This is a genomic window from Rhizobium sp. SL42, from assembly GCF_021729845.1.
Classification (GTDB): Bacteria; Pseudomonadota; Alphaproteobacteria; order Rhizobiales; family Rhizobiaceae; genus Allorhizobium.
This window is the reverse complement of the sequence record NZ_CP063397.1, coordinates 3,785,884-3,843,554: the sequence shown is the minus strand read 5'-3', so window position 1 is coordinate 3,843,554 and position 57,671 is coordinate 3,785,884. Positions and strand designations below refer to the sequence as shown.

The 57,671-nt window shown below is 62.0% G+C and carries 52 protein-coding genes (2 of these 52 only partly in view); 26 read left to right on the top strand and 26 right to left on the bottom strand.

Annotated features, from left to right (window positions below):
- The 7 genes from IM739_RS18140 to IM739_RS18110 form a co-directional block, all read right to left on the bottom strand.
- Positions 1-195, bottom strand: partial view of a bifunctional enoyl-CoA hydratase/phosphate acetyltransferase gene (locus IM739_RS18140; protein WP_237369065.1) — the 5' portion only. The gene continues 1,203 nt to the left of window position 1, outside the view; only the first 195 of its 1,398 coding nucleotides appear in the window; its start codon is at positions 193-195; its stop codon lies beyond the left edge, outside the window.
- A gap of 172 nt (positions 196-367) precedes the next feature.
- Positions 368-1,378: a P1 family peptidase gene (locus IM739_RS18135; RefSeq protein WP_237369064.1), complete on the bottom strand. Its 1,011-nt coding sequence runs from the start codon at positions 1,376-1,378 to the stop codon at positions 368-370.
- Positions 1,379-1,656: 278 nt separating this feature from the next.
- The gene (locus tag IM739_RS18130) at positions 1,657-2,316 is read right to left on the bottom strand and encodes a hypothetical protein (RefSeq protein WP_237369063.1); all 660 of its coding nucleotides are present in this window, start codon (positions 2,314-2,316) and stop codon (positions 1,657-1,659) included.
- A gap of 215 nt (positions 2,317-2,531) precedes the next feature.
- Positions 2,532-2,921, bottom strand: a complete 390-nt coding sequence (locus IM739_RS18125; RefSeq protein ID WP_336886399.1) for a VOC family protein — start codon at positions 2,919-2,921, stop codon at positions 2,532-2,534.
- Positions 2,922-3,219: 298 nt separating this feature from the next.
- Entirely contained in the window at positions 3,220-4,140 is a 921-nt protein-coding gene (locus IM739_RS18120) for an ABC transporter permease (protein ID WP_237369061.1), read from the bottom strand.
- Positions 4,133-5,143 (bottom strand): ABC transporter permease, encoded by a 1,011-nt coding sequence (locus tag IM739_RS18115; RefSeq protein ID WP_237369060.1) that lies wholly within the window; start codon positions 5,141-5,143, stop codon positions 4,133-4,135. Before IM739_RS18115 ends, IM739_RS18120 begins: the two co-directional genes overlap by 8 nt.
- Positions 5,144-5,215: 72 nt before the next feature.
- Positions 5,216-6,922 (bottom strand): peptide ABC transporter substrate-binding protein, encoded by a 1,707-nt coding sequence (locus IM739_RS18110; protein ID WP_237369059.1) that lies wholly within the window; start codon positions 6,920-6,922, stop codon positions 5,216-5,218.
- A gap of 316 nt (positions 6,923-7,238) precedes the next feature.
- Here IM739_RS18110 and IM739_RS18105 point away from each other — a divergent pair, with 316 nt between their 5' ends.
- The 5 genes from IM739_RS18105 to IM739_RS18085 all read left to right on the top strand — a co-directional run bounded on the left by IM739_RS18105 (position 7,239) and on the right by IM739_RS18085 (position 12,693).
- Positions 7,239-8,402: a M20 aminoacylase family protein gene (locus IM739_RS18105; RefSeq protein WP_237369058.1), complete on the top strand. Its 1,164-nt coding sequence runs from the start codon at positions 7,239-7,241 to the stop codon at positions 8,400-8,402.
- 47 nt (positions 8,403-8,449) lie between these two features.
- Entirely contained in the window at positions 8,450-10,285 is a 1,836-nt protein-coding gene (locus tag IM739_RS18100) for an ABC transporter ATP-binding protein (RefSeq protein WP_237369057.1), read from the top strand.
- A 143-nt stretch (positions 10,286-10,428) separates the two neighbouring features.
- Positions 10,429-11,103, top strand: a complete 675-nt coding sequence (locus IM739_RS18095) for an exopolysaccharide biosynthesis protein (RefSeq protein WP_237369056.1) — start codon at positions 10,429-10,431, stop codon at positions 11,101-11,103.
- A gap of 22 nt (positions 11,104-11,125) precedes the next feature.
- Positions 11,126-11,914 carry a carbon-nitrogen hydrolase family protein gene (locus IM739_RS18090; RefSeq protein ID WP_237369055.1) on the top strand — a complete coding sequence of 263 codons (789 nt, stop codon included), beginning with the start codon at positions 11,126-11,128 and terminating at the stop codon, positions 11,912-11,914.
- A 65-nt stretch (positions 11,915-11,979) separates the two neighbouring features.
- Positions 11,980-12,693, top strand: a complete 714-nt coding sequence (locus IM739_RS18085; RefSeq protein ID WP_237369054.1) for a sulfate transporter family protein — start codon at positions 11,980-11,982, stop codon at positions 12,691-12,693.
- A 4-nt stretch (positions 12,694-12,697) separates the two neighbouring features.
- On the opposite strand, the gene nth is transcribed toward IM739_RS18085, so the two are convergent.
- Complete coding sequence (gene nth / locus IM739_RS18080; RefSeq protein ID WP_237369053.1) at positions 12,698-13,477, bottom strand: endonuclease III; 780 nt, start codon at positions 13,475-13,477, stop codon at positions 12,698-12,700.
- A gap of 25 nt (positions 13,478-13,502) precedes the next feature.
- Between nth and IM739_RS18075 the strand changes: the two genes are divergently transcribed.
- The 4 genes from IM739_RS18075 to IM739_RS18060 all read left to right on the top strand — a co-directional run bounded on the left by IM739_RS18075 (position 13,503) and on the right by IM739_RS18060 (position 15,619).
- Positions 13,503-13,997 carry a DUF2244 domain-containing protein gene (locus tag IM739_RS18075; RefSeq protein ID WP_237369052.1) on the top strand — a complete coding sequence of 165 codons (495 nt, stop codon included), beginning with the start codon at positions 13,503-13,505 and terminating at the stop codon, positions 13,995-13,997.
- Between the two features lie 67 nt (positions 13,998-14,064).
- A complete protein-coding gene (locus IM739_RS18070; protein WP_237369051.1) occupies positions 14,065-14,949 on the top strand; it encodes a methylated-DNA--[protein]-cysteine S-methyltransferase in 885 nt (294 codons plus the stop codon).
- A 65-nt stretch (positions 14,950-15,014) separates the two neighbouring features.
- Positions 15,015-15,248, top strand: a complete 234-nt coding sequence (locus IM739_RS18065; protein ID WP_237369050.1) for a CopG family ribbon-helix-helix protein — start codon at positions 15,015-15,017, stop codon at positions 15,246-15,248.
- 5 nt (positions 15,249-15,253) lie between these two features.
- Positions 15,254-15,619, top strand: coding sequence for a type II toxin-antitoxin system RelE/ParE family toxin (locus IM739_RS18060; RefSeq protein ID WP_336886398.1), 366 nt, complete (start codon positions 15,254-15,256; stop codon positions 15,617-15,619).
- On the opposite strand, the gene IM739_RS18055 is transcribed toward IM739_RS18060, so the two are convergent.
- A complete protein-coding gene (locus tag IM739_RS18055) occupies positions 15,567-16,550 on the bottom strand; it encodes a sugar-binding transcriptional regulator (protein WP_237369049.1) in 984 nt (327 codons plus the stop codon). The two genes, IM739_RS18060 and IM739_RS18055, sit on opposite strands and share 53 nt — an antisense overlap.
- A gap of 237 nt (positions 16,551-16,787) precedes the next feature.
- Between IM739_RS18055 and tal the strand changes: the two genes are divergently transcribed.
- On the top strand, positions 16,788-17,744 hold the full coding sequence (gene tal, locus IM739_RS18050; RefSeq protein ID WP_237369048.1) for a transaldolase: 957 nt from the start codon (positions 16,788-16,790) through the stop codon (positions 17,742-17,744).
- A gap of 85 nt (positions 17,745-17,829) precedes the next feature.
- On the opposite strand, the gene IM739_RS18045 is transcribed toward tal, so the two are convergent.
- Positions 17,830-18,288 carry an SH3 domain-containing protein gene (locus IM739_RS18045; RefSeq protein ID WP_237369047.1) on the bottom strand — a complete coding sequence of 153 codons (459 nt, stop codon included), beginning with the start codon at positions 18,286-18,288 and terminating at the stop codon, positions 17,830-17,832.
- A gap of 153 nt (positions 18,289-18,441) precedes the next feature.
- On the opposite strand from IM739_RS18045, the gene IM739_RS18040 reads away from it, so the two are divergent.
- Positions 18,442-18,900 carry a MarR family winged helix-turn-helix transcriptional regulator gene (locus tag IM739_RS18040; protein ID WP_237369046.1) on the top strand — a complete coding sequence of 153 codons (459 nt, stop codon included), beginning with the start codon at positions 18,442-18,444 and terminating at the stop codon, positions 18,898-18,900.
- Positions 18,897-20,813, top strand: coding sequence for an FUSC family protein (locus IM739_RS18035; protein WP_237369045.1), 1,917 nt, complete (start codon positions 18,897-18,899; stop codon positions 20,811-20,813). The genes IM739_RS18040 and IM739_RS18035 overlap by 4 nt, the downstream gene beginning before the upstream one ends.
- A gap of 85 nt (positions 20,814-20,898) precedes the next feature.
- On the opposite strand, the gene IM739_RS18030 is transcribed toward IM739_RS18035, so the two are convergent.
- The 6 genes from IM739_RS18030 to IM739_RS18005 all read right to left on the bottom strand — a co-directional run bounded on the left by IM739_RS18030 (position 20,899) and on the right by IM739_RS18005 (position 27,494).
- Complete coding sequence (locus tag IM739_RS18030) at positions 20,899-22,323, bottom strand: gamma-aminobutyraldehyde dehydrogenase (RefSeq protein ID WP_237369044.1); 1,425 nt, start codon at positions 22,321-22,323, stop codon at positions 20,899-20,901.
- Positions 22,324-22,348: 25 nt separating this feature from the next.
- Positions 22,349-23,164 (bottom strand): ABC transporter permease, encoded by an 816-nt coding sequence (locus IM739_RS18025; protein WP_237369043.1) that lies wholly within the window; start codon positions 23,162-23,164, stop codon positions 22,349-22,351.
- Complete coding sequence (locus IM739_RS18020; RefSeq protein WP_237369042.1) at positions 23,154-24,104, bottom strand: ABC transporter permease; 951 nt, start codon at positions 24,102-24,104, stop codon at positions 23,154-23,156. The genes IM739_RS18025 and IM739_RS18020 overlap by 11 nt, the downstream gene beginning before the upstream one ends.
- Positions 24,101-25,090: an ABC transporter ATP-binding protein gene (locus IM739_RS18015; RefSeq protein ID WP_237369041.1), complete on the bottom strand. Its 990-nt coding sequence runs from the start codon at positions 25,088-25,090 to the stop codon at positions 24,101-24,103. Before IM739_RS18015 ends, IM739_RS18020 begins: the two co-directional genes overlap by 4 nt.
- A 180-nt stretch (positions 25,091-25,270) precedes the next feature.
- Positions 25,271-26,428 (bottom strand): ABC transporter substrate-binding protein, encoded by a 1,158-nt coding sequence (locus IM739_RS18010; protein WP_237369040.1) that lies wholly within the window; start codon positions 26,426-26,428, stop codon positions 25,271-25,273.
- A gap of 157 nt (positions 26,429-26,585) precedes the next feature.
- Positions 26,586-27,494, bottom strand: coding sequence for a LysR family transcriptional regulator (locus IM739_RS18005; protein ID WP_237369039.1), 909 nt, complete (start codon positions 27,492-27,494; stop codon positions 26,586-26,588).
- A 179-nt stretch (positions 27,495-27,673) separates the two neighbouring features.
- On the opposite strand from IM739_RS18005, the gene IM739_RS18000 reads away from it, so the two are divergent.
- Positions 27,674-28,570, top strand: coding sequence for a DMT family transporter (locus tag IM739_RS18000; protein WP_237369038.1), 897 nt, complete (start codon positions 27,674-27,676; stop codon positions 28,568-28,570).
- Positions 28,571-28,655: 85 nt separating this feature from the next.
- On the opposite strand, the gene IM739_RS17995 is transcribed toward IM739_RS18000, so the two are convergent.
- The 4 genes from IM739_RS17995 to IM739_RS17980 are packed head-to-tail and all read right to left on the bottom strand — an operon-like array spanning position 28,656 to position 32,230.
- On the bottom strand, positions 28,656-29,498 hold the full coding sequence (locus IM739_RS17995) for a metal ABC transporter permease (RefSeq protein ID WP_237369037.1): 843 nt from the start codon (positions 29,496-29,498) through the stop codon (positions 28,656-28,658).
- Positions 29,495-30,352, bottom strand: coding sequence for a metal ABC transporter permease (locus tag IM739_RS17990; protein WP_237369036.1), 858 nt, complete (start codon positions 30,350-30,352; stop codon positions 29,495-29,497). The genes IM739_RS17995 and IM739_RS17990 overlap by 4 nt, the downstream gene beginning before the upstream one ends.
- The gene (locus IM739_RS17985) at positions 30,336-31,325 is read right to left on the bottom strand and encodes a manganese/iron ABC transporter ATP-binding protein (RefSeq protein ID WP_237371107.1); all 990 of its coding nucleotides are present in this window, start codon (positions 31,323-31,325) and stop codon (positions 30,336-30,338) included. Before IM739_RS17985 ends, IM739_RS17990 begins: the two co-directional genes overlap by 17 nt.
- Positions 31,326-31,327: 2 nt before the next feature.
- Positions 31,328-32,230, bottom strand: coding sequence for a metal ABC transporter substrate-binding protein (locus IM739_RS17980; protein WP_237369035.1), 903 nt, complete (start codon positions 32,228-32,230; stop codon positions 31,328-31,330).
- Between the two features lie 254 nt (positions 32,231-32,484).
- On the opposite strand from IM739_RS17980, the gene IM739_RS17975 reads away from it, so the two are divergent.
- The gene (locus IM739_RS17975; protein ID WP_237369034.1) at positions 32,485-34,125 is read left to right on the top strand and encodes a hypothetical protein; all 1,641 of its coding nucleotides are present in this window, start codon (positions 32,485-32,487) and stop codon (positions 34,123-34,125) included.
- A 93-nt stretch (positions 34,126-34,218) separates the two neighbouring features.
- On the opposite strand, the gene lysS is transcribed toward IM739_RS17975, so the two are convergent.
- From lysS to IM739_RS17950, 5 genes are all read right to left on the bottom strand, one after another.
- Complete coding sequence (lysS, locus tag IM739_RS17970) at positions 34,219-35,715, bottom strand: lysine--tRNA ligase (protein ID WP_237369033.1); 1,497 nt, start codon at positions 35,713-35,715, stop codon at positions 34,219-34,221.
- Between the two features lie 170 nt (positions 35,716-35,885).
- Positions 35,886-37,343 (bottom strand): glutamate--tRNA ligase, encoded by a 1,458-nt coding sequence (gltX, locus tag IM739_RS17965; RefSeq protein ID WP_237369032.1) that lies wholly within the window; start codon positions 37,341-37,343, stop codon positions 35,886-35,888.
- Positions 37,344-37,856: 513 nt separating this feature from the next.
- Complete coding sequence (locus IM739_RS17960; protein ID WP_237369031.1) at positions 37,857-39,620, bottom strand: SLC13 family permease; 1,764 nt, start codon at positions 39,618-39,620, stop codon at positions 37,857-37,859.
- A gap of 146 nt (positions 39,621-39,766) precedes the next feature.
- Entirely contained in the window at positions 39,767-40,525 is a 759-nt protein-coding gene (locus IM739_RS17955; RefSeq protein ID WP_237369030.1) for a TerC family protein, read from the bottom strand.
- A gap of 129 nt (positions 40,526-40,654) precedes the next feature.
- The gene (locus IM739_RS17950; RefSeq protein ID WP_237369029.1) at positions 40,655-41,353 is read right to left on the bottom strand and encodes a TetR/AcrR family transcriptional regulator; all 699 of its coding nucleotides are present in this window, start codon (positions 41,351-41,353) and stop codon (positions 40,655-40,657) included.
- A 146-nt stretch (positions 41,354-41,499) separates the two neighbouring features.
- Between IM739_RS17950 and IM739_RS17945 the strand changes: the two genes are divergently transcribed.
- From IM739_RS17945 to IM739_RS17920, 6 genes are all read left to right on the top strand, one after another.
- Entirely contained in the window at positions 41,500-42,690 is a 1,191-nt protein-coding gene (locus IM739_RS17945; RefSeq protein ID WP_442981066.1) for an HlyD family secretion protein, read from the top strand.
- A 28-nt stretch (positions 42,691-42,718) separates the two neighbouring features.
- A complete protein-coding gene (locus tag IM739_RS17940) occupies positions 42,719-44,308 on the top strand; it encodes a DHA2 family efflux MFS transporter permease subunit (protein WP_237369027.1) in 1,590 nt (529 codons plus the stop codon).
- A 131-nt stretch (positions 44,309-44,439) separates the two neighbouring features.
- Entirely contained in the window at positions 44,440-45,465 is a 1,026-nt protein-coding gene (locus IM739_RS17935; protein WP_237369026.1) for a LacI family DNA-binding transcriptional regulator, read from the top strand.
- A 75-nt stretch (positions 45,466-45,540) separates the two neighbouring features.
- Positions 45,541-46,989, top strand: a complete 1,449-nt coding sequence (gene xylB, locus IM739_RS17930) for a xylulokinase (protein WP_237369025.1) — start codon at positions 45,541-45,543, stop codon at positions 46,987-46,989.
- Positions 46,990-47,157: 168 nt separating this feature from the next.
- Positions 47,158-48,468 carry a xylose isomerase gene (xylA, locus tag IM739_RS17925; protein WP_237369024.1) on the top strand — a complete coding sequence of 437 codons (1,311 nt, stop codon included), beginning with the start codon at positions 47,158-47,160 and terminating at the stop codon, positions 48,466-48,468.
- A 201-nt stretch (positions 48,469-48,669) separates the two neighbouring features.
- Complete coding sequence (locus IM739_RS17920) at positions 48,670-49,059, top strand: VOC family protein (RefSeq protein WP_237369023.1); 390 nt, start codon at positions 48,670-48,672, stop codon at positions 49,057-49,059.
- 118 nt (positions 49,060-49,177) lie between these two features.
- Here the strand turns inward: IM739_RS17920 and IM739_RS17915 are convergent, their stop codons facing one another.
- Positions 49,178-50,197 (bottom strand): LacI family DNA-binding transcriptional regulator, encoded by a 1,020-nt coding sequence (locus tag IM739_RS17915; RefSeq protein ID WP_237369022.1) that lies wholly within the window; start codon positions 50,195-50,197, stop codon positions 49,178-49,180.
- Between the two features lie 178 nt (positions 50,198-50,375).
- On the opposite strand from IM739_RS17915, the gene IM739_RS17910 reads away from it, so the two are divergent.
- The 6 genes from IM739_RS17910 to IM739_RS17885 form a co-directional block, all read left to right on the top strand.
- Positions 50,376-51,902: a sugar ABC transporter ATP-binding protein gene (locus tag IM739_RS17910; protein ID WP_237369021.1), complete on the top strand. Its 1,527-nt coding sequence runs from the start codon at positions 50,376-50,378 to the stop codon at positions 51,900-51,902.
- Between the two features lie 101 nt (positions 51,903-52,003).
- Complete coding sequence (locus tag IM739_RS17905; protein ID WP_237369020.1) at positions 52,004-53,020, top strand: ABC transporter permease; 1,017 nt, start codon at positions 52,004-52,006, stop codon at positions 53,018-53,020.
- Positions 53,021-53,089: 69 nt separating this feature from the next.
- Positions 53,090-54,043: a substrate-binding domain-containing protein gene (locus IM739_RS17900; RefSeq protein WP_237369019.1), complete on the top strand. Its 954-nt coding sequence runs from the start codon at positions 53,090-53,092 to the stop codon at positions 54,041-54,043.
- A 144-nt stretch (positions 54,044-54,187) separates the two neighbouring features.
- Entirely contained in the window at positions 54,188-55,240 is a 1,053-nt protein-coding gene (locus IM739_RS17895) for a sugar phosphate isomerase/epimerase family protein (protein ID WP_237369018.1), read from the top strand.
- Between the two features lie 239 nt (positions 55,241-55,479).
- Entirely contained in the window at positions 55,480-56,652 is a 1,173-nt protein-coding gene (locus IM739_RS17890) for a Gfo/Idh/MocA family protein (RefSeq protein WP_237369017.1), read from the top strand.
- A gap of 246 nt (positions 56,653-56,898) precedes the next feature.
- Positions 56,899-57,671 carry the 5' portion of a GH1 family beta-glucosidase gene (locus IM739_RS17885; protein ID WP_237369016.1) on the top strand. Its footprint extends 601 nt past the window's final position, so the window shows 773 of its 1,374 coding nt (coding positions 1-773); the start codon lies at positions 56,899-56,901; its stop codon lies off the right edge, out of view.

Sequence of the window (57,671 nt, the reverse complement as noted above, 5' to 3'; positions counted from 1 at the left end):
CACCGCCGAGACCATGCCGGCCGGGATCAGCGACTGGCCGAGCGGAACCGGATTGTGGTCGCCGGACAAGGCCGCAAAGAGTTCGATGTCGTCGGGTCCGATCAGGCGCGTGATCGCGGCGCTGTCGCCGACCTTCAGTTCCTCGAAGGTGTGGTTGGTGAGGATCGGTTTTTCCATGTCGGCAATGTCGTCCATCTGAAATCGTCCCGGTTCCTGGCGGATCATCATGCGGTTTGCCGGGTCATGCCGCAATGTTGCGCTGCAATATGCCGGCACTATTCCGGTCGGGAGGGCGCCTGTCTTTGACTTATCTCAAGCGGTCTCGGGCTAAAGTCTAAGGGCTGGCCAGAGCCAGGCGTCTGCAAAGCTAGGCGCCGGGCAAGACCCAGCGGTCGCGCCAGGCCGGCTGTGCGTCCGGATAGGGCAATGCCGTCGCGGCATGCACGCCACGGGCGATGGCACGCGCGGTGACCAGCGTGGCGAGATGGCAGAGTTCCAGGAGATCGGCGGGGCTGACAAGATCGCGCTTTCCGGTCGATGCCGTAAACAGCGTGTCGCCGTCGAGCGGCAGATGGGCGGGCAGAACGGCGCGGGCAAGCCCGTCATGGGCGGTGATCGACAGCCGGTGCAGGTCGGCTTTGGCCAACCTGGCATCGGTGACCACCGCGCCGATGGTCGTTGCCGTCAGGCGAAGGCCCTTGATGGTCATGGCCCGGTCAGCCGCGCTGACCTTGGCCGGCAGGCCGAGCCCGCCGAATTCGTCACCTTCCTCGAACGCAGCCGCCCAGAAATGCGGCCCGTCGCCGATCGTCACCGATCCCATGGCGTTGACGGCAACGAGCGCGCCGATCGTGTGGCCGGTGGAGGAAACGGCGCTGGCCGAGCCGATGCCACCCTTGAGATTGGCGGTCGTGGCCCCGGTGCCGGCGCCAACGGTGCCGAGATCGAAGGGGCCGGTGGCGCAGGCGAGAAACGCTGCATAACCCATGTCCTGGTAGGGCGAATGCAGGCCCCAGTCCTTGTTGCCGCCATTGAGCAGATCCATCAGGATCGCCTGCGGCACGATCGGCACATTGACCGGGCCGACCGGAAAGCCGCGGCCGATCGCGCGCAACCCCGATTGCACGCCGCCCGCCGCATCGAGCCCAAAGGCCGAGCCGCCCGACAGTACGAAGGCATCGACGGTCTGCACCGTCATCGATGGATCGAGCAGCGCCGTGTCGCGCCCGCCCGGCGCCCCGCCGAGAACGGTGCCCGAGGCTACCGCCGGTTCATCGAACAGGATGACCGTGACGCCGGAACCGAGGGCAATATCGGTCGCATGGCCGACGGACAGACCGGCAACATCGGTCAGGAGGTTGAGGGGCGCGTGGGGCATGGTGTGTGTCTCCGGATGGCTGAGCGGAGAGTGGCGGGGGACTGCGGCGGGATCAAGGGGGAGTTTGGGGGAGCGATGTTACAAGCGCCGAACGGTTGGCTTTGGCCCTTGTCTGCCATTTGGGGGGCTGTGCGAATGGCCCCCTTGCGCTTCCATTTCAGCCGCACGCGCCGTCTCTTGCGTCACCGTAAGCGGTCATTCTCCGCGGGGACGTCTCGTCGCCTTCGCGCCAATTGGGGGCGCTCGGGCCACTCGAACGTAGTGCAGCATTGCCTCGGTCAACCTCGCGGGAATTCGCGGCAGATAACGGTGCCACCATATACGATGCCATGTGGCCCTCCGGGTGACGTTAATAGGTTGAAACCCACGGCAAACGCACCGGAAGGACACCTAGACGAAGAGCCTTCACCGATCCCAGCCTTGTCCGCCGATCCATTCGATACCGACTGAATGAAATTCTCCCAATCCATGGACTTGTTTTCCGTTGGAATTGCTGCAGGCTTGTCAGCTGTCACCACGTCAGCACTTCCGGCAACAGCCATCTGGAGTAACTCGTTTAGTCTGACCAATTGCGCGGGATTTAAAGATTCAATGATCGGAATTGCCCGCCTAATAGATTCCAAATCGCTTTCGATCTTGCTTGAAGTTACGGCAAGCGCGACGTTATTGGCCTGTATTTTGTCTCTCGTATTGTATAGTTCTGTTAGCTTTACGTCAGCGTCGCGCAGCGCAACGTTCAGTTTTTCTTGAGCTGAATCAATTTCAGCCTGAACTTTTTCTTCAAGCTGTTTGTTTCCGTGCGATATGGCCCAGTCTTTCACTACAAATCCAGCGGCGGCGGAAAATATAGCTATTGCTAAACCAGACGGAGCTACGGTTTGCCAGACGAATTTTCTAATTGCCTCTCTTGCTGGCGCAGTCAATTCAGCGTCGGGCATCACTCTCCCCTGCATTTTTTGCAGAATCTAAAGTAGCACATCCTGAACGTGTAGTCTAATTTCTGGCCGCACAGGCTACGTAGCGCAAGCGGCAGTAAAGGAGTTGCGGCTGCGGTGCTTTGCTTGAGCGGAATCGGTCACGTACGCGGATGTCAGCAATATCCGCATCGGACCGAATACCGTCTTCTGCTTCGCGCCAACAGCGGCCGTTGAGACTAATCCCAGGCCGCGTGTTGTAGGACGACCCTGTAGCCGTCTGGGTCTTCGAAGGTTTTACCATTTCGATCCCAGTAGGGATTAAACGCAGGAACGGGCGGAAACCCAGACGATACCATGCGGGCAACGGACGCGTTCCACTCCGTTTGATCGGGGATATAAAAGACGATCAAGTTGTCTTCAGTTGGGGCACGGCCGACTGGATGTCCTGCTTTTTTCGTGAACTCAAAATGATATGGAACTCCACGCTGGCCGACCATTATGCCGTCGAAGCCATCGTGCCCTGCAAATTCGTACAATAAGTCGAGCCCAAGTCCCCCACAGTAAAATTGGCGAAGGGCATCCAAATTATCGCTTGGCCGCGCTACGCGGATTGTTAGAGGTTGCAAATCTTAGGCTCCCCGTATGTGTTTGATCCTCGCATTTACAGATCGTGGCAGCTTGATCGTCAAGGAATTGATGACCGGTTAGGGCCGAACTCGGACAGCGGCACCAGTTACTTGGATGTCCGGTTTCGCCGTCCGACACTTCCTCATCGGACAGTCTCTTCATGGCCCCAATGCGGCCAGTCAGGCCGATTTGACGCGAATGTCTCCTATTGGTTGCGACCCATTTTGACGTTGCCAAATCGACAAACGTCAAAGGGGCACCGAAGCGCCCCATTGACGTTGTGCACCGAACACCCCCTCAATGCTTCAGCGCCCGAGGATCCAGCGCATCCCGGATCGCGTCGCCGATATAATTCACGCTCAAGACCGTCAGCGAGATCGCCAGGCCCGGCCAGAGAACCCGCGACGGGTTGATCTGCAGGAAGTTGGCGCCGTCGAACAGCAGGCGGCCCCAGGTCGGGAAATCGGAGGGAAAGCCGAGGCCGAGGAAGGAGAGGGCCGATTCGGTGATGATCGCCGAGGCGATGCCGAGCGTCGCCGAGACCATGATCGAGGACATGACGTTGGGCAGGATGTGCTTGAGGATCACCCGGTATTCGCGCATGCCGCTCGACTTGGCCGCCAGGATGTATTCCTGGCTTTTCACCGCCAGCACGTCGCCGCGCACGATGCGGGCGGTGTGCATCCAGCTGGTGATGCCGATGACGAAGACGATCAGGATGAAGATGCCGGTTTCCGGGCCGAAGGCGGCGCGCAGCGTGTCGCGGAACAGCATGATGATCACCAGCAGCAGCGGCAGCAGCGGCAAGGCGAGGAAGAGGTCGGTGATACGCATCAGCGGGCCGTCGAGCTTCTTCGAGTAACCCGAGAGCACGCCGACCAGCGTTCCGACCAGGAGCGCCAGCGACATGGCAGTCATGCCGACGGCGAGCGAGATCTGCCCGCCGGCCATGACCTGGGCCAGCATGTCGTGGCCGAGATTGTCGGTGCCGAAGGGATGGGCGAGCGACGGGCCCTGGTTCTTCGCCTTGATGTCGATCTTGTTCGGGTCGATCGTGTGGATCAGCGGGCCGACATAGACCGCAATCACGATGAAGGCAAAGACGATCAGGCCGGCGACGCCGCCCGGATGGGCGCGGAACTGGCGCCAGAGCAGGAGCCAGAAATTGCCGCTCTTCGGCCGTGTGGCAAGGGTCGTGGCAATGGCCGCATCAGTCATAGCGAATCCTCGGGTCAAGGATGCCGTAGAGAACGTCGGCAATCAGGTTGAAGAGAACGATCAGCACCGCGAAGATGAAGGTCAGCGTCTGGACGAGGGGAATGTCGGCGCCCTGGATCGCGGTGATCAGCAGCTGGCCGAGGCCGTTCACCCGGAACACCTGTTCGGTGATGATTGCGCCGGAAAAGATGGTGGGAACACCGAGCGCGATCACGGTGACCACCGGGATCAGGCTATTGCGCAGCACATGCACCAGAAGCACGACCTTTTCTTTCACGCCCTTGGCGCGCGCCGTTCGGACATAATCCATATGCAGGTTGTCGAGCATCGAGGCGCGGACGAAGCGGCTGATCTGCGAGGTGTTGTAAAGCGTCAGCACCAGCACGGGCAGGAACATCTGCTTGACCTGCAGGACGAAGCTCGACCAGCTGTCGACGACGAGATTGGTGTCGTAGATCGACGGAAACCATTGCAGCCAGGAGGAGAAGACGACGATCAGCAGCACGCCGGTGAAGAAGGTCGGAACGGAATATCCGACCATCGAGATGAAGGTGCCGACCTGGTCGAAGATCGAGTACTGGCGGTAGGCGGAGATGACGCCGATCGGGATCGCCAGCAGCACGCCGAAGAGATAGGACAGGCCGACGACCCAGAGCGTCTGCGGCAGGCGCTGGACGATCAGGTCGACCACCGGGCTGCGCGTCGCCCAGGACAGGACCCGCATGCGCTCGCCGGTGCCGATTGTCAGGCCGGTCAGCTGTTCGAAGATGTTGAGCGGTTCATTGATGAAGAACTGCTGCAGCCATTTCAGATAGCGGATGAGGAAGGGCTGATCGAGGCCCATGGCGGCGCGGATCTGCTCGCGCACCTCGGGCGGAATGGTCAGCGGCAGGTCGCTCAGCGGGTCGCTGGGGGCGAGATCGAGCAGTGCGAAGATGATGAAGCTGATCGCCAGCAATGTCGGGATCGCAAACAGCAATCGCCGAATCGTAAAGGTGAACATCGGATGGTCTCCAGGCTGTCACGAGAAATGCGATCGCCGGGCCCGGCGTGTCCGCGGCCCGGCGAGGCGACATCATTTCTTGCGCGACCAGTCGGCGACGTTCCACAACTCGCTGTCCCAGGCGTTCATCTTGACGCCTTCCAGCGTCGCGGAAACGGCGGACGGCTGACCGCGATGGATCAGCGGGATCTGCGCCACGTCATTGCTCAGCATGTCGTTGAGCTTCTTGGCGATCACGGCACGGTCCTCGAGCTTGCCGGTCTTGCCGAGTTCCTTGACCAGGGTGTCGTATTCCGGGTTGCAGTAGCGGACGATGTTCTCACCCTGCCAGCCGCTGGCCGGGCTCGGGATCTTGTCGCACATCCAGCCGGCCATGTATTTTTCCGGGTCTGTGCCGTCGAAGTTGTTGGTGTACATCTGCACATCGGCCATGAACTTCTGGAACGTGTCCGGAGAGGCCGGGTCGCCGCCGAAGAAGACGTTGGCCGAGACGTTGCGCAGTTCGACGGTGACGCCGATCTGGCTCCACATGTCCTTGACCAGCGCCTGGGTTGCCTGGCGGACGGAATTGGTCGAGGTCTGGTAGAGGAAGGAGAGCTTGACACCGTCCTTTTCGCGGATGCCGTCGCCGCCCATCTTCCAGCCGGCATCGTCGAGCAGCTTGTTGGCCGCTTCGAGATCCTGCTTCAGGCACCAGTCGACGGCGGTCGAGACATAGATATCGGGCGCCGGCAGAATGTTGCATGTCGGCTTGCCGTTGTCGCCGTAGCCGGCTTCATCGATGATGTCGCGGTCGATGGCGAGCGACAGCGCCTTGCGCACGGCCGGGTCCTTCAGGGCCGGATGCGGGCCTGCCTCCTTGGTCGAGCGCTTGTCGCCGAGCGAGGGGTCGACGCCGAAGGGGTTGAGGTCGATACGTTCGACCTGGGTGCCGAAGGCGACCTCGATCTTGCCCTTGCCGGCCTGCATCATCGTGGCCAGCACTTCCGGCTCGACCTGCATGTTCCAGGCATAGTCGAATTCGCCGGTCTCGAGCACCGAGCGTGCCGCCGATGCCGCATCGCCGCCGCCCTTGAGGGTGACCGAGGCAAAGGCGGGCTTGGCGGCATCGCGGTAGTTCGGATTGGCGGTGAAGGTCACCACGTCATTCGGCTTGAATTCCTTGACGACGAAGGGGCCGGTGCCGATCGGGCCGAAATTGGCCGCGGTGCATTCGGGGGCCTTGGCGCCGAGGCAATCCTTGAACTGCGCTGCCTGGATCAGCGGCGACTGGCCGCCGACGAGCGCGCTATAGGGATAAGGCTTGGGGTCGGTGAACGAGATCTTGATGGTGGAGGCGTCGACGGCCTCGACATTGCTCACGCCCTCGAAATAGGCGCCCTGGGCGCAGCCGCCATCCGGCGCGGTGCAATATTTCCAGGTGAAGATGGCGTCATCGGCGGTCACCGGCGTGCCGTCAGACCATTTCAGATCCGGCTTCAGCTTCCAGGTGATGCTCTTCAGGTCGGCCGCGACGCCGCCATTCTCGACGGTCGGGATCTCGGTCGCGAGCATCGGCACCAGCGCACCGGTCTCGTCGTAGCGGGCGAGCGGCTCGATGACCATCGAGGCCCCGTAGACTTCCTTGGTGCCGCCGGACAGGTAGGGATTCATCGTCGAGACGGCCTGCCAGAAGATGATCTTGAGGTCGCCATCGGTGCCGCGATCGGCCAGGGCCGGGGCGCCGGAAATGGTCAATGCGGCAGCCGACGCCGCAAGGATAAGGTGCAGTTTCTTCATAAGCTGTTCCCCATTTATTATTGTTGGAGCTTCGGCACCTTTGGGCGCCGGGACGAGATGTGGCCAGCCCAAATGAAAAATGTCAACCGCCTATCTCATTGGCATATATAGAAAAATTTGAGATTTTGTGACGTAATGCGCGTCGCGGAAACCGCCGCTGACATGGCAACGCCCTGTCCGGCTGATGAAAATTTAGGCCATGTAACCACAAGCCTATTTTCCATGCAAGGTGGAAAATTGCGGCTTGCAAAACGATAAATTCGCAGGCCAGTATGGGTGCAATTCTGCCGGGAGCAACGATAAAAAGAGGTCTTTCATGCCAGTTCTGAACCGCGCCAGCGAACTCCAGCCGGAGGTGGCCGAATGGCGCCGGCACCTGCACGAAAATCCCGAGCTGCTGTTCGATGTGCATGGAACGGCTGCCTTCGTTGCGGACAAGCTGAAGGAATTCGGCTGCGATATCGTCCAGACCGGGATCGGCAGAACCGGTGTCGTCGGCCTGATCAAGGGCAGCCGCGGCGACGGCCCGGCGATCGGTTTCAGGGCCGACATGGATGCCCTGCCGATCCTCGAGGCGAGCGGCAAGGAATGGGCGTCGAAGACACCGGGCAAGATGCATGCCTGCGGTCACGACGGCCACACGGCCATGTTGCTCGGTGCCGCCAAGTATCTTGCCGAGACGCGCAATTTTCGCGGATCGATTGCCGTGATCTTCCAGCCGGCAGAAGAGGGCGGCGGCGGTGGCCGTGAAATGGTCGCCGACGGCATGATGGAGACTTTCGGCATCAGCCAAGTCTACGGCATGCACAATCATCCGGGCATGAAGGTGGGAACGTTTTCCACCCGCAAGGGATCGGTGATGGCGGCTGCCGACCAGTTCGACATCGAGATCCATGGTCGCAGCGGCCATGCCGCCCAGCCGCACAAGAGCATCGATCCGGTGCTGGCGGCGGCCCAGGTGGTCGTTGCGCTGCAGTCGATCGCGGCCCGCGAAACCGATCCGCTGAATTCCGTGGTCGTCACCGTCACCAAGATCCATGGCGGTGATGCCTATAACGTCATTCCCGACGGCGTGAAGTTGTCCGGCACGGTGCGCACCCTTTTACCCGAACTGCGCGATATGGCGGAAAAGCGTCTGGGCGAAATCGCGACCGGCATCGCCATGGCCATGGGCGCCAAGGCCGAGGTGCAGTATCATCGTGGCTATCCCGTCACCTTCAACCATCATGCCGAGACCGATTTTGCGCTCGACGTGCTGCGCAAGGTGGTCGGCAACCAGGCGGTCAGCGACGAATTTCCGCCGGCCATGGGCGCCGAAGACTTTTCCTACATGCTGGAGGCCCGTCCGGGCGCCTTCGTGTTCATCGGCAATGGCGATACGGCGAACCTGCACAATTCGGCCTATGACTTCAACGACGAGGCGATCCCCTACGGCATCAGCTACTGGGTGACGCTGGCCGAAACGGCGCTTGCCGCCTGATCCATCCGCAGCACATCTCGACGACAAAAAAAACAGGGGAACGGGACATGGCTGACGTGGAATTGGGAACTGGCGGCACAATCGAGCCCGTGTTGTCGGTGTGCAATCTGACGACGTCGTTCCGGGTTGGCACGGAATGGCGTTCTGTCGTTCGCAACATGAGCTTCGATATCGCGCCAAAGGAGACGGTCGCAATCGTCGGCGAATCCGGCTCGGGCAAGAGCGTCACGTCCTTGTCGGTCATGCGGCTCCTGCCTTCGGCGTCGAGCCGCATCGAAGGCAGCGTCAGGCTTCAGGGGCGCGAGTTGCTGACGCTCGAGCCGGAAGCGATGCGCCGGGTGCGTGGCAACGAGATCGCGATGATCTTCCAGGAGCCGATGACCAGTCTCAATCCGATCTTCCCGATCGGAAAGCAGATCGCCGAGGCGATCACCTGCCACCAGAACGTCTCGCAATCAGATGCCAGAGCGGAGGTGCTGCGGCTGCTCGACAAGGTTCGCATTCCGAATGCCAAGAGCCGCTTCGACGACTACCCGCATCAGTTTTCCGGCGGCATGCGCCAGCGCGTGATGATCGCCATGGCACTGGCTTCCAGGCCGAAGTTGCTGATTGCCGACGAACCGACAACCGCGCTCGACGTGACGATCCAGGGGCAGATCCTCGACCTTCTCAAGATTCTGCAGGACGAGGAAGACATGGCCGTGCTGTTCATCACCCATGACATGGGCGTGGTGGCGGAGGTGTCGGACCGGACGATCGTGATGTTCCGTGGCGAGGCGGTGGAGACGGGAACGACGGATGCCATCTTCAACCGCGGCACACATCCCTATACGCGGGCGCTCCTGTCCGCCGTGCCGAAGCTCGGCTCGATGGGCGGGCGCCAGCGACCCATGCGCTTTCCGGTGATCGACATCAAGAGTGGCGAGACGCTGGTGCCTGAAACGGAAGCGGCGGGTGTTGACGAAGCCAGCCGGCCGATCCTCGAAGTGAAGAACATGACGACGCGCTTCGATATCCGGTCCGGCCTGCTTGGCCGCAAGAGCGGCGCGGTGCATGCCGTCGAAAATGTCTCCTTCGATCTCAGGCCGGGCGAGACCCTGGCTCTGGTGGGCGAGTCCGGTTGCGGAAAGTCGACCACCGGTCGCTCGATCACCCGCCTGGTCGAACCGAGTTCGGGCCAGATCTCGATGGACGGGTACAACGTGGCAAGCCTCGACAGCATGGCATTGCGGCGCATGCGGCGCAGCATCCAGATGGTGTTCCAGGACCCGTTCGCCAGCCTCGATCCGCGCATGAGCATCGGGCAGGCGGTGATGGAGCCGTTCATCGAGCACCAGCTTGGCACCAAGGCGCAGGCGCGCGAGAAGGCAGCCAACCTTTTGGAGCGCGTCGGTCTCGGGGCCGAGATGATGCCGCGCTATCCGCACGAATTTTCCGGCGGCCAGCGCCAGCGTATCGCGATCGCCCGCTCGTTGATGCTCGATCCGAAGGTCATCGTTGCCGACGAGGCGGTCTCGGCGCTCGATGTGTCGATCAAGGCGCAGGTGTGCAACCTGCTGCTCGACCTGCAGCAGAGCTTCAATCTCGCCTATCTGTTCATCAGCCACGACATGGCGGTGGTCGAGCGGGTCAGCCACCGGGTTGCGGTGATGTATCTGGGTGAAATCGTCGAGATCGGTCCGCGCCAGGCGGTGTTCGAAAATCCGCAGCATGCCTATACCAGGAAGCTGATGGCGGCCGTGCCGGTGCCGGATCCCTCGCGGCGGCGGGCCAAGCGAAACCTGTCGACGGATGAAATCAAGAGCCCGATCCGGCCGCTTGGTTTCACGCCGCCGGTGCGACAATACCGCGAGGTCGCGGCCGGTCATCTTGTGCAGCTGTAGAAGAGGCACAGCCAGGCTTGTTCGCGGTTGCCGGCATTTTCACCCATTCATTTCACATTGAACGGGTCTCATCCAATATCCGTCATTGTCTGGCGTTAAAGGTTCGCTATAGGAGCCTTGACGCAAGCAGACTGGAATGACGCATGATTGAAGCGGATGGTGGGACTGCCGAAAATCCGGCAGGCAATCCCTTGCCGGGCAACGAGAACCGCAAGCGTGGACGGCGTCTCTCCAAAATCCTTTCCGATATCGCGCTCGATGTCGAACGCTCGCGCGTGTCCGTTGCCGATCTCTTCACCGCGATGGGCGACCGCGCCTTCGGTGCGTTGCTGCTGATCTTTGCGCTTCCGAATGTCGTGCCTACGCCCCCAGGAACGTCTGCGATCACTGGTGCGCCGCTGGTATTTCTGGCGGCGCAATTGATGCTGGGCCAGTCGCCGTGGCTGCCGAAGATCATCGCCAACAGGTCGATGGCGCGCGAGGATTTTGCAGCGATCGTCCTGCGCATTTCACCCTGGCTGGCGCGGGGCGAGCGCATGCTGCGTCCCAGGCTGACCTTCCTTGTCTATCCCCCTGTGGAATATGTGACCGGACTGCTCTGCCTGATCCTGGCGATCATTTTGGCGCTGCCGGTACCGCTCGGCAATATCCTCCCGGCAGTTGCCATATGCCTGTTCTCGTTCGGGATTCTGGAGCGCGATGGGCTTTGCATCCTGTTCGGGCTGTTGACATTCGTGCTATCGCTGGTGGTGGTCGCGGGCGTCTTGTTTGCAATCGTGAAGGGGTTCATCCTGCTCGTGTCCGCGACGTTTTTCTAACCTGCCAAACATAGGTGCCGCCATGTTGATCTCGCTCTACCAGATGCAGCCGGTTTCCGGCGATGTACCGGGCAATATCGGCAAGATCGCCCAGGCGGCAATGGCTGCGGCCGAAATGGGAGCGGATGTTCTGGTCACGCCGGAGCTCGGCACCAGCGGCTATGCGCTCGGACCGCGCTTTGCCGAGGTGGCCGAGACGCGTGACGGCTCGATCGTCGAGGCGCTCAGCGAGATTGCCGCCGATTGCGGCCTCGCCATCTGCGCCGGCTTTCCCGAGCGCGACGGCGACCAGGTGTTCAACTCGGCCGTCGTCGTGCGGCCCGACGGATCGCTGGAATTCTATCGCAAGGGCCATCTCTACGGCGATGGCGAGCGCGCCGCCTTCGTGCCCGGTGCCGATAGCCCGCATGTGTTTGATCTCTTCGGCATCAAGACCGGCATGCTGATCTGCTATGATGTCGAATTCCCGGAATATGTGCGCACACTGGCTCTGGCCGGTGCCGAACTGGTGCTTGTGCCCACCGCCCTGCCGGCCGGTATCATCAGCCGACGGGTTGCCGACATGGTGGTGCCGACCCGTGCCTTCGAAAACGGCCTCTTCCTCGTCTATGCCGATCTTTGCGGCACCGAGGGCGAACTGTCCTATACCGGGCGCTCGGTGATCCTTGCGCCGGATGGCGACGAACTGGCGCGTGCCGGCACGGGGGAAACGCTGCTGGTGGCGAAGATCGACCTTGGCGCCTATGGCGAGGCAAAGGCGCAGAACCCCTATCTGACCGACCGTCGCCCCTCGCTCTACCGGCTCGGCTGACCCGTGCGCATTGCGGTTGTGTCTTGCCTTTCCTACATCAGGCACCGATCCTGAAGGAGACCGCGATGATCCTCGATGCTGCAGCGCTTGCCGCCCGTAACCTGTTTGCTGCCGAAACCCGTTCCGTATTCTGGAAAGTGCTGGGCCTGACGGCGCTGGTGCTGGTCGCCCTTTGGCTGGCGCTTCGCGAGACCTTCATCGCCTATGCCATGCCGTTGATCGACGGTTTCATTCCCGATCTGCCGGCCTGGGCCGGCTGGCTGAGCTTCGTCTTCGGCATCCTCGCCAGCATCGGTCTCGCGCTCGGCGTGGCGTTGCTGATGTCGTCGGTGACGGCCATCATTGCCGGCCTGTTTCTCGACGATGTGGCGGAAGTGATCGAAAAACGCGATTATCCGGACGATCCGGCCGGTCTCGCCATGCCGCTTTTGTCCAGCATTGCAACCTCGCTGAAATTCTTCTGCGTCGTTGTGCTCGGCAATCTCGTGGCGCTGATGCTGCTGTTCATTCCGGGCGTCAATCTCGTCGCCTTCTTCCTGGTCAACGGCTATCTGCTCGGACGGGAATTCTTCGAATTCGCCGCCATGCGCTTTCGCACGCCTGCAGAAGCAAAGCAGTTCCGCTCCAAACATGGCGGCACGATCTTTCTCGCCGGGCTGGTGATCGCCGGCTTCCTCGCGGTGCCGATCCTCAATCTGTTGACGCCGCTGTTTGCGGCCGGCCTGATGGTGCATCTGCACAAGCTGCTGAGCGCCCGCGATCCACAATTCAGGACCTGAACGGTCATTCGACGCTGCTGATCACCTGCTGCGGCAGTTCGACCAGCGGCGCCGGGATATCGCAGGTCTTTTCCGCCGACTTGCAGATGTCGGCGATCACGCAGCGCTCGCATTCGGGCTTGCGCGCCTTGCAACAGTAGCGTCCATGCAGGATCAGCCAGTGATGGGCATGGAACAGGTAGTGCTCCGGCACGATCTTCATCAGGATGTCTTCGATCGCGTCCGGCGTCTTGGCCGGGGCGAGCCTGATGCGGTTGGCGATGCGCAGGATATGGGTGTCGACCGCCATGGTCGGGATGCCGAAGGCCATGGACAGGACGACATTGGCCGTCTTGCGCCCGACGCCCGGCAGCTTCACCAGTTCCTCCCGCGTCTTCGGCACGACACTGCCGAAATCGTCGACGAGCATCCGGCTGAGCGCAATCACGTTCTTCGCCTTGTTGCGATAGAGCCCGATGGTCTTGATGTAGTCACGGACCTTGTCCTCGCCGAGGGCGAGCATCTTTTCCGGCGTATCGGCCACCTTGAACAGGGCTCGCGTCGCCTTGTTGACGCCGGCGTCGGTTGCCTGGGCGGACAGCGCGACCGCGACGACGAGTGTGAACGGATTGACGTGTTCCAGTTCACCCTTGGGTTCCGGCCGCTGGACCGAGAAGCGGCGGAAGATCTCCTCCAGTTCGGCGCGGGAATAGGCCGTGCGACGGCTTGTCGCTGCCGATTTTCGTGCCGGTTGATTTGACTTTTTCAAGCTTTGGGTGCTGGATTTCGGCTTCGCAAGGGTCATCGGAAATCTATAGTCGGGCAGGCAGATGGAAGGCAATGTCGAGCAGGCCGCGGAGACGCCGATTTTTGCAGCGGAGCTCACGCCCTATCGATCGCTGGGGCCGAAGGGCTTTCGCGTGCTTCTCGTCCTCACAGGCGGGATCTGCCTTGTGCATTCCCTCTTCTTCCTGTCGACCGGGGCTTGGCCGATCGGCCTGTTTTTCGGGCTCGACTTCCTGCTGCTCTATGGTGCCTTCCGGATGAACTATCGTTCAGGCCGGGCGCGCGAGGAAATCGTCGTGTCGCGCACCAGGCTGTCGATCCGCAAGTTTACGCCCGCAGGCCGCATGACCGAGCATCGCTTCAACACGTTCTGGGCGCGGTTCTTCGTGCGCCGCCACGAGGAAATCGGCATCGTGTCGATGCAGGTGACCGGCGAAGGACGGCGCACCGATATCGGCTCCTTCCTCAATCCCGATGATCGCGAGAGCTTCGCCAAGGCGTTTCGCGGCGCGCTGGCGACGGCAAAACAGCGGATCTGAGCGCAAGAAACGGGTGGCATCGCGGTCCATGTCATGGTGAAGTCGCGTTCGACACGAGGACCAGACCATGACACTTGCGCAGCATATCGATCTTTCCCGCAGCACAGACATCACACCGGATGGCGGCGACTACGAGACCGTGCGCCAGGTGATCGAAATGCTGACGCTCGACTATCAGAGCCAGCCGTCGCTGGAGACGATTGCCGAACGGCTCGGCCAGTCGCCGACACAGTTGCAGAAGACGTTTACCCGCTGGGCAGGGCTCTCGCCGAAAGCGTTTTTGCAGGCGGTGACGCTCGACCATGCCAAGCGGCTGCTTGGTCGGGAAGAACTGCCCTTGCTGGAAACATCGCTGGAGCTCGGCCTATCCGGACCCGGCCGCCTGCACGATCTGTTCGTCACCCATGAGGCGATGAGCCCGGGCGAATGGAAGGCCAAGGGTGCCGGCCTTGTCATCCGCTACGGTTATCACCCGTCGCCGTTCGGCGTGGCGCTGGTCATGGCAACCGATCGCGGGCTGGCGGGGCTCGCCTTTGCCGATTTCGGCGGCGAACAGGCCTGTTTCGACGACATGGCCTGCCGCTGGCCGAATGCGCAGTTTGTCGAGGACCAGGCTTCCACGACGCCTTATGCCGAGAGGGTCTTTTATCCGGCGCGCTGGTCGTCGGAAGAACCGCTGCGGGTGGTGCTGATCGGGTCCGATTTCCAGGTCAGGGTCTGGGAAAGCCTGCTCAGCATTCCACTCGGCAAGGCCGTCACCTATTCCGACATCGCCAGCCGGATCGGCCAGCCCACCGCAAGCCGCGCGGTGGGGGCAGCCGTCGGCCGCAATCCGATCTCGTTTGTCGTGCCGTGCCACCGGGCACTCGGCAAAAGCGGCGCGCTCACCGGCTATCACTGGGGACTGACCCGCAAGCGGGCGATGCTGGGCTGGGAGCAGGGGCGGGTCTGAGCGTTGAGCCGGCAGTCGGGAATCATTTTTGTTGCAGATCGCGAAGCGTGTGCGACAATCTTTCGATGAAAAACATGATCGTCCTGTCCGATGATATCACGCAGCGTCTCGACGAACTCGCAGAGCGGACGCGTTTGACGCGCGAGCAGATCGTTGAAGACGCTCTCACTCATGGCCGTTCGCTCGCCTGGCGAGAGAAATGGGCGGCAGGTGTGCGGGAAGGCATGGATGATGCTGACGCCTGCGACTTTGCAGAGGATCACGAGATCGCGGTCGTTCTTGAAAAGTTCAAGAATTAATCTCCGTGCAGATCGTTTGGACCAGACGATATCTGCGCGAGTTTGCCTTAGTCAATGACTACATCGGCGAACGCAATCCTCGAGCTGCGAATCGCATAGTTAACGAGATCCACTCCAGGACGGCGCTTATGCTGTCGAAAAATGCCTTGATCGGGCGTGTCGGCGAAATAGAGGGAACCCGCGAACTCGTGCTGGCGGGAATTTCGTGTATTGTAGCTTGCCGCGTTCATCGGGAACGAATTGAAGTCTTGTTCGTCCAGCATGCCGCGCGCGAATGGCCGCCAGAGGCCTATCTGTCGCGGTGCTGTGTTTCAGTTCTCACGCCTCTTCCGCCAATGCCAGCAATTGCCGCGCAGCACTCTCGTCTGTGATTAGCGTGTTGCAGCCGATGCGCTTGATCGTGGCGCGGATCGCGACGGCACGGTGGGCGCCGCCGGACGAGATGACGATGTGTTTCGCCTTTTTCAGCGTATCGAGATCGACCGACATGACCCGCTCGTTGATCGGGTGATCGACCGAGCGGCCTTCGGCGTCGAGGAAATTGAACATGGTGTCGCAGACGCAGCCGGCGGCGATCAGTTCCTCCAGCGTCTCGTGGCTGATGAAGCCTTCCGACAGCGAGGTCGAGTGCGGACCGATGTCACCGCAGGAGACGATGGCGAGGTCAAGGTTTTCGGCAAGGTCGTAGAGCGTCTTCAAGCCGCATTTTTCGATCAGCGCCCGCTTGGTGGCAACGGAATCGACCAGAAGCGGCGCAAGGAACATGTAACATTCCGCGCCGAGCTGGCTTGCCAGCCGCCAGGTGTAGTCGATCGGGTTGGTCTGGTGGACGGCGACGATGCCGCCGAGCAGCGAGACGACCTTGCAGTTTTCCCGGCGCGGCGGGCGAAAACCCGACAACGAGGCGGTCATGGTCCGGCCCCAGCCGACCCCGATCGTGGCATTGTCGGTCACCACTTCGGTGAGGAACTGGCCGAGCGCCAGGCCGACGGCTGAGGCGATCGAGGCGGCATCCTGGCTGGCCGGCGAGGGAACGACCACGGCTTCGTCGAGGCCAAAGGCTTTTTCCAGCCGCACAGCCAGCTCGACGCAATCACCGATGCCTTCGCTGATCCAGATCTGCACTTCGGCCCGCTTCAGGGCCTCGTCGAGCATGCGAATGACGGTCGAGCGGCTGATGCCGAGACGGTCGGCGACACCCTTTTGCGTCAGGCCCTGGTTGTAGTAGAGCCATGCCGCGCGCAGGCGCAGCGATGCCGCATCCGAATAGGTGCTGTGGGTTTCCCGTCTGAGCTTGGCCAAAGGTTGCGGTATCCTGATGATGTCCGCGCATACTATTTCCCGATATGATACTTATGTCAAATCTGTTGCACAAATGTCTTGACTTCCTCCCCTTCCGATGGCGATAGTTCAGGCTATAGGCGCGCGCGTTCATCTTGCAGGTCTGTGGCCCAATCTTTGGCCCGGATCTTCGAGCCAGAGCTTCGGGAACGAATGGCGGCCGAGTAGGTTAACTGGGCAAATTCGAAGGATATCCGCATGACTTCCAAACTCGAACAGCTTCGCGCCATGACGACCGTTGTTGCCGATACCGGCGACATCGAGGCGGTCGCGCGCCTGAAGCCTGTCGATTGCACGACAAATCCGTCTATCGTCCTCAAGGCGCTGGGCACGGATGCCTTTGCCGATGCTTTCAAGGAAGCGATTGCCTGGGGCAAGGCCAAGGGCGGCAAGGATGACGCCGTCGTCGGCGCCATCGCCGACCGTATGGCGATCTCGGTCGGTGCCGCGCTTGCAGCGCTCGTTCCGGGCCGTGTCTCGACCGAAGTCGATGCCGACCTGTCGTTCGACACCAAGGCTTCGATCGAGAAGGCGCATGGGATCATTGCCGGCTACAAGGAACGCGGCATCGAGAAGGATCGTATCCTGATCAAGCTCGCCTCCACCTGGGAAGGTATCCGGGCTGCCGAAGTGCTGCAGAAGGAAGGCATCGACTGCAACCTGACCCTGCTGTTCTCCAAGGCCCAGGCAATTGCCTGCGCCGAAGCCAAGGTGTTCCTGATCTCGCCCTTCGTCGGTCGCATTCTCGACTGGTACAAGAAGTCGACCGGTGAGAACTACACGGCGGAAACCGATCCGGGCGTCGTCTCGGTGCGAGCCATCTACGACTATTACAAGGCGAACGGCATCAACACGATCGTCATGGGCGCGTCGTTCCGCAATGCCGGTGAAATCGAAGCGCTGGCCGGTTGCGACCGCCTGACGATCAGCCCGCAACTGCTTGACGAATTGAATGCTGCCGAAGGCAACCTGCCGCGCGTCCTTTCTCCGGAAAAGGCCAAGGCCGAACCGCTGGTCTCGCTCGATGAAAAGGCGTTCCGCTGGGCGATGAACGAGGATGCGATGGCGACCGAAAAGCTTGCAGAAGGCATTCGCGGCTTTGCCAAGGATCTCGGCACCTTGCGTGGCCAGATCTCCAAGGCGCTGGCCGCCTGAGGCGGCAAACCGCAGACCCAAACCTCCCGAAAAGGCGTCGCGATCCACCCGCGGCGCCTTTTTCGTATGGATCAGATGGCGAAATTCACGGTCTGGGTGGCCGGTGCGGACGATCCGGCTTGTTCGGGAAGGGGATCGGAATGATCGGCTGGATTTCCAGCCGCCGGTCATCATAGGGCATGAAGCCGGCATCTTCGAATAGGAAACGGCCATCGACCCAGCCCGAAACGCGGGGACGATGGACGGTTGCCACCCGGCACCAGTATCCGCCCCGGCTTTCGCGGCAGTTCAGCCGTTCGATCGGCGAGCCTTCATCCAGCATGTGAATGACGCGAAAGTTCGGGCCCGCGCCGGAATAGACCGCAAGACGGGCTCCGGGCGGCAGGCCGCGGACATGCCAGAGGTAGGTATCCATCATCTGGCCGCCGCCTATATCCGGGGCGGGGATCACCTGCGGTTGCTGGGCCATCGCAGGAAAGCCGCAGGCTGTGGCGCTGAAGACGATCGCGCTGGCTGAAAGGGCGGCTGCGAGAATGCGGCGCATGCGGAATCTCCGTGATTTTCCGGGATCATAAAGGGCCGAAGGATCGTGTGCCACCTGTTTGCCGCAGCAGGGTAAACAGCCTTTTCTCCAGGTCGGTTGTCAGAAAACCAAAAATACTTGCTATACAAACTATTTTTATGCCAATGAAATTCTATGAGTGAAAATCCAAAACGCCTTCTGGGCATGCGACTGGTGGGGCTTGCCCGCCACTGGCGACATTATCTCGATGAGCAGCTGGTCGCCTCTGGCCTGACCGATGCAACCTGGGCGCCGTTGATGCATTTGCATCGGGCCGGCGATGGGCTGCTGCAGAAGGATCTTGCGGCCCGAATCGGTCTCGATGTTTCGAGCCTTGTGCGGCTACTCGACATTCTGGAAGCGCAAGATCTAGTGGTGCGACATCCAGACCCGCATGACCGGAGGGCGAAGCGGCTGCGCCTGACGCCTAAGGGCCACGCGCGGGTCGAGCATATCCGCGACAAGGTGGAGCCACTGGAAGACGGCTTGCTTCAGGACCTGGATGAGAACGAGGTTCAGGCTCTGTTTTCTGCCTTCGAGCGGATCGAGGCAAGGTTGCGGACGAAGCCATCCCATGCGGGACCACAGACATGATTGTGTTTCCGCCTCTTGCGAGGTTCGGCTTCGACATGCCGCGCCTTCGCTTTGCCTTTCGAACGGCCATTGCAGCATGCATCGCCTTCCTCCTGGCGTGGCGGCTTGGCCTTGATCATCCGCAGTGGTCGGCCATGACCGTCTGGGCGGCATCCCAGCCGACGCGCGGCCAATTGCTGGAAAAGGGCCTGTTTCGGGCGTTTGGCACGGTGATCGGCGTTGTTGCAGGCGTCGCCCTGCTGATGGTGGTGGACGGCGCGCCATTTTTCCTTGTCGTCGGTCTTGCCGTCTGGATCGGGCTCTGCGTCACGGTCGGTAACCTGCTTCGCGGGCTTGTCTCGTATGGCGTGATGCTGGCCGGCTATTCCGCGGCGATGGTGGCATTGCTCGACTACGGCCATCCGGCTCATGTCTGGGTGCTAGGCCTTGATCGTGCCGCCACCATCTTCCTTGGAGTTGCCGTTGCGGTGCTGTTTGGCTTCCTGCTGACGCCGGCGGCGGCCGAGGACGAGATGATCGGCCGGATGCGGCGGCTGACGGCACGCCTGCTCGACCGTCTTTCCGACCGGCTTCGTGAAGGCGGTCCGGCGGCCTTGACTGCCGAGGAAGTGGCGATCCTGTCCGAAATGGCGGCGGTCGATGAACAATGCGACCCGCATGCCGCCGGATCCCTGCGGCGACGCCAGACGGTGCGTGCCATGCGCTCCATCCTTTCTGTGCAGATTTCGCTGCTTCTGGCGGCGCGTCGTATTGAGACGGGAGGGTATGCAGCCTGTGCGGCGACGCTGCGCAACGCCAGCGCGCGGATGACTGCGGGGGATGCGACGAAAGAGCCGCTTCGGCTGCTCGTCCAGGCCACCGTCCAGGCGGATGGCCTCCTAGATCTGGGAGAGGCGCTGACCGCGCTGGCCGAGGGTATCCGTACATATCGGGCCGGTATTGCCGCGCAATCCGTCGAGCCGCCGGCAGCCTATCCGAGTATCCTGCACCGGGACTGGGTGGGTGCGCGTGAAGCCGGTATCCGAGCGACACTCAGCCTCATCGTCGTCGGCATGGTCTGGGTTGCGACCGGCTGGCCGTCGCTTGCTTTCCTGATGCTCGGGCTGTCGATCATGACCACGGTCTTTTCGACCTTCGACAATCCGACGCAGATCCTGCGCTCGGTCTTCCTGGGGCAGGTTTATGGCTGCGCGGGGGCTCTTGCCTGCCTATACCTGGTCTGGCCGCTTGCCGGCAGCGAATTCCAGGTTGTGCTCTTGACCCTGCCGTTCATTCTGGCGGCGCCGCTGTTCTTCTCCCATCGACATACCGTAGCGTCGGCCTTCGACTATGCGATGGTTTCGATGCTGCTTCTGCATCCGCACTATCCGGTAAGCGGCAATTTCATTCAGTCGCTGCTGTCGGGCATGGCGGTTGTTTCGGCGCCGCTGGTGGCCTATTTCGCCTATCGCCTGATCTATCCGGTTACCTTGCAGCGAAGGCTGGATACGCTGATCGGCATGATGGTCGGCGAACTGCAGTTCATGGCACGAGCCGAGGATGCCACAGAACACCGCCTCGTCTGGCGGGCGCGGCTCTATCACCGCCTGCTGCGCATGGTGCGCTATGCCGAGCGTGGCGGACGGGCCAGCCCACAAGTAGCCGAGACGGGCATTGCCGTTCTGTCGATCGGCCAGGCGATACTGACATTGCAGGAGCTTGTGCGTGGCGGACGGCTGTCTGCCTCAGAGGAAAGGGCCACCCTTGCCGCGCTGCAGCGGTTGAAACAGATCTGCAGCGAGCCGGGCAAGGTGTGCATCGCGCTGAGCCGTGTCGGCGATCGGCTGAGGAGCCGGCATGAAGCGAGTTCACGCATTGTCGCGGCAGCGGCGCATTCGCTCGATTCTCAACTGGAATTCTTCAGTCCGAGGTGATGACAGATCCATCTGTCGGCCCCCGACGACAATGGGCGCAAACCGCGGAACGGTTTGCGCCCTTGTTGCGCCCGGCCAAGCGGCGTCAATGTGCTATCATCACATGGCGCACTGCGGTGTAGTCCTCCAGCGCATAGACCGACATGTCCTTGCCGTAGCCGGACTGCTTCAGGCCGCCATGCGGCATCTCGTTGCACAGCATGAAATGCGTGTTGATCCAGGTGCAGCCATAGCGGAGCTTGGCCGCCGTTTGCATGGCGCGCGAGATGTCCTTGGTCCAGACCGAGGAGGCAAGGCCGTAGTCGCTGTCATTGGCCCAGGTGACCGCCTGATCGACATCCGAAAAGCGGGTGACGGACACGACCGGGCCGAAGACCTCGCGGCGGACGATCTCGTCGTCCTGCAGCGCGCCGGCGATCACGGTCGGGGCATAGAAGAAGCCCTTGTCGGAGCCGAGCTTGCCGCCGGTGACGACTTCCATGTGCTTGTGTTCGGAGGCGCGGGCGACGAAGCTTTCGACGCGGTCGCGCTGGCGCTTGGAAATCAGCGGGCCGATCTCGTTTTCGGTGTCGTCGGCCTGGTTGTATTTCAGCGTCGAGACGGCGGAGGCAAGGTCGGCGACGAATTTTTCGTAGACCTTGTCGGCGGCATAGATGCGGCAGGCCGCCGTGCAGTCCTGGCCGGCATTGTAATAGCCGAAGGTGCGGATCGCTGAGACGACAGCATCGATATCGGCGTCGTCATAGATGATGACAGGCGCCTTGCCTCCCAGTTCGAGATGGGTGCGCTTGACGGTCTTGGCGGCGGCGGCGAGCACCTTCTTGCCGGTGGCGATATCGCCGGTTATCGAGACCATGCCGATCTTCGGGTGGTTGATGATGGCGTTGCCGACGCTTTCGCCGCGGCCGAGCACGACATTGACCACACCCTCCGGCAGGATCTCGGCCATCAGCTTGGCCATTTTCAGCGCGGTCAGCGGCGTCTGTTCCGATGGCTTGAAGACGACGGTGTTGCCGGCGGCGATCGCCGGGGCCAGCTTCCAGGCCATCATCATCAGCGGATAGTTCCACGGCGCAATCGAGCCGACGATGCCGACCGGATCGCGGCGGATCATCGAGGTGAAGCCGGGCAGATATTCGCCGGCGACCGGGGCATGCATCGAGCGGATCGCACCGGCGAAGAAGCGGTAGCAGTCGACGATGGCGGGGATTTCGTCGTTCAGCACGGCATTTATCGGCTTGCCGCAGTTGAGCGCTTCCAGCGTGGCGAAGCCAAGGGCGTCTTTTTCGACGGCATCGGCGATCGCCAGCAGATAAGCGGAACGCTGGCCGGGCGTTGTCGCCGACCAGGACTGGAAGGCCTTGTCGGCGGCATCGACGGCACTATCGATCTGCGACAGCGAGGCTTCGGGCAGATCGAGGATCGTCTCGCCGGTCTTGGGGTTGAGGATCTTTTCCTCGATCTCGGTACCGGCTTCGAATTTCGAGCCGATCAGCATCTGGATGTCCATGTCGTTCTCCCTCATTTTTTGACGGTTATTTGCCACTGCCGGATACCTGGTCGGTATCGCGGGTGAGATAAAAGGCGGCCAGGATCGGCAGGAAGGTGACGATCACCACGACCATGGCGACCACATTGGTGACCGGGCGCTGGCGCGGGCGGATCAGTTCTTCCAGCATCCAGATCGGCAGGGTCGACTGCTGGCCGCCGGTGAAGGTGGTGACGATGACTTCGTCGAAGGACAGTGCAAAGGCGAGCATGCCGCCGGCCAGAAGGGCCGTCGCGATATTCGGCAGGATGATGTAGCGGAAGGTCTGGAAACCATCTGCGCCCAGATCCATCGACGCCTCGATCAACGAGCCGGATGTGCGGCGGAAGCGGGCCACCGCATTGTTGTAGACGACGACGACGCAGAAGGTGCCGTGGCCGAGAATGATCGTCCACATCGAGAAGGGGATCTCACCCAGCGAAAAGGCCGAGCGGAGCGCAATGCCGGTGATGATACCGGGCAGCGCGATCGGCAGGATGACGAGCAGCGAGATCGCTTCGCGGCCGAAGAATTTCGTCCGGGCGACGGCGGCGGCGGCCAGCGTGCCGAGCACCATCGCGATCAGCGTCGCGATCGAGGCGACCTTGACCGAGAGCCACAGCGCTTCCCAGATGTCGGGACGGTTCCAGGCAACGGCGAACCATTTGGCGGTCAGCCCCGGCGGTGGCCACTGGAAGCTCTTTTCCTCGGTGGTGAAGGCGTAGACGAAGATCAGGAGGATCGGCAGATGCAGGAAGGCGAGCCCGCCCGCGGCTGCAAATTTCAAGGGCCAGCCGGCCGAGGCGGAGCGATCAGAGCGCATCGAAGGCCCCCATGCGTTTGGCGATGGTCAGGTAGATGCCCATGATGATGATCGGCACGACGGAGAAGGCGGCGGCGAGCGGGATATTGCCGGCCGTGCCCTGCTGGGCATAGACCGCCTGGCCGATGAACAGCCGCGACGATCCGATGATCTGCGGGATGATGTAGTCGCCCAATGTCAGCGAGAAGGTGAAGATGGAACCGGCGACGATGCCTGGCAGGGCAAGCGGGAAAAGCACGTGGCGGAAGGTCTGGCGCGGATCGGCGCCAAGGTCGCCCGAGGCTTCGATCAGGTTGCCAGGCACGCGCTCGAGTGCGGCCTGGGTCGGCAGGATCATATAGGGCAGCCAGACATAGACGAAGACGATGAAGGTGCCGATATAGCTGATCGACAGGGAGTTGCCGCCGATCACCGGCGTCGCCAGTATACCGTCGAGCAGCCAGGTCAGGTGCAGCTTCTCGAAAATCCAGGTGAGGATGCCTTCCTTGGCGAGGATCAATTTCCAGGCATAGATCTTGACCAGGTAGCTCGACCAGAGCGGCAGCATGATGCCGAGATAAAACACGGCCTTCCATTTGCCGGTGGCATAGCGGGCAGCGTAGTAGGCGATCGGGAAGGCGAGCAGGGCAGACGCGAGCGTGACGGCGATGGCCATCAGCAGCGTGCGCAGGATGATGTCGAAATTGGCGGGGATGAGCAGCTGCTTGTAGGTGGCGAGCGTGAACTCGTAGCTGATCAGGCCGGAGAAATCGTCGATGGCAAAGAAGCTCTGCAGCAGAAGCGCGATCAGCGAGCCGACATAGATGATGCCGAGCCAGAGCAGGGGCGGCACCAGCATCAGGACCAGCAGCAGGTTGGGCCTCCGCCAGAACAGATCCGATAGCCGCCCCGCCAGGCCGCTGCGGCCGGGAAGAATGGCGGTGGTGGAGGCCGTGCTCATGCCAGGTCCTCCATGGTGTGCAGGTCACCCGGCTGCCAGGTGATGCGGGTGGTCTCGCCGGGGTTCGGCACGGGCTGGCCCGCCGGAACCATGACGGAGAGCGACAGGCCGCCGACGTCGAGGAACAGACGGGTGGCGCTGCCGAGGAAGCTTTTCGAGCGCACCGTCGCAGTCGTGCCGCCATCGCTCGTCAGGCGGATTGCTTCGGGCCTGAGACTGGTCCATTTCGCCGCGCCGCCAAGCTTTGCCATGTCGGCCGGTGCAATCACGTTGGAGGAGCCGACGAAATCAGCGACAAAGCGGGTGCGCGGGCGGTTGTAGATTTCTTCCGGCGTGCCAGCCTGGACGATCCGGCCGTCGTTGAAGACGGCGACGCGGTCGGCCATAGAGAGTGCTTCGCCCTGGTCGTGGGTGACGAAGATGAAGGTGATGCCGAGCGAGCGTTGCAGGCTTTTCAACTCTTCCTGCATCTGCTCGCGCAGCTTGAGGTCGAGCGCGCCGAGCGGTTCGTCGAGCAGGAGGACCTTGGGCTTGTTGACCAGGGCGCGGGCGAGCGCCACACGCTGGCGCTGGCCGCCGGACAACTGGCCGGGCTTGCGGCTGCCATAGCCGGGAAGCTTGACCAGCTCGAGCGCCTTTTCGGCTTCGCGCAGGCGCTCCGCTTTCGCCACACCCTTGACCATCAGGCCATAGGCGACGTTGTCGAGGATGCTCAGATGCGGGAAGAGGGCGTAGTCCTGGAAGACCGTATTGACGTTGCGGCGATAGGGCGGAACGCCGCCGGCCTTTTCGCCAAAGATCTCGATCTCGCCACTGGTCGGCTGCTCGAAGCCGGCGATCAGGCGCAGGCAGGTGGTCTTTCCCGATCCCGACGGCCCGAGCATGGCGAAAAACTCGCCGGGTTGGATGGTCAGGTCGACCGCGTCGACGGCTTTGACAGTGCCGAAATGGCGCGACACCTTCGTGAAGGAAACGGCAGCGGTCATGGGGACTCCAGAATTTTCATGGGTGCCGGCGTGAGGCCGGCGTGGGCCAACACCCTCCCCTTGAGGGGGAGGGTCGGACCGAAGGTCCGGGGTGGGGTGACGACCAACATGTCGAAATGCCAGGGGATCCCCCCACCCGCGCGTTCCGCGCGACCTCCCCATCAAGGGGGAGGTGGAAGATCAGCGTCCGCCGATCACGCCGATATAGTCGGATACCCAGCGGTGGTAGGGTACGCATTCGCCCTGGCTGCATTTGCTGGTCGGGGTGCGCCAGAACTTGATCTTGTCGAAGTTGTCGAAGCCGTTGGTCGTGCAGCCTTCGTCACCATAGAGCGCATTGCCCTTGCAGGCCGCCGGAACGGAGGGAACCGTGCCGAACCAGGCCGAGACGTCGCCCTGGACCTTCTGCGACAGCGAATGTTCCATCCACATATAGGCGCAGTTCGGATGTTCGCTGTCGGCATGCAGCATGGTGGTGTCGGCCCAGCCGGTCACGCCTTCTTCCGGGAAGGTCGAGGCGATCTTGGCACCTTCGGCCTTCATCAGGTTGACCTGGAACGGCCAGGAACCGGAGGCAACCACGCCTTCGTTCTTGAAGTCGTCGATCTGGATCATCGCGTCGTGCCAGTAACGGCCAACCAGCTTGCGCTGGCCGCGCAGCAGGTCAAGCGCTGCCTTGTACTGGTCCTCGTTCAGTTCGTAAGGATCCTTGATGCCGAGTTCCGGCTTGTGCTTCATCAGGTAAAGGGCTGCGTCGGCGACATAAATCGGACCGTCATAGGCTTGTACGCGGCCCTTGTTCGACTTGCCGTCCGGCAGGGTCTGTTCTTCGAAGACAACGTTCCAGCTCTTCGGGGCTTCGCCCTTGAAGGCGTCGGTATTGTACATCAGCACGTTGGCGCCCCAGACGTAAGGAGTGCCGTAATGCACGTCGTTGACCGTATGCCACGGTGCGTTCTGCAGGCGCTCGTCGATGGTGCTCCAGGACGGGATCAGAGCGGTGTTGATCGGCTGGACGCGCTTGCCGGCGACGAGGCGGAGCGAGGCATCACCCGAGGCGGTAACGAGGTCGAAGCCGCCTTCGTTCATCAGGGCGACCATTTCGTCGGACGTGGCCGCGGTCTTGACGGTGACCATGCAGCCGGTCTTCTTTTCGAATTCGGTGACCCAGTCGTAGTTCTTGTCGGTCTCGCCGCGTTCGATATAGCCGGCCCAGGCAACGATCGAGAGTGCGCCTTCGCCTGCGCCGAGCGCCTGAAGCGGCTCCTGGGCGACGGCGGCAGAGGTGAGGCTCAGAATGGAGGCAAGGACGGTGCAGGACTTGAGAATGGACTTCATCGCGAGGTCTCCCGGTTTTTGAGGTGCCGTATTTTCACGGCGTTTTGTTCCCGGTTCGAAAGGTGCCGCGAAAAATCCGCATTCGCAAATTCATTCGTCAGAAAGACGTTATCGGTTTTTCCGATATCGGCACGGCTTGAGGGGTATTCTCCGCAAATTACCGAACGCGGCCGCTGCGTGTCGCTTCCGCGATGCCGACGAAGTCACGGGCGGCCTGAGGCAGGCTCGATCCCTTGCGCCAGACCATGCCGACCTGGACGACGGGAAGGGCGCCGGAGACGTCGCGGCTTTCGATGCGGTCGCCTTCCAGCGACCAGGGGCGGTAGACGAGATCGGGCAGAAGGGCAACGCCGGCGCCGGTGGCGACCAGGCTGCGCACGGCTTCTACGGAGCGGGTGCGAAAGGCGACATGCGGGCGGGCGCCAAGCGCCGACAGGAGCTTGCCGGTGTTTTCCTCGATTTCGTCCACCGTCAGCATGATCAGCGGCTCTTTGGTGATATCGGCAATCGAGATGATGTCGGCCGAGACCAACGGGTGGCCGATCGGCAACCAGAGGCGATAGGGCGAGGTTTCGAGGATTTCCGCCTGCAGCGCCAGCCGGTCGCGCAAGTTGGAGATGACCATGACGGCCACATCCAGTTCGCCGCCGACAAGCAGATGCTCGAGATAGGAGCCGTTGTCCTCGATAGCCGAGACCTCGACGCCGGGGCAGGCGCGACGGTAACGGGCGAGGAGGTCGGACAGGACATAGCCTGCAACCAGCGAGGTGACGCCGATGTTCAGCGTGCCGCCGGTATTGTTCTTGGTTTCGGCAAAGGAATTGCGGGCATCCGAAACCGTGGCGAGGATCTTGGTCGCATGGCGCAGGAACTGGTGGCCGTTATAGGTGATCGACAGGCCGCGCGGATGGCGTTCGAACAGTTCGACGCCGAGATCGCCTTCCAGTTCCTTGATCGCCTCGGTGACCGAGGATTGGGAAATCGACAGGTTCTGGGCGGCGCGGGTGACCGAGCCCAGTTCCGCGACGGCGACGAAATACTGCAACTGACGAATGGTAAAGGCCATGGCGACTATACAGCATGGAGACGAGGCTGCGAACAAGGGGCGGCAGCAGTTGTCAGGTTGCAGGGCAGCCATGAATTTCTGGACTAGGCAAATGGCGTCAGGGGTGTAGGATCAATCCGCTGCGCCGTGTTCGTGCACGGACTTACCCGATCATTTCCCCCAAGCCTTTGTACCCCATCATGAAATCGACGCCGCTCGGCTATACCTTTACCTTCCTCGCCTTTTCCGTCTTCGCCATTCAGGACGGTATCTCCAAGCATCTGGGGGTCAGCTATTCGCCGGTGCAGGTTGCGATGGTGCGCTACTGGGCCTTCGTCGCCTTCGCCCTGTTGCTGGCCAGCCGTGCGCCGGGTGGGCTGTCGGCAGCCGTGGCAACGAAGCGGCCGTTCCTGCAGGTGCTGCGCGGGCTGATCCTGTTTTCGCAGATCCTCATTTCCATCGTTGCCTTTACCAAGGTTGGGCTGGCGCAAAGCCAGGCGATCTTTGCCGCGGGTCCGATCTTTGTCGCGCTGCTGTCTATGCCGATCCTGGGCGAAAAGGTCGGCTGGCGCCGCTGGACGGCGATCGTCTTCGGGCTTGTCGGGGTGGTGATCATGCTCTCGCCGACGGCGGCCGGCTTCAATACCTATATCTGGCTACCGCTGATCTGCGCCGTGCTTGGCGCGATCTACGGTATCGTGACGCGCCTCGTCAGCCGTGACGACCAGCCCTCGACATCCTTCTTCTATCTGGCGATCGTCGGCTTCATTGGCGCGAGCCTGCTTGGTCCGTTCTTCTGGGTGCCGTTCACGGTGATCGACTGGGCGTGGATGGGGGGACTTTGCTGCACGGGCATCATCGGGCATTTCGCGCTGATCCGGGCCTATGAGAATCTGGATGCGGTGATCGTGCAGCCGATTTCCTACTGGCAATTGGTGATCGGTGCGGTGATCGCCATTTCCGTCTTCGGCGAAGTCCTGCGCTGGAACACGGTGGTGGGTGCTGCCATCGTCGTCGGCGCGGGCCTGTTCACGGTCTGGCGCGAATGGGTGGTTTCGCGCCGTGTCCGCCGGGCCGAGGAAGAGGCGCGGGTCTAGGACGTTCCCAGACAGCGCGGTTCACTTCGGCGCGCTGTCTGCTCGTTTCCGTCCAAAGTCGCCGCGCCATTCTGGCGGCACGGCTCTATAGCGTTGCCTGCGTGCGGCGATTGCGCAGGGCGCCGGTGATGAAGACAAGCACGAACATCGAACTCATGACCAGAACAATGGTCGGTGCCGGCGCGCTGTCGAGGAAGAAGCTCAGATAGATTCCGATCAACGAGGCCAGGACGGCGACCGATACGGCGGCGACCAGCATGGACTGGAAGCGGCGGGTGATCAGGAAGGCGATGGCGCCGGGTGTCACCAGCATGGCGACCGACAGGATGATCCCGACCGCCTTAAGGGCGCCGACGACGACCAGTGACAGGACAGCAAGCTGGCCATAGTGCAGAAGTCGCACCGACAGGCCGATGGCGCGAGCGTGCTGCGGATCAAAGGCATGGGCGAGCAGGTCCTTGCGCAGCAAGACCAGGAAGGCGGTGGCCGCCAGTGCGATCAGGCCGGTCTCGATCAGGTCGGAGGGCAGGATACCGAGCATGTCGCCGAACAGGATGTGGTCGAGATGCACGCTGCTCTCGACATTGACATAGAGCACCAGTCCCAGGCCGAACATGCCGGAGAAGACGATGCCAAGCACCGTGTCTTCCTTGATGCGGCTGTTTTCCTTGACGTAGCCGGTCATCAGCGCGCAGGCGAGGCCGGCGATGAAGGCGCCGATCGCCAGCGGAATACCGGCGATATAGGCGATGACGATGCCGGGCAGCACGGCATGGGACACCGCGTCGCCCATCAGCGACCAGCCCTTCAGCACCAGGAAGCAGGAGAGCAGGGCCATCGGCACCGCTATCATCAGGGTGATGACGAATGCCGTCTGCATGAAGGGCAGCTGGAAGGGAAGGAGCAGCAATTCGAGTGTTTCGGTCATGCCAGGGGCTCCAGGGCCTTGCGCGCGCGGCTGCGTGAAGCCAGCAACCCGTGCTTGGGGGCGAACAGGAAGGCGGCGACGAAGATCAGTGATTGCAGGACGACGATGACACCGCCGGTCGCACCGTCGAGGAAATAGCTGAGATAGGCGCCGATGAAGCTGGTTCCGGCGCCGATGGCGAGCGCCATCAGGATCAGCCGCTGGAAGCGATCGGTCAGCAGATAGGCAGTGGCGCCCGGCGTGACGACCATGGCGATCACCAGAAAGGCGCCGACCGTCTGCATGGCGGCAACGGTCGAGGCGGCGAGCAGGGTGAAGAAGATCACCTTCAGGCGTTCGGGCTTCAGGCCGATGGAGCGGGCATGGTTCTCGTCGAAGAAGGCGACCATCAGGTCTTTCCACTTGAGGGCCAGGACGAGGAGGCTGATGCCGCCGATCAGCACGAGTTGCAGCGTATCGGCCGGGGTGATCGCGAGGATGTTGCCGAGCACGATGGTCTTGATGTCGATCGAGACGGGCGAGATCGAGACCATGAACAGGCCGAGGCCGAAGAAGGAGGTGAAGATCAGGCCGATGATCGCGTCCTCTTTCAGCTTGGTACGCTGGTTGAGGAAGAGGATGGCGAGCGCTGCCAGACCGCCGGAGAGGAAGGCGCCGAAGGCAAAGGGCAGGCCGAGCATATAGGCGCCGGCAACACCGGGGACGATCGCATGTGACAGCGCATCGCCGATCAGCGACCAGCCCTTGAGCATGAGATAGGCCGAAAGAAATCCGCAGACGCCGCCGACCAGCGAACTGACGAAGATCGCGTTGCGCATGTAGTCATAGGTGAAGGGCTCAAACAGAACGTTCATCGTCAGCCTTTTCGAGAGCCGCTTCGGCCTTGCGTGCAGGCACAAGCGATGGCGATGGTGTCGCCTGTTTTGTAGCCGGGGTGCCGTAGATGACGAAGGGGCGCTCGTCATCGGTGATCACCTTGACCTCGCGGCCGTCGGCATCTTCGTGCAGGTCGGTGCCGGAAAGGACGAAATGACGCAAAGCACCGCCAAAGGCCGCCTTGAGATTGTCTTCGGTGAACGTCTCTGCGGTCGTGCCCGATGCGAGCACCGTGCCCTTGACGAAAATGGTGCGGTCGCAGAAGTCGGGAACACTGCCGAGATTGTGCGTTGAAACGAGCATGACGCGGCCTTCGGCGCGCAGGTCGCGCATCAGGGTGATGATCTGCTCTTCGGTGGTCACGTCGACGCCGGTAAAGGGTTCGTCGAGCAGGATGACCTGGCCTTCCTGGGCAAGCGCCCGCGCAAGGAAGACACGCTTGCGCTGGCCGCCGGACAATTCGCCGATCTGGCGCTTGCGGTAGTCGCCCATGCCGACACGGGCCAATGCCTCATCGACCAGGCGGCGGTCGTTCTTCGAGGGGATGCGGAGGAAATTCATGTGGCCGTAACGGCCCATCATCACCACGTCCTCGACCAGAACCGGGAAATTCCAGTCGACTTCCTCGGCCTGGGGCACATAGGCGATCAGGTTCTTGGCCAGCGCATCATGGACGCTCATGCCGAGAACACGGATCTGGCCGCCGGCGACCGGGACGAAGCCCATGATCGCCTTGAACAGGGTCGACTTGCCGGCACCGTTGACGCCAACAAGGGCGGTGATCGTGCCGGTGGGGATGGCGAAGCTTGCATGGCGCAGCGCCGTGTGGCCGTTGCGATAGGTGACCGTCACGTCGTCTGCGACGATACCCTGGACGCCTGCCAGTTCCGAGGCCTGGACGGCTTTCAGGCGGGACTGAGGCGATCTGGCCTGGCGCTGGCTGGAACCCATGATCATCCTTCAAGTCCCTTTGCAATGGTCGAGACAGTGACCTTAAGCAGGTCGATATAGGTGGGGACCGGCCCGTCCTCGGTGCTGAGCGAGTCGACATAGAGCACGCCGCCATAGGTGGTGCCGGTTTCGGCCGCGACTTGCTTTGCGGGCTTGTCGGAAACGGTGCTTTCGGAGAAGACGACGCGGATCTTGTTGGCGGTCACTGCGTCGATCACTGCCTTGACCTGTTGCGGGGTGCCCTGGCTGTCGGCATTGATCGGCCAGAGATAGAGCTCCTTCAGGCCGAGGTCGCGGGCGAGATAGGAAAACGCGCCCTCGCTCGTCACCAGCCAGCGTTCGTTTTCGGGCAGGGTCGCGATCTGCGCCTTCATCGGGGCGATCTCGGCCCTGATCTTTTCCGAATAAGCCGCGGCATTGGCGGCATAGACGGCGGCATTGTCCGGATCGATCCCGGTCAGCGCCTTGCGGATGTTCTCGACATAGATCAGCGCATTGTCGGGCGACATCCAGGCATGCGGATTGGGTTTTCCGTCATAGGCGCCGCCGGAAATGCTCATGGGGGCCACGCCGTCGCTGACCACCACATTGGGCACGTTGCCAAGATTTGCGAGGAACTTCTCGAACCAGGTTTCGAGATTGAGGCCGTTCCACAGGACGAGATTGGCGTCGCTTGCCTTGAGGATATCGCGCGGCGTCGGCTGGTAGCCGTGGATCTCGGCGCCGGGCTTGGTGATGCTTTCGACGGTCGCCGCGTCGCCCGCGACATTGCGGGCAATGTCGGCGATCACGGTGAAGGTGGTGACGACCTTGGGCTTGTCGGCGGCGGATGCCGGCAACGGGGTCAGAGCGGCCAGCGCTGCAAACAGCGCGCTTCCCACCAGGCAGGCAAGTCTTGGCAGCATGCACGATCTCCAGTTGTTGCGAATAATTCTCATTAAAACCTATCGCGCAAATCTGCTTTGTCAATGCATTTGCAACTCATTCGCAAAAAGAACATATCGCTGACGAAAATTCCGTCGAATTCGGGATTTTCGCCGGAGGCATGCCGTTGTGCGGCATTGTCGGGGGCAAGTTAAAGTTTCCGCAACAACGATCTCATATGGTGGCGCAAGTATTGCGTAAAACAGCGGAGCGGTGTCATGGCGGAGTTCACAGCGTGAAGGGTCCGAAGATCCATTTTTCGCGCAAGCTCGTGCTGATCTTCGGCGGCGTTCTTGTCCTGTGCGGCGGAACCGGTGCTGCGGCCGTGTTCATCGGCGCCGACACCCTGCTTGGTCCTTCCTATGCCGAACTCAACGGTCTGGAATGCACCGAGGTCAAAACCGTCGAAATCCACAAGAAGGACCATTTCTGGATCCGGAAATACATCACGACCGATGCGCCGGGTGACGGCCTGACACGGGTGAAGACGGCATTGCGGGTCGCCAAGAGCCTGCATGAGCACGAAAAGGCCGATCTGGTCCAGGTGGTCGTACTTGATACCAAGGGACCAAAGGACCGCGCCGACATGCGCGGCCGCGCTGTCGGTGCGGATGTGATTTATATTCCCGATCCAAGCCGCGTGCCGGAAGAGAGCGCCGCCCGGATCTTTACCGCGCGCTATGTCGACAAGGCTGCGAACGAGAACGGCCAGTTCTTCGGCGAGCGCATCGACATGATCGACAAGGACATCGAAGCGCTCGTTGCCCGGCTGGACGACACCACCGATTGCCTGAAGCCGGAAGTGGTCCTGCCGGAAGGTGCGCATGGAGCAGCGCCTGCCGGACATGGAGCCGCACCGGCCGGACATGGGGAAGCGCCAGCGAGCGGACACGGGGAAGCGCCTGCGAGCGGGCATGGCGAGGCACCGGCAGATGCGCATGGGGCGGCCCCCGCCGAAGGCCATGGGGAAGCACCGGCCGAGGGCCATGGAGGCGACACGCCCGTGGCGGAACACGGTGCTGCGGAAAGCAAGGGCTGGATGGGTTCGATCCTGGGCATGGTCGGTCTCGGCGGCAGCGAAGAGCCGGCGGATGCGCCGCATGGTGCCGAGGCCGCCGGCCACGATGCACCGGCGGAAGACGAGGCTGCCGCGGGCGAGCACGCGGCGCCTGCCGAGCACGGCGAGGCCGCCGGACATTCGGAGGCTGCAGCACCTGAAGAGGCTACAGGACATGCGCCCGCGGACGGCGACGGTCATGGAGCAACGGTTGAGGCCCAGGTTGAGGCCCATGGTGCGCCCGTCGAGGAGCCGGCAGCGAAGCATACATCAGCGGAGGGCGACGCTGCCGAGGCGGCGCCGGAAGCGGCCGACGCTCATGCGCCTGCGGGTGCCGAGGATGCACACAATGCGGATGCGACAGATGCCGGGGACGAGGGCTGGTTTTCCTCGCTGAAGGGCATGGTCGGGCTGGGTGGCGAAGAGGCTGCGACGGAAGAGGACGCTTCGGTCCAGGGTGGCGACACCGCGTCGGACGCCGATGAGGTTGCAAAGAAGAAGTGGCCGAAGCCGGCCGCGAACCAGGTCGCCCCGGACGGCGAACAGGCGCAGACCAAACATGATGGCGCCGATTGGCTGGCCAAGATGCGTGCCAAGCCGATCGCGACCGCTGCTGACGGCGGACACGGCGCCGCCGCCGCAGGGGCAACTGCTGCGGAAACGCATGACCAGCCCTCAGGCGAGCCGGTATCGACGCAAGGCGAGCATGGCGAAAAGGCGGATGCATCGCATGCGTCAGCTGCTCCCGCCGAGGATGAAGCCATCCTGCCGCCGAAAGCGGAGGTTCATGGCGAGGAAGAGGCCAAGGCCGGTCACTGAGCCTGGAATACTTTACAAACGAAACAAGCCCCGGTCGCGAGACCGGGGCTTTTTTGTCTTCAGGCCTGTGTTGCGGCTGATCGGTCTGCCTTATCAGTCTGCCCGGGCGCGACGGGCCGGGAAGAGGATGATGTCGCGGATCGACGGCGCGTTGGTCAAAAGCATGATCAGGCGGTCGACGCCGATGCCGAGACCGCCGGCGGGCGGCATGCCCTGGTCGATCGCGTCGAGGAATTCCTCGTCGAGCTGCTTTTCCTTCTCGCCGCGGGCATGGGCCTGCTCGAGCTGCTCGACCATGCGCTTTCGCTGTTCTTCCGGATCGTTGAGTTCAGAAAAGGCATTGCCGATTTCCCAGGCGTTGCAATAGGTCTCGAAGCGTTCGACGAGCCGGGGCTCACCCGGCACTTCCTTGGCGAAGGGCGAGATGTCCTTCGGAAAGTGCGTGACATGGCTCGGCTGGATCAGCGTGCTTTCGACCTTCTCTTCGAAGATGAAGGCGAGGCATTCGCCCCAGGTCCAGTCCTTCTCGACGGCAAAGCCGGCAGCCTTGGCAGCGGTGCGGGCTTCCTCGTCGGTCTTCATCGCGAGGAAGTCAATGCCGGTCGCTTCCTTGACGGCGTCGGGCATCGGTACGCGCTTGAACGGACCCTTGAAGGAGATTTCCTTGTCGCCGAACATGAATTCGGTGCTGCCGTGGATCTTCACGGCGAGCTCGGCAAACATGCGCTCGACGAGGTCCATGATGTCTTCGTAGTCGGCATAGGCCCAGTAGCATTCCATCATGGTGAATTCAGGATTGTGCCGGGTGGAAACGCCTTCGTTGCGGAAGTTGCGGTTAACCTCGAAGACCTTGTCGGTCAGGCCGGAGACGAGGGTGCGCTTGAGGAACAGTTCCGGCGCGATGCGCAGGTACATGTCGAGCTTCAGCGTATTGTGGTGCGTCTTGAACGGTTCGGCCGTGGCGCCGCCATAGACCGAGTGCAGCATCGGCGTCTCGACTTCCATGAAGCCGTCGTTTTCCATGAAGCGGCGGATGCCGGAGACGATCTGCGAGCGCTGCTGGAAGCGGAGCTTCGAATCCTCGTTGGTGAGGATGTCGAGGTGGCGCTTGCGGTAACGCTGTTCGATGTCTGCCAGACCGTGATACTTTTCCGGCATCGGCAGCAGCGTCTTGGTCAGCATGGTGATTTCATGGGCGTTGATCGTCAGTTCGCCGCGCTTGGTGCGGCGCACGGCGCCGGTGACGCCGATGATGTCGCCAAGGTCGATCATCGGCAGCAGCGCGCGGGCTGCTTCCGGAGTCGTATCCTTGTGGGAGAAGATCTGGATCTTGCCGGAGGCATCGTGCAGGTCGATGAACATGCCCGAATTGCGCGAGGAATAGACGCGTCCGGCTACGGTGACGATGTCGCCCGATTCGGTGTCCAGTTCGAGGCCCTCGTATTTCGCAGCCAGTTCAGCATTGGTGATCGTGCGGTGGAAATGGGCCGGATAGACGTCGCCGATCTGTTCGCGCAGCAAAGCCAGTTTCTGGCGGCGCACTTCGGTCGGGTCGGAGGAGAGGGCGGTTTCGGTCTTCTGTTCGGTCATCGTGTGATTGCCTCGGATCGGCTGTTTTTGTTTCGGTTTGCCGGTGCGGCTGGCTCGGTCAAGCCTCCCCCTTGTGGGGAGGGTCGGAGCGAAGCGACGGGGAGGGGAGGCGTCTTGCTCGGGGCTAAACCCCTCCCCAAATCCTCCCCACAAGGTGGAGGGGCTTTTCCTTAGTTTTGTGCACCCGCCATCGCGGTCAGAACCTGGATCGCGACCTTCAGGCGCTGGCGGACGACGGAGCGGCCGAGCAGCGCCATCGAGTCAAACAGCGGCAGTGAGCGCTGGCTTCCCGACACGGCGACGAACAGCGGCGGGGTTACCACGCGCAGCTTCTTCTCCATACGATCGGCGATCGCGCGCAGTTCTTCCTCGATGGTCGCCACGTTCCATTCGAGGATCTTTTCAAGATCCGCCTGAACGGTGGTCACGATGGCCAGCGTTTCTGCCGGGCTGGTCTTCAGGCCGCCGAAGGAGGCTGGCGTCAGGCCGACATCATTGGCAAGCAGGAAGCCTGCGAGCGGCGGCAGTTCGCCAAGCTTGGTGACGCGGCTCTGGGCGAGTTTCAGGCCCTCGGTCAGGCGGTCGTTTTCCATTGCCCAGTCCAGCACGCGGGCGATGAACTCGTCCGGCGAGAGCTTTTCGCGCAGCCAGCGGCCGTTCAGCCAGTCGAGCTTCTGGATGTCGAAGATCGCGCCAGCCTTGGACAGGTTGTCGGGATCGAATTTTTCGATCAGCTCGTCCATGGTCAGCAGTTCTTCGCCTTCGGCGATCTGGATGAAGAACAGGCCGAGGAAATTCATCAGCGCTTCCGGCATGTAGCCGAGCGCCGAATAGTAGGAGATCGAAGTCGGGTTCTTGCGCTTCGAAAGCTTGGACTTGTCGGCGTTTCGCATCAGCGACAGATGCATCCAGACAGGTGCTTCCCAGCCGAAATAGCGATACAGCAGGATGTGTTTTGGCACCGATGCCAGCCACTCTTCGCCGCGGGCGACATGGGTGATTTTCATCAGGTGGTCGTCGATGACATTGGCCATGTGATAGGTCGGCATGCCGTCGCCCTTGATGAGGACCTGCATGTCGACACTGTCCCACGGGATCGACACATCGCCGTAGACGCCATCATGGAAATCGCATGAGCCCTCGGCCGGGATCTTCATGCGCACCACGGACGTTTCGCCGGCGGTCATCTTAGAGGTGACTTCCTCGGCGGTCAGGTTCAGGCACAGGCCATCATATTTCGGCGGCTTGCCGGCCGCGCGCTGGCCCTCGCGCATCTGCTCAAGCCGCTCAGGCGTGCAGAAACAACGGAAGGCATGGCCCTTGTCGAGCAGGTCCTGCGCATGCGGCCAGTACATGTCCTTGCGATCGGACTGGCGGTATGGGCCGTGAGGGCCGCCGATATCCGGACCTTCCGACCAGGTCAGGCCGGTCCATTTCAGCGCATCGAGTACCTTCTGTTCAAACTCGGCGGTCGAGCGGGTCGCATCGGTATCTTCGATGCGCAAGATGAATTCGCCGCCATGTTTCTTGGCGAACAGGTAGTTGAACAGCGCGATATACGCGGTGCCGACATGGGGTTCGCCGGTCGGGGAGGGTGCGATACGGACGCGGACGCCTGAATTGGTCATGGAGTTCAGCTCATAGTGACGTGCGGGGAAATCGAGCGATGGCCGCAGGATCATGGGTGTGAAATACAATGTGGCGGAAGGACGAGAAGGCGCGTTTCCGTGCCAGGTTCCGCCTGTTCCATTGGCTGGCCTTAGGCCATATTCAACGCAGTGCGTCAAGGAAAACTGCGTATTTGGGCGGTTTCCGGCCCTTCCTCAAGCCGGTGCGGAAATAAATCAAAAAAACAGCGGAACCGATTTCGGTTGGAGGCGTTTCACCGACAGAACGCAGGTCGTGCCAACCGGACGCGACGGAATATCGGGGAACACGGAGATTTTTCCGGTTTCTCTCCGTGGCCAACGAAGCGGCAGGCGAGCCCCATCCGTCCGGCTTGCGTTCTCCCCAAGTACCCGCCCCCCCAGGAAAGCCTGCGTCCCGCCGACGCAGGTTTTTCTGCGTTTTTCTGCGTCCGGTTGGGTGTCGTGGTCACATGCTCGATGTTCTGACACCGGCACATATCGCAACCACCGGTCTCAGACGGGCCAGACCATCAGCAGTGTCGGGACGGCAACCAGGATTACCAGGACGGACAGAGGCGCCCCGAGCCGGGGATAGTCGCTGAAGCGATAGCCGCCGGGACCCATGACCAGCGTGTTGCACTGGTGGCCGATCGGGGTGAGGAAATCGCAGCCCGCGCCAATTGCGACGGCCATCAGGAAGGCTTCCGGTCTGTAGCCCAGCCCGCCGGCAAAGCTCGCGGCGATCGGGGCCATCACCAGCACCGTTGCCGCGTTGTTAAGGAAGGGTGTAACGGCCATCGCGGTGACGAGGATCAATGCGACGGCACCCCAGGCCGGCATGCTGCTGGCCAGCGTGCTCAACCAGCCGGCAATGACGTCGCTGGCACCTGAAGTCCGCAAGGTGTTGGACACCGGAATGAGGGCGGCCAGCATGACGAGGATCGGACCATCGACCGACTGGTAGACTTCCGAGATCGGGATGACCTTGAAGACGACCATGGCCAGCGCCGCTGCAAAGAACGCGATGGCAACCGGGGCCAGTCCCAGGGCGGTGGCGCCCATGGCGACAAACAGAATGGCGAGCGGAACGAGAACATTTCGGCTGGTGCCGAGCAGGATCGCGCGCTCGGCGAGCGGCAGGCAGCCGAGTTCGGTCAGGATGGCGGGCATCTGCTGGCGAAGGCCCTGCAGCAGGACGACATCGCCCGACCGCAGCGTCAGTTCGCCCAGCCGTTCACGGATGCGCTTGCCCTGCCGGCTGACTGCGAGCAGGTTGACGCCGTAGGTATGGACCAGAGAGAGATCCCGCGCGGTCTGGCCGATCAGGGACGATCCCCGGCTGATGACGGCTTCGACGGAGACAAGGTCGCCGCCCTTGTTGGAGGCAACCGTGCCGCCGGCCAGCGTGAGGTTGCCCTGGGAGACGACCCTATCCAGTGCCTCCGATGGTCCCTGCAGCAGGAGGGTGTCGCCGACCTTCAACTGCACGTCCGGGAACGGCGAAAGCCTCGTGTCTCCGCGCAGGATCGAGGTTGCCGTTACTTCGCCTGAGGCGATCTGCTGCAGTTGGTGCAGGGTCTTGCCGACATAGGGGGATTGCCGCCCAAGGGTTGCTTCCGTTGAAAAATGCGAACTTTCGAGTGCTTCCTGCAGCGACGGGTTCTGGTTCTCGCGCACGGGCACAAGCCAATAGAAGAGCATCAGGAAGATGATGCCGGCGATCGCCAGTGTCGCGCCGACGGGGGTGAAGTCGAACATGGTGAAGGCCTGGCCGGTGATCTCTTCACGCAGCCGCGACACGGCGATGTTGGGCGAGGTGCCGATCTGGGTCATCAGGCCGCCGAGGAGGGCGCCGAAGGCCATGGGCATCAGGAAGATGGACGGTGAGGCATTCGAGCGGCGGGCGAACTGGAACGCCACGGGCATCATGATGGCCAGCGCACCGATATTCTTGATGAAGGCAGAGAGTATGGTGACCGTAAGCAGTAGAAGCAGCATCTGCGCCCGGACGGATTCCAGACTGGGAAAGAAGCGCTTGATGGCAAGATCGACGACGCCGGACCGTGCAACGCCGGCGCTGACCACCAGCGCGGAGCCGACGATGATGACGATGTCGTCGGAGAAGCCGGCAAATGCCTCGGCGGGGGAGACGAGGCCGAGGGCGACTGCCGAGACGAGAGCGGCACAGGCGACGACGTCGTAACGGAAGCGCTCCCACATGAATGCCGCCATCATGGCAGCAATGACACCGAAGGCGAGGATTTGCTCGTAGGTCATGTGGCTCCGGGCGATTCAGTGGGCAGAGCTGCAGACGGTGAAGGCACCGCTGGTTCATGTCCAGTGTGATCTTTGACGACGTGAAGGCTGTGATAAAAAAAGAGGGCCCGTTCAAACAAACAGGCCCTCTTTCGCGACGTCAAGGATCAGTGGCGGGTCGCGCCTTTTTCCCGGTCTGCCTGCTTCTTCCTGCGGGCAAACATATTGAGCATTTCCACAAGCCCGGAGAATGCCATGGCAGCGTAGATGTAGCCCTTCGGAACGTGGAAGCCCATGCCGTCGGCGATCAGGGTCATGCCGATCATCAGCAGGAAGCCGAGCGCGAGCATGACGACGGTCGGGTTCTTCTCGATGAAGTTGGCCAGCGGATTGGAGGCGATCAGCATGACGGTGACGGCCACGATGACGGCAATAACCATGATCGGCAGATGCTCGGTCATGCCAACCGCGGTGATGATGCTGTCGACGGAAAACACGAGATCGAGCAGCAGGATCTGGCCAATGGCGGCGGCAAAGGTGTTGGTCGCCGAAGACGCGATGAAATCCTCCTGATGGTCGATCGGATCGACATTGTGGTGGATTTCCTTGGTCGCCTTCCAGACCAGGAACAGGCCGCCCGCGATCAGGATCATGTCCTTCCACGAGAAGCCGTGGCCGAAGAGTTCAAACACGGGATTGGTCAGTTGGACGATCCAGGCGACGGTGCCCAGCAGCGCCAGGCGCATGATGAGGGCGAGGCCGATGCCGATGCGGCGAGCTCTTTCGCGCGATTCCACCGGCAGTTTGTTCGTCAGAATGGAAATGAAGACGAGGTTGTCAATGCCGAGCACGACTTCCATTATGATCAGCGTAACCAGTGCGATCCAGGCGGCGGGGTCTTGGGCGAGTAGGAGCAGATCCTGCATTCGGTGTTTTCCGTGCTAAACAGAGGGGTTGAGCAACAGCAAATGGGGCAAATGATCGCATATGGCAAGGGTCGGCGCTGCAGGTAGCGCCGGGCTTAGTGCGATAAGGCTGCGGGCGGCGGCTCCGGCTCAGGTGTTTTGCCGGTCGGCCGGACCGTATGCACCAAGGAAAAGCTTGAGGCCGCTATCGATCACACGCTCGATTTCGGCCTGCGCAACATCCGGCGGCAGCTGATTGAACAGCCGCTCCCGGAAGAAGGAGCCGACGGCCAGGTCGATGAACTGGCGGGCTGCCAGTTCACTGTCGTCGATGTGCAGCTGTCCGCTTTCGACATGGCGGTCGAGGAAGGCGCGCAGCACGGTCTTGGCATTGGTCGGGGCGCCGGCGAAAAACCGCTGGCAAAGCGACGGCATGCGATCGATCACGCCGAGGACAACGCGCATCGACGGGATCATGTCGGTCTTGATGACCTGGTGGGCGAAAGCGAGGCCGAAGCGGCGCAGTCCGTCCTCGGCGCTCGTGCTCTGCTCCAGCAGTTCGCGCATCTGTTCGGCAAACAGCCCCTTGGCGCGCTCGATCAGGGCTGCAAACAGCTCTTCCTTGCTCTGGAAGTAGACATATATGGTGCCCTTCGAGACGCCGGCCTCCCGCGTCACGTCATTCATGCTCGCGGCGTCATAGCCCATCTTCATGAAAACGCGCTTTGCGCCGTCGAGAATCTGGCCGCGCTTGATCGGGTCTTCGCCGGCGGCAAAACGGCTGAGGCCGGGCGCTGCCGCGGGGGTCGGCTCCGGTGTGTCGTGCGGTTTCGTCGTCGGTTGGGTCATGGTCGGTCCAAATAATTAACTCATGTGCAGATTGAGGCCACAAAGCCGTTTTCTGCACCTTGATATGCGTCACAAAAGCCTATATGTCAATCGAACCGAACGGTTCAGTTCGAATAGTTCCTACACCAACTCCCCGGTTTGAGCCCATGTCCGTCACGCAACGATCCACCGCCCTCCGTTCCGCTCCTCCCGTCGAAGACAGGAATGAGGCCGTGCCGGCCACGCCGCAAGAAGCCGGGGTCACCCCTGCCGAGACAGTCGCGCCGCCCGCAGCCGCCAAGAAGCGCCGCAGCCCGGTCCTGCCGGTCATCGGCCTGGCGATCCTCGGTGTCGGCGTCTGGTTCGGCTACGACTGGTGGACCAATGGCCGGTTTATGGTGTCGACCGATGATGCCTATATCGAAGGCGATATCGCGATTATCTCGCCGAAGATTGCCGGATATGTGCAGTCGGTCGAAGTGACCGGCAACCAGGTCGTCAAGGCTGGCGATCCGCTGGTGACGCTCGATGGCGGTGATTATCGCATCGCCTATGAACAGGCTGTCGCCAACAAGCAGAGCGCCGAACTCGCGGTGCTGCGCATCGATGCGCAGATCACCGGTGGCGAGGCAAGCCTTGCGCAGAGCAAGGCACAGCAGGGCGCTCTGGAAGCCAGCGTGCGCGGTGCGCAGATTACCGAGAAGCGCGCCAAGGATCTGGCAGCCAAGTCCGCAGGCACGACGGCCGATCTCGACAATGCGACGATCGCGCTGGAGCAGGCCAAGGCAAACCTGGTTGCGGGTGAGGCGGCGGTGTCGTCTGCCGAAGCCAATGTTTCTCTCCTCAAGGCCCAGCGCAATGAAGCGCTGAACACCGTCAAGGTACAGGAACTGGCGATCGACAAGGCCAAGCGCGATCTCGATTTCACCGTGCTCAAGGCTCCGTATGACGGTGTCATCGGCAATCTTTCGGTCCAGGCCGGCGATCTTGTTTCCGCGGGCAAGCGTCTCGCTGCCCTCGTTCCCGTGCGTGACCTCTACATCGAGGCGAATTTCAAGGAAACGCAGATCGCGCACCTGGTTCCGGGCTCGAAGGTTTCGATCCACGTCGATGCCTATGGCGACGATCCGCTTGAAGGCACCGTGACCTCGATCGCGCCGGCCTCAGGCGCCATCTTCTCGATGCTGCCGGCCGAAAATGCGACCGGCAACTTCACCAAGGTGGTGCAGCGCGTGCCGGTCCGGATCGCGCTTCCGCAGGAGGCGCTGGACCAGGGACACCTGCGCGCCGGTCTGAGCGTGATCGTCGATGTTGATACCCGGACCGCGCCCGAAGCCAAGGCCGTCGCCGCGCAGTAAGCGGATCTGCTAGAAAAGGGGCCGCGTCATGGCCGTTGCAAGCACAGCATCACCCACCCTTGGCTCGGCCTCGGGGGCGGAAGAGCGCATGGATCCGAAGCGCGTCATCGCTTTTCTGGCGATGGTCTTCGGCATGTTCATGTCGATCCTCGACATCCAGATCGTCTCGGCGTCGCTCTCCGAAATCCAGGCCGGCCTCGGCGCCAGCAATGACGAGGTCGCCTGGGTCCAGACATCGTACCTGATCGCCGAAGTCATCATGATCCCGTTGTCCGGCGTTCTCGCCCGGATCCTGTCGACGCGGGTCCTGTTCTCGATCTGCGCCGGCGGATTTACCCTGGCCAGCGCATTGGCGGCCACGGCCACCAATATCGAGCAGATGATCGTCTACCGTGCGATCCAGGGCTTCATCGGCGGCGGCATGATCCCCTCCGTCTTTGTCGCCGCCTTCACGATCTTTCCGCCGTCGAAGCGCAATATCGTCTCGCCGATGATCGGTCTTGTCGCCACGCTCGCACCGACGATCGGGCCAACGATCGGGGGCTATATCAGCCATGCCATGTCGTGGCACTGGCTGTTCCTGATCAATGTCATACCCGGCATCATCGTGGCCGCGACGACTTGGAGCCTGATCGATTTCGACCAGCCTGACCACAGCCTGATGAAGAAATTCGACTGGTGGGGACTGGCCTCTATGGCGGTGTTCCTCGGTTCGATGGAATACGTGCTGGAAGAGGGCAACAACAAGGACTGGTTCAACGACCACCATATCGTCATGGGCACCATTGCCATGGTGATCGGCGGGGCGATCTTCTTCCGAAGGGTCTTCAAGGTCGAGCTACCGGTCGTCGACCTGCGGGCTTTCTCGAATACGAACTTTGCCTTCGGCTCGCTGTTCTCCTTCGTCATGGGCGTCGGTCTCTACGGACTGACATATCTCTATCCGCTCTATCTCAGTCGCATCCGGCACTACGACTCGCTGATGATCGGCCAGACCATGTTCGTCTCGGGGGCCGCGATGTTCCTGACGGCGCCGATTGCCGGCATCCTGTCGAGCAAACTCGATCCGCGCGTGATGATGATGATGGGCTTTGGCGGGTTTGCCGCCGGAACCTACATGATGACCGGCATCACCGCGGACTGGGATTTCTACGAATTGCTCATTCCGCAGATCCTGCGCGGCTGCTCGCTGATGATCTGCATGGTGCCGATCAACAATATCGCGCTCGGTACGCTGCCCCCGGATCGCATGAAGAACGCATCGGGCCTGTTCAACCTGACGCGCAACCTTGGCGGCGCCGTCGGCCTTGCGATCATCAATACGATGATCACCCAGCGGACCGACGATCATTTTGCCCGCCTGTCCGAGAGAGTTGACTGGGGCAACCCTGCGGCACTCGACTGGTTGAGCAGTGTCGGTGCGAACTACGACGCCTATGGTCTCGACGGCAGCACCGTTGCGGTCCAGAAGCTCGCCGGCATCGTCACGCAGCAAGCCACACTGCTGTCGTTTATCGACATCTTCATGGGGCTGACGGTGCTGTTCGGTTCCCTGGTGTTCATGACGCTGCTGCTGAAAAAACCCAAGGCCGCCGCACCGGCGGGTGCCGGTCACTGAGAATTTAGCAGGCCGAAAAGCCGCCACTCGAAAGGGTTGGCGGCTTTTTGCCGGATGAAAATGAGGTACGTACATCTTTTTTTGATTTACGTACCTCATCTCCTGCGCTAGGACAGGCGCCGGAGGAATTCATGAAGCCAACCGTACATGACATCGCGGTCCATGCCGGGGTCAGCCTTGCAACCGTCGACCGGGTCTTGAACCGGCGCCCGGGCGTGAGTGCGCGGACCCGCGACAAGGTGGATCAGGCGGTGTCGACGCTCGGTTTCGTGCGCGACGTGGCGGCGGCCAATCTGGCCAAGGGACGGACCTATCCGCTGACATTCATCATTCCCTCCAACGACAATTCCTTCATGCGCGGCCTCCGGCTTGCGCTGGACGAGGCGACGGGGCGTGCGGCCGTGGAACGGATTGCGATCCGGCTCATCGATGTGCCCGCCTTCGACGCGACGGCACTTGCCGATGCGCTCGATGCCGCACTTGTCGGCGCTCCAGCCGGGATTGCCTTTGTCGCCGTCGATGCGCCGGAGGTCGTAGAGGCTGCCAATCGAGTTGCCGCGGCCGGCGTGCCCCTGGTCACGCTTGTCTCGGATCTGTCGGGCGCAAGCCGCGATCATTATGCCGGGATCGACAATGCTGCGGCCGGTCGCACCGCCGCCAGCCTGCTCGGGCGGTTTCTCGGTGGCCGCGATGGCGCCGTCGCCGTTCTGGCGGGATCGATGCTGGTGCGCGACCATCGCGAGCGCTGCGAGGCGTTCGAAGCCGTGATGACCAAGGACTTTGCCCGTTTCGAGATCCTGCCGGTGGTCGAGGGACGGGATGATCCGGCGACGGTCGACGCGCTGGTCAGTCGGCTCTTTGCCGAACGTGGTGACATCGTCGGTCTCTACAGCCTGGGTGCCGGCAACCGCGGTCTGGTGCGGGCGCTGGAAAAGGTGGCGTCGTCCAGCAGGCCGGCGGTCATCGCGCACGAACTGACCGAGACAACACGCGCGGCGCTCGACGCCGGCCTGATCGATGCGGTGCTCAACCAGGATGCGGGCCACGAGGTGCGCAGTGCCATCCGGGTGCTGAAAGCCAAGGCCGACGGCTTGCCGGTGGTGGCCGCGCAAGAGCGTATCCGGCTCGACATATTCTTGAAGGACAATCTGCCCTGAGGGGCACAAGCAAATTGAGTTTCGAGCGACATGGCGTCTGGCGCCCGGCTCGGAGAAGTTGAAAGGGAGGAAATCATGTATCTCGGTTTGGACCTCGGCACGTCAGGCATCAAGGCGATGCTGATTGATGACGGCCAGCGCGTGATCGGTGTCGGTCATGCGGCGCTGACCGTTCAGCGGCCGCATTCCGGCTGGTCCGAACAGGCACCCGGCGACTGGATCCGCGCGACGGAGGAGGCCGTCGGCGCACTCAAGGCAGCGCATCCGGCGGAACTCGCCGCGGTCAAGGGTATCGGCCTGTCCGGCCACATGCATGGTGCAACCCTTGTCGACGCCAAGGACCGGGTTCTGCGCCCCTGCATTCTGTGGAACGATACGCGCAGCCATGAGGAAGCGGCCGCGCTCGATGCCGATCCGCGGTTTCGTGCCTTGACGGGCAATATCGTGTTTCCCGGGTTTACCGCGCCGAAGCTTGCCTGGGTCGCCAAGCACGAGCCGGAGACCTTTTCCAAGATTGCCAAGGTCCTGCTGCCCAAGGATTTCCTGCGGTTGTGGCTGACGGGCGAATATCTCTCGGACATGTCGGATTCGGCTGGAACCGCCTGGCTCGATACGGGCAAGCGTGCCTGGTCGCCGGAACTGCTCGCGGCAACGGGCCTGACGGTCGAGCAGATGCCCGGTCTGGTCGAGGGAACGGATCGCGCAGGTGTCCTGCGTGGCGAGCTGGCGGCGAAATGGCGCATCGGTTCCGATGTCATCGTTGCCGGCGGGGCAGGGGACAACGCAGCTTCGGCCTGCGGCATGGGCACGGTCGCGGAAGGCCAGGCCTTCGTGTCGCTCGGCACGTCCGGCGTTCTCTTTGCCGCCAATGGTTCCTATCTGCCGAAGCCGGAAAGCGCTGTGCATGCCTTCTGCCATGCGCTGCCGAACACCTGGCACCAGATGGGCGTCATCCTTTCGGCCACCGATGCGCTGAACTGGCATTCCGGCGTTACCGGCAAATCGGCAGGCGAGTTGACCGCTGAACTGGGTGACGCTCTCAAGGCGCCGACCGGCGTGACGTTCCTGCCCTATCTGTCGGGCGAGCGCACGCCACATAACGATGCAAAAATCCGCGGCGCCTTTATCGGGCTTGGCCACGATTCCAGCCGCGCCGTGCTGACACAGGCGGTTGTCGAAGGTGTGACCTTCGCCATCCGTGACAGCCTGGAGGCCCTGAAATCCGCGGGCACGAAGATCGATCGCGTGACGGCGATCGGTGGCGGTTCGCGCTCGCGCTACTGGCTGGCGTCGATCGCAACGGCTCTCGGCATGCCGGTCGACGTGCCGGCTGACGGCGATTTCGGCGCCGCCTTCGGCGCGGCCCGGCTCGGCCTGATTGCGGCCACCGGCGCTGATCCGCTGTCGGTCTGCACCGCGCCCGCGACGGCCGAGACGATTGCGCCGGTTCCGGCGCTGTCTGGTGCCTACGAGGAGGCCTACCGCCGCTATCGCTCGGTCTATCCGGCGATCAAGGGGCTTTGAAGAAATACCCTCTCTGGCCTGCCGGCCATCTCCCCCACAAGGGGGGAGAAAACCACGCGGCCGATGTTTCGGTATACGGGTGGCGGCGGGCCTAGCCCCTCCCCCTTGTGGGGAGGGGTTGGGGAGGGGACTTGATGACTTCCAATACACACCAAGGAGGAACTATCCATGAGCACTGGCTTTTTCGGCGATATCGACAAGATCAAATACGAAGGTACCGACAGCACGAATCCGCTGGCTTATCGTCACTACAACCCCGATGAAGTGGTCGCCGGCAAGCGCATGGAAGACCATCTGCGCTTTGCCATCGCCTATTGGCACACATTCGCCTGGGAAGGCGGCGACCCCTTCGGCGGTCGCACCTTCGATCGCCCCTGGTATGGCAGCGGCATGGACAAGGCGAAGCTGAAGGCGGATGTCGCCTTCGAAATGTTCAGCCTGCTCGGCACGCCCTATTACTGCTTCCATGATGCCGATGCGCGTCCGGAAGGCGACAGCTTTGCCGAGAACACGCGGAACCTGAACGAGATCGTCGACTACTTCGAACAGAAGCAGGCCGAGACCGGCGTCAAGCTGCTCTGGGGCACGGCAAACCTGTTTTCGCACCGCCGCTATATGTCGGGCGCCTCGACCAATCCGGATCCGGATGTGTTTGCCTTCAGTGCGGCGACCGTCAAGACCTGCATGGATGCGACCATGCGTCTGGGCGGCGAGAACTATGTGCTCTGGGGCGGCCGCGAGGGTTATGAAACCCTGCTCAACACCGACCTGAAGCGGGAACTGGACCAGATGGGCCGCTTCCTCAACCTGGTGGTCGAATACAAGCACAAGATCGGCTTCAAGGGCGCGCTGCTGATCGAGCCGAAGCCGCAGGAGCCGACCAAGCACCAGTATGACTACGACGTCGCGACCGTCTACGGCTTCCTCAAGACCTATGGTCTCGAGAAGGAAGTGAAGGTCAATATCGAACAGGGTCATGCGATCCTGGCCGGCCACACATTCGAGCATGAACTGGCGCTGGCCAATGCGCTCGGCATCTTCGGCTCGATCGACATGAACCGCAACGACTACCAGTCCGGCTGGGATACCGACCAGTTCCCCAACAATGTGCCGGAAATGGCGCTGGCCTATTACCAGGTTCTGGCCGGCGGCGGCTTCACCACGGGTGGCACGAACTTCGACGCCAAGCTGCGTCGCCAGTCGATCGATCCGGCCGACCTTCTGATCGGCCATATCGGCGGCATGGATTGCTGCGCCCGCGGCCTGAAGGCTGCGGCGAAGATGATCGAGGACAAGGCGCTGTCGGGTCCGCTGGCATCACGCTACGCCGGTTGGGACAAGGCCGAAAACCAGACGATGCTGCGCGGCGAGGAAAGCCTCGAGGCGATCGCTGCCCGCGTCGAGACCAAAGGCATCAATCCGCAGCCGAAGTCGGGTCAGCAGGAACTGCTGGAGAATGTGGTCAATCGCTACGTCTGAGATGTAGGCTGATGTGATGCGATTGGGCCGGGGCATGCGAGTGTCCCGGCTTTTTTGTTTATCGATAGAGTGTCCTTGGAATGCAAGTTGTAGTCGCGACGCGAATCCGTAATCTGAACATTCGCAAGCTAGAGATGGAAGAACATTTCAGTCGACCGTTGATCTGCTGCGATCTTTGACCTCAGCGAAAGGAAGTCGGTGATGCGATTCATCAATCCCATACCTTTCGTAAGTGATATCCGTCGTTCAAAGGGATTTTATCAGGCACGGCTTGGTCTGCGTGTCCTGGAAGATTTCGGAAGCTTTGTGTTGTTCGAGACGGGTTTTGCGATCCACGAAGGGCAGTCTCTTGAGCAGACAATCTGGGGCGAACCCTCTTCCTGTCGAGAACCCTATGGGCGCAGGAACTTGCTGCTTTATTTCGAGGATGAACATCTTGATCGGGCCTTTGAGACCATTTCACCGCATGTGGAATTGATACACGCTATCGAGCAGCAATCGTGGGGGCAGCGAGTCTTCCGTTTCTACGATCCGGATGGGCATGCAATCGAGATCGGAGAACCGCAGCTTCTTGGAAATCCACCGGATTAGTCTGGATGCGCAGCTTTGCGGCATTGTCGGCAAGCGGTTCAAAACCGTCGGCTTTGATTGGGGATGATTTGTGCGAACGTGGACAAAGTCCCAACGTCGGTAAATAGAACGATGATTTCTACCGCTTGTCCGGTCCCGTCACCGAGCCCCTGACGATGAGATCCGGCATGATCAGGATTTCGCGGCGTTCGGTCGGGCGCTCAGTCAGTGTTTCCAGCAGCAGCGCCATGGCCTGGCGGCCGATGGCGCTGCGGGGCTGGCGGATCGTGGTCAGGGCCGGATTGACATAGGTTGCTTGTGGCACGTCGTCGAAACCGATGATCGAGAAGTCGCGCGGCAGGTCGTAGCCGCGGGCGGTCAGGCCGTTGATGACGCCGACGGCTGTCGCGTCGTTGACGCACATGAAGGCGGTCGGCAGCGTGTCGCGCATGAACAATTGCTCGACGGCGAGCCGGCCGCTTTCGATCGTGCCATCGCCCTCCAGCACCAGTCGGTGGTCTGGCGGAATGCGGGCAGCGTCGAGTGCAAGGTCATAGCCCTGGCGTCGGCGCTGGTGGCCGAGCCTGGTCTTTGCATCGCCGATGAAGGCGATGCGCCGGTGGCCGGCCGAGAGAAGATGTTCGGCAGCCTTGCGGGCACCGGCCGTGTCGTCGACGCCGACATAGGAGGTCTTCGAGCCGAAGACCGGTTCGAAGACGGCCACCGACGGCGGCAGGCGCTGGCCGATGACCTGATGGCCGAAGGGTTCGTGGCCGGTGAATAGCACAAGGCCGGCAGCCTGGCCGGAGCTCAGGAATTTCAGATATTCCAGCCCGCGCTCGGGATCGTTTTGCGTGTGCCCGATCAGCACGCCGAAACCATGGGCGCGGGCCTCGTTTTCCAGACCGATCAGCGTGGTGGAGAAATTCGGGTCGCCGATATCCGGCGCCAGGATCAGGATCATGTTGGAGCGGCCCATGCGCAGCGAGCGGGCCATGGCATTGGTGGTGTAACCGGTGATCGCAATGGCTTGGTTGACGCGCTGGCGGGTGGTCTTGGCGACCTTGTCGGGCGTATGGATGGCACGGCTCACCGTGGCGATCGACACCTCGGCAATGCGTGCAACATCGTCAATCGTGGCCGGCGTTGAATTCGGCACGCTGCCCCATCCCCCTATCCATATGGAATCGTTGGAGACCTTATCTGCTGTGCTGCGGCTGCGAAAGCCGAGAGGGCGGTAAAACATCCCTGTGAATGGATGATGTAAACCTTTACATAGATCATGTAAACCTTTACATAGGTCAGCATAGCGGTTGAGGAGCCGCCGGGAGGATTGCATGACTGGGACCGGGGATGAAGCGCGCAAAGCCGTGCTTGTCGCAGAACGTATCTCGAAATCGTTTGGTGATGTGCAGGTGCTGTTCAGCGTCGATTTCGACGTGCTGCCCGGCGAGGTGCATGCGCTGATGGGCGAAAACGGTGCCGGCAAATCGACGCTGGTGAAGATCCTGTCGGGTTTCGAGCAGGCGACGGCCGGGCGCATCCTTTTGGACGGCCAGCCGGTGGTCCTGCCGCCGAATGGCGCGGCCGAAGCGCTGGGGATCGTGCTGATCCACCAGGAATTCAATCTTGCCGAACATCTGACCGTGACCGAGAGCCTGTTTCTCGGTCGTGAGGTGACGCGCTTCGGCGTGCTCGACCGCAAGTTCATGCGGGCGGAGACGGTGCGTGCGCTCAACCAGCTCGGTTCGCCGATCGATCCGGATGCGCTGATCAGTTCGCTGGCGGTGGCCGACAAGCAGATGGTCGAGATCGCCAAGGCGATCAGCCGCAAGGCGCGCATCGTGTTCATGGACGAGCCGACCGCCGTTTTGTCGCGCGAGGAGACGGATGTGCTGTTTGCCCAGGTGCGCAAGCTGCGCGCCCAGGGCACGAGCTTCGTCTTCGTCAGCCACAAGCTGGACGAGGTGATGGAACTGACGGACCGGGTCACGGTGTTGCGGGACGGCCAATGGGTGAAGACGGCGCCGACCGCCGTGCTCGATGGCGAATCCATCGCGCAGCTGATGGTCGGGCGCGAGCTTTCCAGCCTTTATCCGACCAAGCATGAGCCGAATGTCGATGAAGAAGTGGTGCTTTCGGTCAAGGACCTGAGCACCGACTATGTGAAGCATGTCAGCTTCGAGCTGAAAAAAGGCGAAGTGCTCGGCTTTTCCGGCCTGATAGGTTCCGGCCGCACGGAGCTGATGGAGGCGGTTGCCGGCTTGCGGCCGCGTCTCTCCGGCGTCGTCCAGCTCAAGGGCACGGACCTGTTGCCGGAGGATTTCCGCGAGGCCAACCGACGCGGGCTCGCCTACATGACCAAGGACCGCAAGGGCAAGGGCCTGCTGCTCGGCGAGGGCATGACGGCAAACCTGACGCTGCAGGCGATCGACCAGCATATCCGCCATGGCTATCTCGACCCGTCGAGCGAGGCGAAGGCGATGGCGCGGGCCAAGCGGCGCTTCGATATCCGCGTGCGGGATGACCGGGTGCGGGTCGGGCGCATGTCGGGCGGCAACCAGCAGAAGCTGCTGCTCGCCAAGATCATGGAGATCGAGCCGCAGATCATCATCATCGACGAGCCGACGCGCGGCATCGATGTCGGCACCAAGCAACAGATCTATCATTTCGTTGCGGCACTGGCCCGTGAGGGGCGTTCGATCATCGTGATTTCCTCGGAAATGCCGGAAGTGATCGGGCTCTGCACCCGGGTGGCGGTGATGCGCGAAGGGCGCATGGTCGGCATTCTGGAGGGCGAGGAGATCAGCGAGCAGGTGATCATGCGATATGCCGCGGGACTGAAGAAGCAGCTTGCGAGCTGACAGGAGCGACTGGTCGGCCGTCCCGCGCGGCGCGCAGGCCGGAGACAAAAGACATGGGGGCAGGGCCGCTTCAAAAGCGCCCGCCCGGGAGGAGACGACCCGTGAACACGACTGCCGAGACTGAGAGCACACCCGAAATCCGCGGCCGGCGCACCTGGCGCGATGTCGATCTGCGCGCCGTTGCGCCCTTTGCGGCCTTGCTGCTGCTTTTGATCGTCGGTGCCATGGTCAATCCGAATTTCATCGGCCTCAACAACCTGGCCAATGTCGCGACCCGCTCGGCTTTCATCGCGATCATCGCGGTCGGCGCGACCTTCGTGATCTCCTCGGGCGATCTTGATCTCTCGGTCGGTTCAATGGTGGCCTTCGTCGCCAGCCTGATGATCCTGTTCATGAATTCCGGCGTGATCGCCGATCCGGCGCTGATGCTGGCCGCAGCGGTCGTCCTGACCGTCATCATCGGCTCGCTCTGTGGGCTCGCCAATGGCCTGATCACAACGGTCGGCAAGATCGAGCCTTTCATCGCGACGCTCGGCACGATGGGCATCTATCGTGGCCTTACCACCTGGCTCTCCCAGGGCGGGGCGATCACCCTGCGTTCCCCCGAACAGCAGGAGCTGTATCGCCCGGTCTATTTCGGTTCGTTTCTCGGCATGCCGCTGCCGATCCTGATCATCCTGATCGTGACGGCGATCGCCGCCTTCATCCTCTACCGCACGCGCTACGGGCGCCATGTGGTGGCCGTCGGATCCAGCCGTGACGTGGCCCGCTATTCCGGCATCGCTGTCGACCGGGTGCGCACCATTGCCTTCATCATCCAGGGTTTTTGCGTCGCGATCGCCGTGCTGCTCTACGTGCCGCGGCTCGGATCGACGTCGGCAACGACAGGCATCCTGTGGGAGTTGCAGGCGATCACCGCGGTCGTTGTCGGCGGCACGGCGCTGAAAGGTGGCGCGGGGCGTGTCTGGGGCACGATCTGCGGCGCCTTCATCCTCGAACTCGTCGGCAACATCATGCTGCTGTCGAACTTCATCTCCGAATATCTGATCGGCGCCATCCAGGGCACGATCATCATCATCGCGATGCTCGTCCAGCGTTCGCTGGCGCGCAAGGCGTAAGTCGTGACCGGGCAGGAGGGTCGCCCGGTCCGTCACTGAAATGACCCTAGTCACTTTGGGAGGAAACCAATGCACAAGAAACTGATGGGACTTGCCGTCGCGATGACGGCGCTGACGGCGATCTTCACTGCCGCGCAGGCCCAGGACACGAAGACGATCGGCGTCTCCATTCCGGCGGCCGACCATGGCTGGACGGCCGGTGTCGTCTATCATGCCAACCGCGTTGCCGAGCTTCTTATGAAGGAGCATCCGGGGCTGAACGTCATCGTCAAGACCTCGCCGGATCCGGCAAGTCAGGCCAATGCCCTGCAGGATCTCGAAACCCAGGGCATCGATGCGCTGGTCATCCTGCCGACCGATCCGGACCCGCTGGTCAACGCGATCAAGGAAATCAAGGGCAAGGGCACGTTCGTGTCGATCGTCGACCGCGCGCCGAGCACCAACGACAATTCCGTGCGTGATCTCTATGTCGCCGGCAACAACCCGGCGCTTGGCGAAGTCGCCGGCAAGTACATTGCCGAGAATACCCCGGATGCTGAAGTCGTGGTCATCCGCGGCATGCCGATCCCGATCGACCAGCAGCGCCAGGACGGTTTCGACAAGGGCATTGCCGGCTCCAACGTCAAGGTTCTCGATCGCCAGTTCGGCAACTGGAACCGCGACGACGCCTTCAAGGTCATGCAGGACTACCTGACCAAATACCCGAAGATCGACGTGGTCTGGTGCCAGGACGACGACATGGCCGTCGGCGTGCTGCAGGCGATCGAGCAGGCCAAGCGCACCGACATCCAGTATGTCGTGGCCGGTGCTGGTTCCAAGGACATGATCAAGAAGGTCATGGACGGCGACAAGATGATCCCGGTCGACGTTCTCTATCCGCCGTCGATGGTTGGCACGGCGATGGAGCTGACGGCTGCCGCGATCTACGACCAGGTTCCGGTTCACGGCACCTATGTTCTCGATGCGACGCTGATCACCAAGGACAACGCGCAGAACTACTACTTCCCGGACTCGCCTTTCTGATTTCGGACAAGTTCCCTACGCCAAGATCTGCCCGGGTTTTCCCGGGCAGATTGCTGTCGACGTGATCAATGCCATTGTCTCGTTTTTGCAAGTCCTGTAACCGTTTACGGGAACGTTGCAGGAGCGTTCCCGGGAGGAGAAAATATGAAGACGATCAAAGGGCCAGCCATCTTTCTCGGCCAGTTTGCGGGCGATGCCGCTCCGTTCAATTCGTGGGATTCAATCACCAAATGGGCCGCGGAAAAGGGCTATCTGGGTGTGCAGGTGCCGACTTGGGCCGGCCAGCTGATCGACCTGAAGAAGGCGGCCGAATCGAAGGACTATTGCGACGAACTGGCCGGCGTCGCGCGCCAGAACGGTGTCGAGATCACCGAGCTTTCTACCCATCTGCAGGGCCAGCTGGTTGCCGTGCATCCGGCTTATGACGAGGCATTCGACGGTTTCGCCGCACCGGAAGTGCGTGGCAATCCGAAGGCACGTCAGGAATGGGCCGTGAACCAAGTCAAGTATGCGCTGAAGGCGTCGCGCAATCTCGGCATCACGGCGCATGCGACCTTCTCCGGCGCACTGGCCTGGCCGTTCATGTATCCCTGGCCGCAAAGGCCGGCCGGCCTGGTCGAGGCCGCTTTCGACGAGCTTGCCCGTCGCTGGACGCCGATCCTCGACTATGCCGACGAGCAGGGCGTGGACGTCGCATATGAAATTCACCCGGGCGAAGACCTGCATGATGGCGTGACTTTCGAGATGTTCCTCGAAAGGGTGAAGAACCATCCGCGCGCCAACATGCTCTACGACCCGTCGCACTATGTGCTGCAGTGCCTCGATTATCTCGACAACATCGACATCTACAAGGACCGGATCAAGATGTTCCACGTCAAGGACGCGGAATTCAACCCGACCGGCCGGCAGGGCGTCTATGGCGGCTATCAGGGCTGGGTCAACCGGGCCGGACGCTTCCGTTCGCTCGGCGACGGCCAGGTCGATTTCGGCGCGGTGTTTTCCAAGATGGCGGCCAATGATTTCGATGGCTGGGCCGTGGTCGAGTGGGAATGCGCGCTGAAACATCCGGAAGACGGCGCTCGCGAAGGGGCCGAATTCGTCAAGGCACATATCATCCGGGTCACCGAGCATGCCTTCGACGATTTTGCCGCGAGCGGCACCGACGATGCGGCGAACCGGCGGATGCTGGGGCTCTGAAAGAGCTGTTCTGAGAATGGACAATCAACCCGAAACGCCAAGAGTGCCTCCCTCTGTCACTCCGTGACATCTCCCCCACACGGGGGGAGATTGGCCGCCGGTCTTGGTGTTCCTTCGGTCTTGGCGTTCCTTTTGGAAAAGCGGTTTGACGTTCGATCTCCCCCCGTGTGGGGGAGATGCCCGGCAGGGCAGAGGGGGGTATCCCCGGGAGCAACATTATCATTTGGGAGAAAGACATCATGGCGATCGAAGCAGGCAAGACGGAAGAACGGAACCCAAAGATCCGGCTCGGCATGGTGGGTGGCGGGTCGGGTGCCTTTATCGGCGCGGTGCATCGTATCGCGGCACGGATCGATGACCAGTATGATCTGGTCGCGGGCGCGCTGTCATCGACAGCGGAAAAATCGCTGTCGTCCGGTCGCGAACTCGGGCTCGATCCGGAGCGCTGCTACGGATCCTTCGAAGAGATGGCGGAAAAGGAAGCGCTCCGGCCGGACGGTATCCAGGCCGTGTCGATCGTTACGCCCAACCATGTTCACTATCCAGCGGCGAAGGCCTTTCTTGAGCGGGGCATTCATGTCATCTGCGACAAGCCGGTGACCTCGAACCTCGAAGACGCGAAGAAGCTGAAAGCGGTGGCCGACAAGGCCAAGGCGCTGTTCATCCTGACCCATAACTATACCGGCTATCCGATGGTCCGCCATGCGCGCGAACTGGTGCAGAACGGCGAACTTGGCTACATCCGGCTGGTGCAGATGGAATATCCGCAGGACTGGCTGGCAGAGCCGATCGAGCAGACCGGCCAGAAGCAGGCGGCCTGGCGCACCGACCCGAAGCAGTCGGGTGCCGGTGGCTCCACCGGTGATATCGGCACGCATGCCTACAATCTCGGCTCGTTCATTTCGGGTCTCGAGCTGGATGAGCTGGCGGCCGACGTGCACACGTTTGTCGAAGGCCGGCGGCTGGACGACAATGCCCATGTGATGCTGCGCTTCAAGGGCGGCGCTAAAGGGCTTCTGTGGTGCAGCCAGGTGGCGACCGGGCACGAGAACGGCCTGAAAGTGCGCGTCTATGGCACCAAGGCCGGCATCGAATGGACGCAGGCCGATCCGAACTATCTCTGGTTCACCCGGCTCGGCGAAACGAAGCAGCTGATCACCCGTGGCGGTGCCGGTGCCGGTTCTGCGGCTGCCCGCGTCACCCGTATCCCGAGCGGCCATCCGGAAGGTTATCTCGAAGCCTTTGCGACGATCTACACGGAAGCGGCATTGGCGATCAACGCGGCGCGAGCCGGCGCCAAGGTCGATCCGGCGGTGGTCTATCCGACGATCGACGACGGCGTGAAGGGCGTTGCCTTTGTCGAGGCCTGCATCGAGTCGTCGAAGCAGAATGGTGGCTGGGTCAAGCTTTGATTGTCCACCTCCCTCTTGACGGGGGAGGCCGCGTGAAACACGCGGGTGGGGTGATCACTTCTTCTACACCGAGGTCACCCCACCCCGGACCTGTGGTCCGACCCTCCCCCTCAAGGGGAGGGTGGATTTCCTGCAACGTTGCAGTATTTTCTTGTCCTCGTCTTCACGCTGTCTTCTGATTGGTTTAAATCGCAGTCGAGATTTCGGCGGCAGTCCCCGTGCCGCATCCAGACGAAGGGCTTTCCGATGATCGATCCGAAACTGTTTGCCGACCGCTTCCCCGGCGATTTCCTGTTTGGCGTGGCGACCGCCTCGTTCCAGATCGAGGGGGCTTCCAAGGCCGATGGCCGCAAGCCGTCGATCTGGGATGCGTTTTCCAATATGCCGGGTCGGGTCTATGGACGGCACAATGGTGATGTGGCCTGCGATCACTACAATCGCTGGGAAAGCGATCTCGACCTGATCAAGGACATGGGCGTCACCGGTTACCGGTTCTCGATCGCCTGGCCGCGTATCGTTCCGGAGGGCACCGGACCGATCAACGAGGCCGGTCTCGATTTCTACGACCGGCTGGTCGACGGGCTGAAGGCGCGCGGCATCAAGGCCTATGCGACGCTCTATCACTGGGACCTGCCGCTGGCCCTGATGGGTGATGGCGGCTGGACGGCGCGGTCGACGGCCTATGCGTTCCAGCGCTATACTAAGGTGGTGATGGAACGGCTCGGCGACCGGCTCGATGCCGTTGCGACCTTCAACGAGCCGTGGTGCTCGGTCTGGCTTTCGCATCTCTACGGCATTCATGCGCCGGGCGAGCGCAACATGGATGCGGCGCTGCATGCACTGCATTACACCAACCTTGCCCATGGCCTCAGCGTCCAGGCGATCCGCGAAATCGCGCCGAATGTGCCGGTTGGCTTGGTGCTCAACGCGCATGAGACGCTGGCGGGGTCGGACAGTGCCGCAGACGCTGCTGCTGCAGAACGGGCGCACCAGTTTCACAATGGCGTGTTCTTCGATCC

Bases quoted from the DNA above. Each gene is read 5' to 3' on its own strand.
- IM739_RS18000 (WP_237369038.1), top strand. From the start codon at position 27,674: ATGAAATCGACGCCGCTCGGCTATACCTTTACCTTCCTCGCCTTTTCC.
- tal (WP_237369048.1), top strand. From the start codon at position 16,788: ATGACTTCCAAACTCGAACAGCTTCGCGCCATGACGACCGTTGTTGCC.
- IM739_RS18120 (WP_237369061.1), bottom strand. From the start codon at position 4,140: ATGACTGATGCGGCCATTGCCACGACCCTTGCCACACGGCCGAAGAGC.
- IM739_RS18105 (WP_237369058.1), top strand. From the start codon at position 7,239: ATGCCAGTTCTGAACCGCGCCAGCGAACTCCAGCCGGAGGTGGCCGAA.
- IM739_RS18135 (WP_237369064.1), bottom strand. From the start codon at position 1,378: ATGCCCCACGCGCCCCTCAACCTCCTGACCGATGTTGCCGGTCTGTCC.
- IM739_RS17900 (WP_237369019.1), top strand. From the start codon at position 53,090: ATGCACAAGAAACTGATGGGACTTGCCGTCGCGATGACGGCGCTGACG.
- IM739_RS17895 (WP_237369018.1), top strand. From the start codon at position 54,188: ATGAAGACGATCAAAGGGCCAGCCATCTTTCTCGGCCAGTTTGCGGGC.
- IM739_RS17980 (WP_237369035.1), bottom strand. From the start codon at position 32,230: ATGCTGCCAAGACTTGCCTGCCTGGTGGGAAGCGCGCTGTTTGCAGCG.
- IM739_RS18015 (WP_237369041.1), bottom strand. From the start codon at position 25,090: ATGACCGCTGCCGTTTCCTTCACGAAGGTGTCGCGCCATTTCGGCACT.
- IM739_RS17985 (WP_237371107.1), bottom strand. From the start codon at position 31,325: ATGGGTTCCAGCCAGCGCCAGGCCAGATCGCCTCAGTCCCGCCTGAAA.
- xylA (WP_237369024.1), top strand. From the start codon at position 47,158: ATGAGCACTGGCTTTTTCGGCGATATCGACAAGATCAAATACGAAGGT.
- gltX (WP_237369032.1), bottom strand. From the start codon at position 37,343: ATGACCAATTCAGGCGTCCGCGTCCGTATCGCACCCTCCCCGACCGGC.
- IM739_RS17920 (WP_237369023.1), top strand. From the start codon at position 48,670: ATGCGATTCATCAATCCCATACCTTTCGTAAGTGATATCCGTCGTTCA.
- IM739_RS18035 (WP_237369045.1), top strand. From the start codon at position 18,897: ATGATTGTGTTTCCGCCTCTTGCGAGGTTCGGCTTCGACATGCCGCGC.
- IM739_RS18005 (WP_237369039.1), bottom strand. From the start codon at position 27,494: ATGGCCTTTACCATTCGTCAGTTGCAGTATTTCGTCGCCGTCGCGGAA.
- lysS (WP_237369033.1), bottom strand. From the start codon at position 35,715: ATGACCGAACAGAAGACCGAAACCGCCCTCTCCTCCGACCCGACCGAA.
- IM739_RS18065 (WP_237369050.1), top strand. From the start codon at position 15,015: ATGAAAAACATGATCGTCCTGTCCGATGATATCACGCAGCGTCTCGAC.
- IM739_RS18130 (WP_237369063.1), bottom strand. From the start codon at position 2,316: ATGCCCGACGCTGAATTGACTGCGCCAGCAAGAGAGGCAATTAGAAAA.
- nth (WP_237369053.1), bottom strand. From the start codon at position 13,477: ATGACCCTTGCGAAGCCGAAATCCAGCACCCAAAGCTTGAAAAAGTCA.
- IM739_RS18025 (WP_237369043.1), bottom strand. From the start codon at position 23,164: ATGCGCTCTGATCGCTCCGCCTCGGCCGGCTGGCCCTTGAAATTTGCA.
- IM739_RS17990 (WP_237369036.1), bottom strand. From the start codon at position 30,352: ATGAACGTTCTGTTTGAGCCCTTCACCTATGACTACATGCGCAACGCG.
- IM739_RS18085 (WP_237369054.1), top strand. From the start codon at position 11,980: ATGATCCTCGATGCTGCAGCGCTTGCCGCCCGTAACCTGTTTGCTGCC.
- IM739_RS18030 (WP_237369044.1), bottom strand. From the start codon at position 22,323: ATGGACATCCAGATGCTGATCGGCTCGAAATTCGAAGCCGGTACCGAG.
- IM739_RS18040 (WP_237369046.1), top strand. From the start codon at position 18,442: ATGAGTGAAAATCCAAAACGCCTTCTGGGCATGCGACTGGTGGGGCTT.
- IM739_RS18110 (WP_237369059.1), bottom strand. From the start codon at position 6,922: ATGAAGAAACTGCACCTTATCCTTGCGGCGTCGGCTGCCGCATTGACC.
- IM739_RS17945 (WP_442981066.1), top strand. From the start codon at position 41,500: ATGTCCGTCACGCAACGATCCACCGCCCTCCGTTCCGCTCCTCCCGTC.
- IM739_RS17995 (WP_237369037.1), bottom strand. From the start codon at position 29,498: ATGACCGAAACACTCGAATTGCTGCTCCTTCCCTTCCAGCTGCCCTTC.
- IM739_RS17935 (WP_237369026.1), top strand. From the start codon at position 44,440: ATGAAGCCAACCGTACATGACATCGCGGTCCATGCCGGGGTCAGCCTT.
- IM739_RS17940 (WP_237369027.1), top strand. From the start codon at position 42,719: ATGGCCGTTGCAAGCACAGCATCACCCACCCTTGGCTCGGCCTCGGGG.
- IM739_RS18090 (WP_237369055.1), top strand. From the start codon at position 11,126: ATGTTGATCTCGCTCTACCAGATGCAGCCGGTTTCCGGCGATGTACCG.
- IM739_RS17910 (WP_237369021.1), top strand. From the start codon at position 50,376: ATGACTGGGACCGGGGATGAAGCGCGCAAAGCCGTGCTTGTCGCAGAA.
- xylB (WP_237369025.1), top strand. From the start codon at position 45,541: ATGTATCTCGGTTTGGACCTCGGCACGTCAGGCATCAAGGCGATGCTG.
- IM739_RS18095 (WP_237369056.1), top strand. From the start codon at position 10,429: ATGATTGAAGCGGATGGTGGGACTGCCGAAAATCCGGCAGGCAATCCC.
- IM739_RS17950 (WP_237369029.1), bottom strand. From the start codon at position 41,353: ATGACCCAACCGACGACGAAACCGCACGACACACCGGAGCCGACCCCC.
- IM739_RS17955 (WP_237369030.1), bottom strand. From the start codon at position 40,525: ATGCAGGATCTGCTCCTACTCGCCCAAGACCCCGCCGCCTGGATCGCA.
- IM739_RS17890 (WP_237369017.1), top strand. From the start codon at position 55,480: ATGGCGATCGAAGCAGGCAAGACGGAAGAACGGAACCCAAAGATCCGG.
- IM739_RS17960 (WP_237369031.1), bottom strand. From the start codon at position 39,620: ATGACCTACGAGCAAATCCTCGCCTTCGGTGTCATTGCTGCCATGATG.
- IM739_RS18045 (WP_237369047.1), bottom strand. From the start codon at position 18,288: ATGCGCCGCATTCTCGCAGCCGCCCTTTCAGCCAGCGCGATCGTCTTC.
- IM739_RS18075 (WP_237369052.1), top strand. From the start codon at position 13,503: ATGGAAGGCAATGTCGAGCAGGCCGCGGAGACGCCGATTTTTGCAGCG.
- IM739_RS18010 (WP_237369040.1), bottom strand. From the start codon at position 26,428: ATGAAGTCCATTCTCAAGTCCTGCACCGTCCTTGCCTCCATTCTGAGC.
- IM739_RS18100 (WP_237369057.1), top strand. From the start codon at position 8,450: ATGGCTGACGTGGAATTGGGAACTGGCGGCACAATCGAGCCCGTGTTG.
- IM739_RS18020 (WP_237369042.1), bottom strand. From the start codon at position 24,104: ATGAGCACGGCCTCCACCACCGCCATTCTTCCCGGCCGCAGCGGCCTG.
- IM739_RS18115 (WP_237369060.1), bottom strand. From the start codon at position 5,143: ATGTTCACCTTTACGATTCGGCGATTGCTGTTTGCGATCCCGACATTG.
- IM739_RS18070 (WP_237369051.1), top strand. From the start codon at position 14,065: ATGACACTTGCGCAGCATATCGATCTTTCCCGCAGCACAGACATCACA.